General features: G+C 55.5%; 46 protein-coding genes, 6 tRNA genes and 1 pseudogene (1 of these 53 only partly in view). 41 read left to right on the top strand and 12 right to left on the bottom strand.

The features are described 5' to 3' along the window. Positions 1–115: 115 nt before the first annotated feature. Positions 116–191: transfer RNA gene (locus V6944_RS20145), tRNA-Trp, on the top strand. 100 nt (positions 192–291) lie between these two features. Here V6944_RS20145 and hdfR read toward each other — a convergent pair. Continuing rightward, positions 292–1,110, bottom strand: coding sequence for an HTH-type transcriptional regulator HdfR (gene hdfR, locus V6944_RS20140; RefSeq protein ID WP_333500234.1), 819 nt, complete (start codon positions 1,108–1,110; stop codon positions 292–294). Positions 1,111–1,228: 118 nt separating this feature from the next. Between hdfR and V6944_RS20135 the strand changes: the two genes are divergently transcribed. Next, positions 1,229–1,567: a DUF413 domain-containing protein gene (locus V6944_RS20135; RefSeq protein ID WP_035896409.1), complete on the top strand. Its 339-nt coding sequence runs from the start codon at positions 1,229–1,231 to the stop codon at positions 1,565–1,567. 24 nt (positions 1,568–1,591) lie between these two features. Here V6944_RS20135 and V6944_RS20130 read toward each other — a convergent pair whose 3' ends face one another. Continuing rightward, positions 1,592–3,112, bottom strand: a complete 1,521-nt coding sequence (locus V6944_RS20130) for a YifB family Mg chelatase-like AAA ATPase (protein WP_333500233.1) — start codon at positions 3,110–3,112, stop codon at positions 1,592–1,594. A 353-nt stretch (positions 3,113–3,465) separates the two neighbouring features. Between V6944_RS20130 and ilvL the strand changes: the two genes are divergently transcribed. The 14 genes from ilvL to V6944_RS20060 all read left to right on the top strand — a co-directional run bounded on the left by ilvL (position 3,466) and on the right by V6944_RS20060 (position 17,403). Beyond that, the gene (ilvL, locus tag V6944_RS20125; RefSeq protein WP_001311244.1) at positions 3,466–3,564 is read left to right on the top strand and encodes an ilv operon leader peptide; all 99 of its coding nucleotides are present in this window, start codon (positions 3,466–3,468) and stop codon (positions 3,562–3,564) included. Positions 3,565–3,703: 139 nt separating this feature from the next. Next, positions 3,704–5,350: an acetolactate synthase 2 catalytic subunit gene (gene ilvG, locus V6944_RS20120; RefSeq protein WP_333500232.1), complete on the top strand. Its 1,647-nt coding sequence runs from the start codon at positions 3,704–3,706 to the stop codon at positions 5,348–5,350. Beyond that, on the top strand, positions 5,347–5,613 hold the full coding sequence (gene ilvM / locus V6944_RS20115; protein WP_040118523.1) for an acetolactate synthase 2 small subunit: 267 nt from the start codon (positions 5,347–5,349) through the stop codon (positions 5,611–5,613). The genes ilvG and ilvM overlap by 4 nt, the downstream gene beginning before the upstream one ends. 17 nt (positions 5,614–5,630) lie before the next feature. Further along, positions 5,631–6,560: a branched-chain-amino-acid transaminase gene (gene ilvE / locus V6944_RS20110; RefSeq protein ID WP_035896405.1), complete on the top strand. Its 930-nt coding sequence runs from the start codon at positions 5,631–5,633 to the stop codon at positions 6,558–6,560. 65 nt (positions 6,561–6,625) lie between these two features. Then, on the top strand, positions 6,626–8,476 hold the full coding sequence (gene ilvD / locus V6944_RS20105) for a dihydroxy-acid dehydratase (protein WP_333500231.1): 1,851 nt from the start codon (positions 6,626–6,628) through the stop codon (positions 8,474–8,476). A gap of 2 nt (positions 8,477–8,478) precedes the next feature. After that, positions 8,479–10,023 carry a threonine ammonia-lyase, biosynthetic gene (ilvA, locus tag V6944_RS20100; RefSeq protein WP_333500230.1) on the top strand — a complete coding sequence of 515 codons (1,545 nt, stop codon included), beginning with the start codon at positions 8,479–8,481 and terminating at the stop codon, positions 10,021–10,023. A gap of 247 nt (positions 10,024–10,270) precedes the next feature. Further along, the gene (locus V6944_RS20095) at positions 10,271–10,786 is read left to right on the top strand and encodes a PTS sugar transporter subunit IIA (RefSeq protein ID WP_333500229.1); all 516 of its coding nucleotides are present in this window, start codon (positions 10,271–10,273) and stop codon (positions 10,784–10,786) included. 1 nt (position 10,787) lies between these two features. Further along, positions 10,788–11,066 (top strand): PTS sugar transporter subunit IIB, encoded by a 279-nt coding sequence (locus tag V6944_RS20090; RefSeq protein ID WP_035896401.1) that lies wholly within the window; start codon positions 10,788–10,790, stop codon positions 11,064–11,066. 45 nt (positions 11,067–11,111) lie between these two features. Continuing rightward, a complete protein-coding gene (locus tag V6944_RS20085; RefSeq protein WP_333500228.1) occupies positions 11,112–12,515 on the top strand; it encodes a PTS galactitol transporter subunit IIC in 1,404 nt (467 codons plus the stop codon). 68 nt (positions 12,516–12,583) lie between these two features. Next, on the top strand, positions 12,584–14,647 hold the full coding sequence (locus tag V6944_RS20080) for a BglG family transcription antiterminator (RefSeq protein ID WP_333500227.1): 2,064 nt from the start codon (positions 12,584–12,586) through the stop codon (positions 14,645–14,647). Between the two features lie 103 nt (positions 14,648–14,750). After that, positions 14,751–15,413, top strand: a complete 663-nt coding sequence (locus tag V6944_RS20075) for a class II aldolase/adducin family protein (RefSeq protein ID WP_185669629.1) — start codon at positions 14,751–14,753, stop codon at positions 15,411–15,413. 45 nt (positions 15,414–15,458) lie between these two features. Next, positions 15,459–16,469 (top strand): dihydroxyacetone kinase subunit DhaK, encoded by a 1,011-nt coding sequence (locus V6944_RS20070; protein WP_333500226.1) that lies wholly within the window; start codon positions 15,459–15,461, stop codon positions 16,467–16,469. A 9-nt stretch (positions 16,470–16,478) separates the two neighbouring features. Further along, positions 16,479–17,120 (top strand): DAK2 domain-containing protein, encoded by a 642-nt coding sequence (locus tag V6944_RS20065; RefSeq protein ID WP_333500225.1) that lies wholly within the window; start codon positions 16,479–16,481, stop codon positions 17,118–17,120. Between the two features lie 16 nt (positions 17,121–17,136). Continuing rightward, entirely contained in the window at positions 17,137–17,403 is a 267-nt protein-coding gene (locus V6944_RS20060) for an HPr family phosphocarrier protein (RefSeq protein ID WP_035896560.1), read from the top strand. A gap of 74 nt (positions 17,404–17,477) precedes the next feature. On the opposite strand, the gene fabV is transcribed toward V6944_RS20060, so the two are convergent. The 4 genes from fabV to ilvY all read right to left on the bottom strand — a co-directional run bounded on the left by fabV (position 17,478) and on the right by ilvY (position 21,577). Further along, positions 17,478–18,671: an enoyl-ACP reductase FabV gene (gene fabV, locus V6944_RS20055; RefSeq protein ID WP_333500224.1), complete on the bottom strand. Its 1,194-nt coding sequence runs from the start codon at positions 18,669–18,671 to the stop codon at positions 17,478–17,480. A 236-nt stretch (positions 18,672–18,907) separates the two neighbouring features. Further along, on the bottom strand, positions 18,908–19,537 hold the full coding sequence (gene dhaL / locus V6944_RS20050) for a dihydroxyacetone kinase subunit DhaL (protein ID WP_333500223.1): 630 nt from the start codon (positions 19,535–19,537) through the stop codon (positions 18,908–18,910). 1 nt (position 19,538) lies between these two features. After that, positions 19,539–20,543, bottom strand: a complete 1,005-nt coding sequence (locus V6944_RS20045) for a dihydroxyacetone kinase subunit DhaK (protein ID WP_333500222.1) — start codon at positions 20,541–20,543, stop codon at positions 19,539–19,541. Between the two features lie 131 nt (positions 20,544–20,674). Further along, complete coding sequence (ilvY, locus tag V6944_RS20040; protein WP_333500221.1) at positions 20,675–21,577, bottom strand: HTH-type transcriptional activator IlvY; 903 nt, start codon at positions 21,575–21,577, stop codon at positions 20,675–20,677. 277 nt (positions 21,578–21,854) lie between these two features. Between ilvY and ilvC the strand changes: the two genes are divergently transcribed. The 3 genes from ilvC (at position 21,855) to V6944_RS20025 (ending at position 24,324) form a co-directional block, all read left to right on the top strand. Next, positions 21,855–23,330, top strand: coding sequence for a ketol-acid reductoisomerase (gene ilvC, locus V6944_RS20035; RefSeq protein WP_333500220.1), 1,476 nt, complete (start codon positions 21,855–21,857; stop codon positions 23,328–23,330). Positions 23,331–23,522: 192 nt separating this feature from the next. Next, positions 23,523–23,966 carry an Rrf2 family transcriptional regulator gene (locus V6944_RS20030; RefSeq protein ID WP_185669616.1) on the top strand — a complete coding sequence of 148 codons (444 nt, stop codon included), beginning with the start codon at positions 23,523–23,525 and terminating at the stop codon, positions 23,964–23,966. Further along, on the top strand, positions 23,959–24,324 hold the full coding sequence (locus V6944_RS20025; RefSeq protein ID WP_333500219.1) for a DUF1360 domain-containing protein: 366 nt from the start codon (positions 23,959–23,961) through the stop codon (positions 24,322–24,324). Before V6944_RS20030 ends, V6944_RS20025 begins: the two co-directional genes overlap by 8 nt. A gap of 80 nt (positions 24,325–24,404) precedes the next feature. Here the strand turns inward: V6944_RS20025 and ppiC (V6944_RS20020) are convergent, their stop codons facing one another. Next, a complete protein-coding gene (ppiC, locus tag V6944_RS20020) occupies positions 24,405–24,686 on the bottom strand; it encodes a peptidylprolyl isomerase PpiC (protein ID WP_003017999.1) in 282 nt (93 codons plus the stop codon). A 51-nt stretch (positions 24,687–24,737) separates the two neighbouring features. Beyond that, positions 24,738–25,019 carry a peptidylprolyl isomerase PpiC gene (ppiC, locus tag V6944_RS20015; protein WP_185669614.1) on the bottom strand — a complete coding sequence of 94 codons (282 nt, stop codon included), beginning with the start codon at positions 25,017–25,019 and terminating at the stop codon, positions 24,738–24,740. Positions 25,020–25,135: 116 nt separating this feature from the next. Between ppiC (V6944_RS20015) and rep the strand changes: the two genes are divergently transcribed. Next, entirely contained in the window at positions 25,136–27,157 is a 2,022-nt protein-coding gene (gene rep, locus V6944_RS20010) for a DNA helicase Rep (RefSeq protein ID WP_185669613.1), read from the top strand. 83 nt (positions 27,158–27,240) lie between these two features. Here rep and V6944_RS20005 read toward each other — a convergent pair whose 3' ends face one another. The 4 genes from V6944_RS20005 to rhlB all read right to left on the bottom strand — a co-directional run bounded on the left by V6944_RS20005 (position 27,241) and on the right by rhlB (position 32,061). After that, the gene (locus V6944_RS20005; protein WP_333500218.1) at positions 27,241–28,239 is read right to left on the bottom strand and encodes an amidohydrolase family protein; all 999 of its coding nucleotides are present in this window, start codon (positions 28,237–28,239) and stop codon (positions 27,241–27,243) included. A gap of 118 nt (positions 28,240–28,357) precedes the next feature. Next, complete coding sequence (locus V6944_RS20000) at positions 28,358–29,266, bottom strand: LysR family transcriptional regulator (RefSeq protein WP_333500217.1); 909 nt, start codon at positions 29,264–29,266, stop codon at positions 28,358–28,360. A 22-nt stretch (positions 29,267–29,288) separates the two neighbouring features. Beyond that, positions 29,289–30,788, bottom strand: coding sequence for a guanosine-5'-triphosphate,3'-diphosphate diphosphatase (gene gppA, locus V6944_RS19995; protein WP_333500216.1), 1,500 nt, complete (start codon positions 30,786–30,788; stop codon positions 29,289–29,291). A gap of 7 nt (positions 30,789–30,795) precedes the next feature. Beyond that, positions 30,796–32,061 carry an ATP-dependent RNA helicase RhlB gene (rhlB, locus tag V6944_RS19990; RefSeq protein ID WP_185669611.1) on the bottom strand — a complete coding sequence of 422 codons (1,266 nt, stop codon included), beginning with the start codon at positions 32,059–32,061 and terminating at the stop codon, positions 30,796–30,798. A 143-nt stretch (positions 32,062–32,204) separates the two neighbouring features. Here rhlB and trxA point away from each other — a divergent pair, with 143 nt between their 5' ends. From trxA to V6944_RS19885, 21 genes and pseudogenes are all read left to right on the top strand, one after another. Continuing rightward, positions 32,205–32,534, top strand: coding sequence for a thioredoxin TrxA (gene trxA / locus V6944_RS19985; protein ID WP_002883224.1), 330 nt, complete (start codon positions 32,205–32,207; stop codon positions 32,532–32,534). Positions 32,535–32,724: 190 nt separating this feature from the next. Continuing rightward, positions 32,725–32,787, top strand: a pseudogene (locus tag V6944_RS19980) (rho operon leader peptide); the annotation flags it as partial. Positions 32,788–32,873: 86 nt separating this feature from the next. Beyond that, positions 32,874–34,133 carry a transcription termination factor Rho gene (gene rho, locus V6944_RS19975; RefSeq protein ID WP_333500215.1) on the top strand — a complete coding sequence of 420 codons (1,260 nt, stop codon included), beginning with the start codon at positions 32,874–32,876 and terminating at the stop codon, positions 34,131–34,133. Positions 34,134–34,373: 240 nt separating this feature from the next. Then, entirely contained in the window at positions 34,374–35,477 is a 1,104-nt protein-coding gene (wecA, locus tag V6944_RS19970; protein WP_333500214.1) for a UDP-N-acetylglucosamine--undecaprenyl-phosphate N-acetylglucosaminephosphotransferase, read from the top strand. Positions 35,478–35,490: 13 nt separating this feature from the next. Further along, positions 35,491–36,537, top strand: coding sequence for an ECA polysaccharide chain length modulation protein (gene wzzE, locus V6944_RS19965; RefSeq protein ID WP_333500213.1), 1,047 nt, complete (start codon positions 35,491–35,493; stop codon positions 36,535–36,537). Between the two features lie 57 nt (positions 36,538–36,594). After that, a complete protein-coding gene (gene wecB / locus V6944_RS19960) occupies positions 36,595–37,725 on the top strand; it encodes a non-hydrolyzing UDP-N-acetylglucosamine 2-epimerase (RefSeq protein WP_333500212.1) in 1,131 nt (376 codons plus the stop codon). Then, positions 37,722–38,984 carry a UDP-N-acetyl-D-mannosamine dehydrogenase gene (gene wecC, locus V6944_RS19955; protein WP_333500211.1) on the top strand — a complete coding sequence of 421 codons (1,263 nt, stop codon included), beginning with the start codon at positions 37,722–37,724 and terminating at the stop codon, positions 38,982–38,984. Before wecB ends, wecC begins: the two co-directional genes overlap by 4 nt. Beyond that, positions 38,981–40,048: a dTDP-glucose 4,6-dehydratase gene (rffG, locus tag V6944_RS19950; RefSeq protein WP_333500210.1), complete on the top strand. Its 1,068-nt coding sequence runs from the start codon at positions 38,981–38,983 to the stop codon at positions 40,046–40,048. Before wecC ends, rffG begins: the two co-directional genes overlap by 4 nt. Positions 40,049–40,069: 21 nt before the next feature. Continuing rightward, the gene (gene rfbA / locus V6944_RS19945; RefSeq protein ID WP_333500209.1) at positions 40,070–40,951 is read left to right on the top strand and encodes a glucose-1-phosphate thymidylyltransferase RfbA; all 882 of its coding nucleotides are present in this window, start codon (positions 40,070–40,072) and stop codon (positions 40,949–40,951) included. Continuing rightward, a complete protein-coding gene (gene rffC / locus V6944_RS19940; RefSeq protein WP_333500208.1) occupies positions 40,929–41,603 on the top strand; it encodes a dTDP-4-amino-4,6-dideoxy-D-galactose acyltransferase in 675 nt (224 codons plus the stop codon). The genes rfbA and rffC overlap by 23 nt, the downstream gene beginning before the upstream one ends. A gap of 4 nt (positions 41,604–41,607) precedes the next feature. Then, positions 41,608–42,738: a dTDP-4-amino-4,6-dideoxygalactose transaminase gene (gene rffA, locus V6944_RS19935; protein ID WP_333500207.1), complete on the top strand. Its 1,131-nt coding sequence runs from the start codon at positions 41,608–41,610 to the stop codon at positions 42,736–42,738. A gap of 1 nt (position 42,739) precedes the next feature. Beyond that, entirely contained in the window at positions 42,740–43,990 is a 1,251-nt protein-coding gene (gene wzxE, locus V6944_RS19930) for a lipid III flippase WzxE (protein ID WP_333500206.1), read from the top strand. After that, positions 43,987–45,066, top strand: coding sequence for a TDP-N-acetylfucosamine:lipid II N-acetylfucosaminyltransferase (locus tag V6944_RS19925; protein ID WP_333500205.1), 1,080 nt, complete (start codon positions 43,987–43,989; stop codon positions 45,064–45,066). Before wzxE ends, V6944_RS19925 begins: the two co-directional genes overlap by 4 nt. Next, positions 45,063–46,421: an ECA oligosaccharide polymerase gene (wzyE, locus tag V6944_RS19920; protein WP_333500204.1), complete on the top strand. Its 1,359-nt coding sequence runs from the start codon at positions 45,063–45,065 to the stop codon at positions 46,419–46,421. The genes V6944_RS19925 and wzyE overlap by 4 nt, the downstream gene beginning before the upstream one ends. Beyond that, positions 46,414–47,154 (top strand): lipopolysaccharide N-acetylmannosaminouronosyltransferase, encoded by a 741-nt coding sequence (wecG, locus tag V6944_RS19915; protein WP_333500203.1) that lies wholly within the window; start codon positions 46,414–46,416, stop codon positions 47,152–47,154. Before wzyE ends, wecG begins: the two co-directional genes overlap by 8 nt. Positions 47,155–47,386: 232 nt before the next feature. Further along, entirely contained in the window at positions 47,387–48,772 is a 1,386-nt protein-coding gene (gene thrP, locus V6944_RS19910) for a bifunctional threonine/serine APC transporter ThrP (protein ID WP_333500202.1), read from the top strand. A 102-nt stretch (positions 48,773–48,874) separates the two neighbouring features. Further along, positions 48,875–48,951: transfer RNA gene (locus V6944_RS19905), tRNA-Arg, on the top strand. Between the two features lie 55 nt (positions 48,952–49,006). After that, positions 49,007–49,082 (top strand) — tRNA-His (locus tag V6944_RS19900). 23 nt (positions 49,083–49,105) lie between these two features. After that, positions 49,106–49,191 (top strand) — tRNA-Leu (locus V6944_RS19895). 44 nt (positions 49,192–49,235) lie between these two features. Further along, a tRNA-Pro gene (locus V6944_RS19890) sits at positions 49,236–49,312 on the top strand. 90 nt (positions 49,313–49,402) lie between these two features. Further along, positions 49,403–49,457 (top strand) — tRNA-Pro (locus V6944_RS19885); it runs 122 nt beyond the window's last position.

The following is a 49,457-nucleotide window of genomic DNA, read 5'->3' as shown; positions in this document are numbered from 1 at the left end:
TACCTGCCTGTCACGCAGGGGGTCGCGGGTTCGAGTCCCGTCCGTTCCGCCACTTATTTAAAATTAAGCCTGCTACATTAGCAGGCTTAATGATAAGAAAAATTAAGAAGTCTTTAGGGGCGTAGCTCAGTTGGTAGAGCACCGGTCTCCAAAACCGGGTGTCGCGAGTTCGAGTCTCTCCGCCCCTGCCATATATAATCCTTTGCTTAGGCAAAGGATTTTTTTTGCCCAAAATTTACCTTTCTGAAGGCCCATCGCTGTTCACTCCGGGCCGCTTATATTCCTTTACTATCAAAAAACGTTGTTTTTCAGTATGTCGCGAATTTGCGTTTGTTTGTCGCTATTTTGCAGCCAGATCGCGTATAAAGGCCGCGAAATTGATGAGCCATCAGCAACTGGGTATATGCCGTTTTGCACCTGCGCCCACGACGTTGGTAACCAGGTACAGCCTTTTAACGGCAGCAGTTGGCGATAGGCTAGACTTGCCGAACTGGTGGTCAACAACGGAATATCATCGCTGGCGATAAGCCCGGTTTCATGTTGTTGAAAATCTGCTCCCCACTCGAGGCGAAGGTAATTCAGATCGGCTTTGATGGTGGCCGGTGTCGCACAAAATAGTTCAAGGGTGAAATGTCCCAGCAGTTGGCTGCTGAATTCATCCATCTTTGGCGTTTCAGTGGTTATCAGCAGATCGAGCTGGCGCTCATGTAGCTGTTTCACCAGCGACTGTCGCTGTGCAATTCTCGCTTCAAACTGCAGGGCATCATCTGCCTGGTAGAGCCTTCCTAGCCACTCATTGAGCATGCACTCCCACAGCGAAGCGCTGGCGCCAATCGAAAACTCGTTATGTCGCGAGGTACTGGCGACCTCTTTACGTGCGGCCTGCCATGTACTCATCAGCGTCTCTGCGTAAGGGAGCAGCTTTTCTCCCGCTGCCGTCAGCCGTATGTTATTGCGGTGACGGGTAAATAAATTAACGCCAAGCTGATTTTCTAACTGACGAATACGAAAGCTCACCGCAGATTGTGTCAGATAGAGCGCTTCTGCGGCTCGCCCGAAGTGGCGAGTTCTGCTCACTTCGAGGAAAGTTTTCAGCAATTCGGTATCCACAGCTTTCTCCGCAAAATTTTTTGTCGTAATGATTTAAATCTTTTGTTTTACACTCTGTCAAGCGTATCTAATACTCCGCGCCATAAATAGCTCGGCCAAAGAATTAGGAGCGTGTAGGATGGCGGAAAGCTTTACGACGACTAATCGTTTTTTCGATAATAAAAATTATCCGCGCGGGTTCTCTCGTCATGGTGACTTCACCATCAAAGAGGCGCAGCTGCTGGAGCGTTATGGCTTTGCCTTTAACGAACTCGATCTTGGCAAGCGTGAGCCTGCAACCGATGAGGAACACCAGTTCGTCGCGGTATGCCGCGGTGAGCGTGAACCGGCTTCAGAAGCTGAACGCGTATGGCACAAGTATGTGACTCGCATTAAGCGTCCTAAGCGTTTCCATACGCTGTCCGGTGGTAAACCGCAGATGGAAGGCGCTGACGACTACACTGAAAGCGACGACTAAGAGAAAGGGGCTTCGGCCCCTTTTTTATTGCAGCAAGGTTTGCAGATGGCTGAGCATGCGGTCAATGCCGCGGTAGCTCAACGCTTCCTGCAAATGTCGACGCTCAATGGCGTCAACTCCCTCCATATCGGCCAACGTACGCGCAACCTTAAGCAGCCGCTGCCACGCGCGAATGGAAAGCCCCAGTTGCGTGAGCGTCTGCTCCAGCCACCGTGAATCCTCATCGCTGAGAACACAATGTACTCTTGCTTCACCGCTACCGAGATGAGCATTAAGCTTTCCCTGCCGGGAAAACTGTCGCTGATGGGCGGCAATCACGCGACATTGTACCTCATGGCTACTCTCTTCATGGCGAACGGGCTGGCTCAGCAATCCTGGCGGAGGCATGGGGATCTCAAGCGATAAATCGAAACGGTCGAGGAAAGGCCCCGACAGGCGATTGAGGTAGCGCAGCGTCTGTTCTGGCGTGCAGCGATTGTGTTTTCCCTCATAGTGCCCGGTCGGGCTGGGATTCATCGCAGCAATAAGCTGGAAGCGAGCAGGGTAGGTGATTTTGGCGCGCGTCCGTGAAATATGGATCTTGCCCGACTCGATAGGCTCCCGTAATGCATCCAGCACCCTGCGTTCAAACTCCGGTAATTCATCCAGAAACAGAATCCCGTTATGGGCCAGCGAGACCTCGCCAGGGGCAGGGATTGATCCTCCGCCCACCATCGCGGTTAACGAAGCGCTATGATGCGGCGCGCGAAAAGGTCGGCAACGCCACTCAGCCTGTACGCGACGACTATTTTCCAGACTGATGATAGCAGCACTTTCCAGCGCCTCGCGATCGTTGAGCGGCGGCAGTAGCCCTCTGAGTCTGGAGGCAAGCATGGTTTTCCCAGTGCCCGGTGGGCCAATCAGCAATAAATTATGCCCGCCCGCAGCGGTCACCTCTAACGCGCGCTTCCCCTGCTGCTGGCCGATGACTTCGCTCAGATCGTCAGCGGCCTCGGCAATGATGGGCATCTCCGCCGGTGGAAGCCGCAGTTCCTGCTTCCCTTCCAGAAACGCACAAACCTCCAGAAGATGGCTGGCGATGAGGCAATCATTGCCGCCGAGCAGCCCAACCAGCGGGGCATCGTCTTCGGAGAGCACTATCTGACGCCCGGCGCTGATGGCCTCCATTGCCGCAGAGATAGCCCCAGGAATGCCGCGTAACGCGCCTGTAAGCGCCAATTCACCCACGAACTCATATTGACCCAGTTTCTGGGTGCTAAGCTGCTCAGAAGCTGCCAGGAGCGCAATAGCGATAGGTAAATCATATCGACCACCTTCTTTCGGCAGGTCGGCGGGCGCCAGGTTGATGGTGATTTTTTTCGCCGGAAAGGTATAACCGCTATTGATGATTGCACTGCGAACCCGATCCCGGGACTCTTTGACGGTGGTTTCCGGCAGACCTACCATCACTAGCCCCGGCAGCCCTTGGCTGATATGGACTTCAATGGTAATAAGCGGCGCATTCACGCCGAGAGCTGCGCGCGTATAGACGACGGATAGTGACATAATTCCTCCCTGATGAAGGGCATTATGCATCGACCTGCTGTCGTATTAATCCGTTAATTCGCGTAGTTATGCGCCTTATTCCATCATTTTCTCTACTTTTCATGCATTTTCATTTATCACGGAAGCATGCACACATTTTTTTTACGTTATGGCCTTGCTCCCCCGCTTTTGCGCGTGGAGAACGTCAGATGGTGAAATATTTTCATTTCATATTTTTTCTATATAAAACAAATCTTTTTCTAATAATCCTTAGCATGGTAATCAATGGTGTCATAAAAAAAACTTGTGTATTTTGTGATGTCTGTGGTAACTCTGTAGGCATTCCTTCGAACAAGATGCAAGAATAGACAAAAATGACAGCCCTTCTACGAGTGATTAGCCTGGTCGTGATTAGCGTGGTGGTGATTATTATCCCACCGTGCGGGGCTGCACTTGGACGAGGAAAGGCTTAGAAATCAAGCCTTAACGAACTAAGACCCCCGCACCGAAAGGTCCGGGGGTTTTTTTATGACTAAAAAACAATAACGAGGAGCAGAGAATGACGAGTAGCACAAAATTCTGTTTCTTACGATCTAAGGCGGGGAACTAACTATGAATGGCGCACAGTGGGTAGTACATGCGTTGCGAGCGCAGGGAGTCGAAACGGTATTTGGGTATCCAGGTGGTGCCATTATGCCCGTTTACGACGCTCTGTATGACGGTGGCGTAGAACACCTGCTGTGTCGACACGAGCAGGGCGCGGCGATGGCGGCCATCGGCTATGCCCGTTCCACCGGTAAGACCGGCGTCTGTATCGCCACTTCAGGCCCAGGGGCAACTAACCTGATCACCGGCCTGGCGGACGCGCTGCTCGATTCCGTTCCCGTTGTTGCCATCACCGGCCAGGTTGCCGCACCGTTTATCGGGACGGACGCCTTTCAGGAAGTGGACGTCCTCGGTTTGTCGCTGGCCTGCACCAAACACAGTTTCCTGGTGCAATCCCTGGAAGAGCTGCCGCGCGTAATGGCTGAAGCTTTCCAGGTGGCAAACTCAGGCCGTCCAGGCCCGGTTCTGGTTGATATCCCTAAAGACATTCAGATTGCGCAGGGCGACCTTGACCCATTCTTCTCCACCGTAGAAAGCGACGACACTTTCCCGCATGACGAGATGGCGCAGGCGCAGCAGATGCTGGCCGAATCGCAGAAGCCAATGCTGTACGTCGGTGGTGGCGTGGGGATGGCACAGGCGGTTCCCGCGCTGCGTGAGTTTATGGCGGTCACGAACATGCCAGCGACCTGCACGCTGAAAGGCCTGGGCGCCGTGCCTGCGGATTATCCGTACTATCTCGGCATGCTGGGTATGCACGGTACCAAAGCGGCCAACCTGGCGGTGCAGGAGTGTGACTTGCTGATCGCCGTTGGCGCACGCTTTGATGACCGCGTAACCGGCAAGCTGAATACCTTCGCGCCGCATGCCAAAGTTATCCATATGGATATCGACCCGGCAGAAATGAACAAACTGCGGCAGGTGCACGTTGCGCTGCAGGGCGACCTGAATGCGCTGCTGCCCGCGCTGCAGCAACCGCTGGCGATCGACGCCTGGTGTGAACATAATGCGGCGATGCGCGCTGAGCACGACTGGCGTTACGACCATCCGGGCGAGGCTATCTACGCGCCGTTGCTGCTGAAGCAGCTCTCCAATCGTAAACCGGCGGAAAGCGTGGTGACCACCGATGTCGGCCAGCACCAGATGTGGTCCGCTCAGCACATGACCTACACCCGCCCGGAGAACTTCATCACCTCAAGCGGCTTAGGCACCATGGGCTTCGGGCTGCCGGCAGCCGTTGGCGCACAAGTAGCGCGCCCGAACGATACGGTAATCTGTATCTCCGGTGACGGCTCTTTCATGATGAACGTACAAGAGTTGGGCACCGTAAAACGCAAGCAGTTGCCGCTGAAGATCGTATTGCTCGACAACCAGCGGTTAGGGATGGTTCGACAATGGCAGCAACTGTTCTTCCAGGAACGTTATAGCGAAACCACCCTGACCGATAACCCCGATTTCCTCACGCTGGCCAGCGCCTTCGGCATCCCTGGCCAACACATCACCCGTAAAGACCAGGTAGAAGCGGCACTCGACACCATGCTCGCAAGCGAAGGCCCGTACCTGCTTCATGTCTCAATTGACGAACTTGAGAATGTCTGGCCACTGGTGCCGCCTGGCGCCAGCAACTCACAAATGCTGGAGAAATTATCATGATGCAACATCAGGTCAACGTGCAGGCCCGCTTCAATCCGGAAACCTTAGAACGCGTCTTACGTGTGGTTCGCCATCGCGGCTTTCAGATTTGCTCGATGAATATGGAAACGGCCAGCGATGCGCAGAATATAAATATTGAACTGACCGTTGCCAGCCCACGGTCGGTCGACTTACTGTTTAGTCAATTAAATAAACTGGTGGACGTGGCCTCGGTTGCCGTTCAGCAGTGTACAAGCACATCACAACAACAGATTCGCGCCTGAGCGCAATAGGAAGAGAAATGACGACGAAAAAAGCGGATTACATTTGGTTCAACGGTGAGATGGTGCGTTGGGAAGACGCGAAAGTACACGTCATGTCCCACGCGCTGCACTACGGTACCTCCGTATTTGAAGGCATCCGCTGCTACGACTCCCACAAAGGCCCAGTTGTTTTCCGCCACCGCGAACATATGCAGCGCCTGCGTGACTCCGCCAAAATCTACCGCTTCCCGGTTTCTCAGAGCGTTGACGAGCTGATGGAAGCCTGCCGCGAAGTGCTGCGTAAAAATAACCTGACCAGCGCCTATATCCGTCCGCTGGTCTTCGTCGGCGACGTGGGCATGGGCGTTAACCCGCCGGACGGCTACACCACTGACGTGATCATCGCGGCGTTCCCGTGGGGAGCATACCTGGGCGCAGAAGCGCTGGATCAGGGGATCGATGCCATGGTCTCTTCCTGGAACCGTGCCGCACCGAACACCATCCCAACGGCGGCAAAAGCGGGCGGTAACTACCTCTCCTCGCTGCTAGTGGGCAGCGAAGCACGCCGCCACGGCTATCAGGAAGGTATCGCGCTGGATGTGAACGGCTATCTGTCTGAAGGGGCGGGCGAAAACCTGTTTGAAGTGAAAGATGGTGTGATCTTTACCCCTCCGTTCACCTCGTCCGCGCTGCCGGGCATCACCCGTGACGCCATCATCAAGCTGGCGAAAGACCTCGGCATTGAAGTGCGCGAGCAGGTGCTGTCTCGTGAATCCCTGTACCTTGCAGATGAAGTATTCATGTCCGGTACCGCTGCTGAAATCACGCCGGTACGTAGCGTTGACGGTATCCAGGTAGGTGAAGGTCGCTGTGGCCCGGTCACCAAACGTGTTCAGCAAGCATTCTTTGGCCTCTTTACCGGTGAAACCGAAGATAAATGGGGTTGGTTGGATCAGGTTAATCCATAAGCATAAAAAGATGGGGTGTCACGCAACACCCCATTTAACAAGATAAAGACTGGGAGTACTAAAGCATGCCTAAATACCGTTCCGCCACCACCACTCACGGCCGCAATATGGCGGGCGCCCGCGCACTGTGGCGCGCCACCGGGATGACCGATGATGACTTCGGTAAACCGATTATTGCTGTCGTAAACTCGTTTACCCAGTTCGTGCCGGGCCACGTTCACCTGCGCGACCTCGGTAAACTGGTTGCTGAGCAGATCGAAGCCTCCGGCGGCGTTGCTAAAGAGTTCAATACCATTGCGGTGGATGATGGTATCGCTATGGGCCATGGCGGCATGCTTTACTCTCTGCCGTCGCGCGAACTGATTGCCGACTCCGTCGAGTATATGGTGAACGCCCACTGCGCCGATGCGATGGTCTGTATCTCCAACTGCGACAAAATCACCCCGGGGATGTTGATGGCCTCTTTGCGCCTGAACATTCCGGTTATCTTCGTTTCCGGCGGCCCGATGGAAGCCGGGAAAACCAAGCTCTCTGACAAAATCATTAAGCTCGACCTGGTCGATGCGATGATTCAGGGCGCGGACCCGAAAGTCTCTGACTCGCAGAGCGAGCAGGTTGAACGTTCCGCTTGCCCAACCTGCGGCTCCTGTTCCGGTATGTTCACCGCCAACTCGATGAACTGCCTGACTGAAGCGCTGGGCCTGTCTCAGCCGGGTAACGGCTCGCTGCTGGCCACCCACGCTGACCGTAAAGCACTGTTCCTCACCGCGGGCCAGCGCATCGTTGAGCTGACCAAACGCTACTACGAGCAGGATGATGCATCCGCACTGCCGCGCAACATCGCGTGCAAAGAAGCGTTTGAGAATGCCATGACGCTGGATATCGCCATGGGCGGCTCCACCAACACCGTTCTGCACCTGCTGGCAGCGGCGCAGGAAGCCGAAATTGACTTCACCATGAGCGATATCGATAAGCTGTCCCGCAAGGTTCCGCAGCTGTGTAAAGTGGCGCCAAGTACCCAGAAATACCATATGGAAGATGTGCACCGCGCCGGCGGCGTGCTGGGGATCCTCGGCGAGCTGGACCGCGCAGGCCTGCTGAACCGCGACGTGAAAAACGTGCTCGGCCTCTCCCTGCCGCAGACGCTGGAGCAGTACGACATCACCCTCACTCAGGACGACGCGGTCAAGAAAATGTTCCGCGCAGGCCCGGCCGGTATCCGTACGACTCAGGCGTTCTCGCAGGATTGCCGCTGGGATACGCTGGACGATGACCGTGCCGAAGGTTGTATCCGTTCTCTGGAGCATGCCTACAGCAAAGATGGCGGCCTGGCCGTGCTGTACGGTAACTTTGCGGAAAACGGCTGTATCGTAAAAACCGCAGGCGTGGATGACAGCATCCTTAAATTCACCGGCCCGGCGAAAGTGTACGAAAGCCAGGATGACGCGGTGGAAGCCATCCTCGGCGGCAAAGTTGTCGCAGGCGACGTGGTGGTCATTCGCTACGAAGGGCCGAAGGGCGGGCCGGGCATGCAGGAAATGCTCTACCCAACCACCTTCCTGAAATCGATGGGTCTCGGCAAAGCCTGCGCCCTGATCACCGATGGTCGTTTCTCCGGTGGTACCTCTGGCCTCTCTATCGGCCACGTTTCTCCGGAAGCGGCAAGCGGCGGCAATATCGCGATCATCGAAGATGGCGACATGATTGCTATCGATATCCCGAACCGTGGTATTCAGCTGCAGCTGAGCGACGCGGAAATTGCCGCACGTCGTGAAGCGCAGGAAGCCCGCGGCGAACAGGCGTGGACGCCGAAAAATCGTGAACGTCAGGTCTCCTTTGCCCTTCGCGCCTATGCTAGCCTGGCAACCAGCGCCGACAAAGGCGCCGTACGTGATAAATCGAAACTGGGTGGCTAATCATGGCAGATTCACAACCCCTATCCGGCTCCCCTGAGGGGGCCGAGTATCTCAGAGCGGTGCTACGCGCACCGGTCTATGAAGCGGTGCAGGTAACGCCGCTGCAGAAAATGGAAAAGATCTCTTCGCGCCTTGATAACGTGATTCTGGTGAAGCGCGAAGACCGCCAGCCGGTACACAGCTTCAAACTGCGCGGGGCCTACGCGATGATGGCGGGCCTGACGGCCGAGCAGAAATCGCATGGCGTGATCACCGCATCCGCGGGCAACCACGCGCAGGGCGTGGCGTTCTCATCCGCCCGGCTTGGCCTGAAATCGCTTATTGTCATGCCGGTTGCGACCGCCGACATCAAAGTCGATGCCGTACGCGGTTTTGGCGGCGAAGTGCTGCTACACGGCGCAAACTTTGACGAAGCGAAAGCCAAAGCCATTGAGCTGGCGCAGCAGCAGGGTTTCACCTGGGTTCCGCCTTTCGATCACCCGATGGTGATTGCCGGGCAGGGCACGCTAGCGCTGGAATTGTTGCAACAAGACGCTCACCTCGACCGCGTGTTTGTGCCGGTTGGCGGCGGCGGTCTGGCGGCGGGCGTGGCGGTGCTGATTAAACAGCTGATGCCGCAAATCAAAGTCATTGCCGTAGAAGCCGAAGATTCTGCCTGCCTGAAAGCGGCGCTGGATGCCGGTCATCCGGTTGACCTGCCGCGTGTGGGTCTCTTCGCTGAAGGCGTAGCGGTGAAGCGCATCGGTGATGAAACGTTCCGCCTGTGTCAGGAGTATCTCGACGATATCGTCACCGTCGATAGCGATGCTATCTGCGCGGCGATGAAAGACCTGTTCGAAGATGTGCGTGCGGTGGCGGAGCCTTCCGGGGCGCTGGCGCTGGCAGGCATGAAAAAATACATCGCCCAGCACAACATTCGCGGCGAACGCCTGGCGCACGTGCTCTCCGGCGCGAACGTTAACTTCCACGGCCTGCGCTACGTCTCTGAACGCTGCGAGCTGGGGGAGCAGCGTGAAGCGCTGCTGGCGGTGACGATTCCAGAAGAGAAGGGCAGCTTCCTGAAGTTCTGTCAGCTGCTGGGCGGGCGTTCGGTTACCGAGTTCAACTACCGTTTTGCCGATGCGAAAAATGCCTGCATTTTTGTTGGTGTTCGTCTGAGCCGAGGTCTGGAAGAGCGTAAAGAGATCCTGCAGTTGCTCAACGAGGGCGGCTACAGCGTGGTGGATCTCTCCGACGACGAAATGGCGAAGCTGCACGTACGCTATATGGTCGGTGGTCGTCCGTCTAAGCAGCTACAGGAACGCCTTTACAGCTTTGAGTTCCCGGAATCTCCGGGCGCGCTGCTGAAGTTCCTGCACACCTTAGGCACGCACTGGAATATCTCTCTGTTCCACTACCGCAGCCACGGCACTGACTATGGTCGCGTACTGGCAGCGTTTGAGCTTGGCGAGAACGAGCCGGACTTTGAAACCCGACTCAACGAACTGGGTTACGATTGTCATAACGAGACCAATAACCCTGCGTTCCGCTTCTTCCTCGCGGGCTAAGCGCCGCTTAACGGGAGATAATCTGTCTGGATTATCTCCCGATCTCCTTTTTATTTGTCGTAACCCGCCAAATTATTTCGCTGCCAACGAATCTCAACGATAAAAATGTGACGTAATTCATAATAAAGCGCTCACCGCGTTGCGCCAGCCTGCGCACATCTTTTGGGGGCAATATTTGTCGCTCGCTCGCTGTTCCTGAATTAACATTGTCTCTAGTTAATTCTTAGCGGTTAGAGAGGATATTCGGATGAGAACGGATATAATTGATGCCCCGAATGAAAGTGCGCAAGGATGTGAATATTTTACGCCTCAGCTCACATTTCTGGATAAACATTATAATAATTCCACGGACTTTTTTTCTTCGATATTTTTGCTGCTGAAAGAGCAAGGCTACGTCCGGGACTCTTTTCTTGACGCCATCATCGCCCGTGAAAAGGCGTACCCTACTGCGCTGCCAACGCTGCCGGTGGCTATCGCGCTTCCTCATACCGACCCTCAGCATGTTATTCGCCCCTTTATCTCCGTAACGCGGTTGTCGACGCCTATTGCCTGGCAGGAAATGGGCAATGATGACAACACGCTTTACGTTCATTTTATTGTTTTACTTGGTTTTGTTGACCACAGCAGCCACCTGACCGCGCTGCAAAAGCTCATGGACTGCCTTGCGGATGAGGAGGTTGTCCAGACCCTACGTGAAATAGACGATGTAGAAACCTTTCTCTGTACCCTCACATCAAGACTGCAATTAGATAAGGATTTATAAGATGAAAAAAGTCATTGTTGCATGTGGAAGCGGCGTTGCTACCTCACAAACGGTTGCCAGTAAAGTGACCCGCTTATTGAATGAACGTCAGCAGTCGCATATCAAAGTTGAAGTCATCGACCTGAAATCGCTTGATAGTCATATAAAAGACAGCGCGGCTTATATCGCCATCACCAAAGTTGATAAGCAATATCCTATCCCGGTAATTAACGGGATTGCTTTTTTGACCGGCATGGGGATGGAGCAGGAATTACAAAAGGTCATTGATGCCTGTAAATAAGGTGTAGCTCTTTAATCCGTATAATTATTTTAGTGGAGAAGTGCTATGGACTTTCTTGGTGTAGTCATAAATTATATTCTGAATTTAGGCGCGCCGGTTTTTGTGCCTTTTATTATGTTATTAGCCGGGCTGGTGGTGCGGATGAAATTCCGCGATGCGGCCTCGGCGGCCATCACGCTGGGCGTTGCCTTCGTCGGGATGAGCATGCTGATTGGCTTTATGGTTGATGCCATCGGCGTTGCCGCGCAGACCATGATGAACCGTACCGGCCTTGAGTTAAGTATCGTCGACGGCGGCTGGACGACGATGGCGAATATCTCCTGGGCCTGGCCTTATGCGTTCGCCATGTTCCCGCTTCAGGTTGGCGTAAACATTGTGATGTTGATGCTGAACAAGACCAATACCTTCAACGCCGACCTTTGGAACGTGTGGGGGAAAATCTTTACCGCGTTTATCGTGGTGAGCGTCACCACCCCATTGTTTGGCCCGGTCTGGAGTCTGGTACTGGCGTTCCTTGTTGCCGCTTTCCAGATCATTATGGAACTGAACGCGGGGGATATTCACCAGCATCGTATTGAGAAGCTCACGGGGATCCCAGGGGTAACCTGTACGCACCGTATGGTCTTCTTTGGTGCCATCTATTACCCGTTCGATCTGCTGCTGCGCAAAATTCCGGTCTGCAATAAGCCGATGGATGCCAGCGCGCTGCGCGCCAAGGTCGGGGTCTTTGCCGAAAACCACATCATCGGTTTTATTCTGGGGATCCTGTTTGGGGTGATTGCGGGCTACAGCGTCGCGAAAACGCTGATGCTGGGGGTGCAGGCCTCAACGGCGCTGGTGCTGTTCCCGATGATTTCCAAGCTCTTTATGCAGGCGCTGTCGCCGATCTCGGAGGCCATCAGCGACTATATGAACAAGAAATTCTCCGGGCGTAAGCTGTTCGTGGGTATCGACTGGCCATTTATGGGCGGCGCGAGCGAGATCTGGTTTGCCATTATCGTTGCCATCCCGTTCACCCTGCTGTGGGCGCTGATTCTGCCGGGAAATAAGATCCTGCCATTTGCCGGCATCATCAATATTGCGCTGATTGTTCCGGCCTACCTGGTGACGCGTGGCAACACGCTGCGCATGGTTATCCTGAGCATTATTGGCGTGCCGTTCTTCCTGTTCGTGGGGACGCAGTTTGCGCCAATGATTACCGACCTCGGTCTGGCGACTAAAGCGATCACCATCCCGGCAGGGCAGCTGATTTCGAACAGTTCGATTGATGCCCCGGTCTTCACCTATGCCTTCTCCTTCCTGTTCAAATTCCTGGAAGGCAACTTTATCCCGCTGATCTTCGCGTTGTGGTGGGGATGTGGCTACTTCTTCTACTCCCGCGAACTGCGTCGTGAAAGCAATCTGGCGCAGCAGGAAGCCGAGCAGCAGGAGAACGTTCAGCAGGCGTAATTCTGGGTTTCATGTTCATGTCTGGCGGCAGGCGTCGCCGCCAGGCTTTTCATTGCAGGAGAGTCAGCATGGCTATGGATAAACGCGTGGTTGCAGTGCTGGATGCCATTGTGAACGATCCCGGCATCACGGGGACGAAGCTTGAAGAGCAGTTTTGCCTGACGCGCAAACAGCTGAGCTATACGCTGAAAAAGGTGAATGACTACCTGGAGTCGAACCACTTTGACCGGATTAACCGCCTGAAAACCGGGAAGCTGTATATCCCGCGCCATGTGATTGAGCATTTTCGTCAGAATCAGACCTCTGAAACCGAGCACCGCTATCTCTACTCGGAAGACGAACGGGGACAGATGATTATCTTTATGCTGCTGACCCGCAGCGAACGGCTGTCATTGCTGCATCTCTCCTCTTCGCTGGGCGTGAGTCAGAATACGATTATCAACGACCTGAAAAAGGTGCGTACAGAGGTTATCGAGCACGGGCTGGAGATAAGCTACGACCGGGGCAACGGCTACCATATTCTGGGTGAGGAGCTGGAAAAACGTTATCTGCTGCTGAACTGTTTACGTCGAGTGCTGGAAATTCCGGTCGCCAAAAATATCCTCGCCCACTACAACAACGTGATGAGCGACTATCTGGAAAAGGTCGGCAACGTTTTTAGCGAAATTGAAAAACGTTTTAAAATTCAGTTCACCGACCGCCAGCTTCAGGAGCTTATCTATTTTATCTGCTTTGTCCTGCACCGTATTGATTCCGGAAAAGGTCTGGTCAATATTCCGAGCAGCTACGCCGATATTATTGGCAGCAGAGAATTTACTCTGATGCAGAGCGTTATCAGTAAAATCAATATCAATAGCGAAAATGAACTGGTTTTCCTGACGGCACTGATCCAAAGTTCCAATATTCAAAGTATTGCCGATAAATATTTCCACCTGGATACGCTGCTGCTTGAAAGCGTGGTGGCGGTAGTCGACAACTTTGAAAAAATAAGCTGCGTCACCATCAAAGAGAAAAATGAGCTAATTGAAAAAATCTATCAGCACTGGAAACCAGCCTATTACCGTATTCGCTATCATCTGACCAATACCAGCAGCGTTTACGATCTGGTGGTGAAAGAGTTCAGCCATCTGCACGAGATGGTTCGCCGTGCTGCGGTGCCGTTCGAGACGGTACTGCACTGCGAAATTCCCGATGAAGAGATGGCGTTTTTGACGGTGCTTTTTGGCGGTTGGCTGACCCGCGAAGGGGTAATCCATCAGATTAAGCTACAGAAAACGGCGGTGGTGGTGTGCGAAAACAGCGCCACGATCTCTACCTATCTGTTCCTGACGCTGCAGGTGCTTTTCCCGGAGCTACACTTTACCGAAGTGATGTCACGGCGAGAGTTTGAGCGCTATACCGGGCACTACGACGTGGTCTTCTCGACCACGCATCTGAACACCAGCAAGATGGTGTTTGTGGTGAATCCGTCCATCAGCAGCATTCACAAAAGTGCGTTCCGCAATCATGTGATCGGAGCGTTGCAGGGCGTAGATCCGAATATCATCCAGATAGAGCAACTGCTGCTTATCTTCGAGCGCTTCGGCAATATCATCGACCACAAAGGGCTACAGCGTGCGCTCGCCAGCTACATCTATGATGAGAACAGCGCCGCGAGCGCAGCGGGCAACATTGAGCCACCGACGCCATCGCTGACGGACTTGCTGCAGCGCGAACACGTTCAGTTTGCCACTTCGCTACCCGCTGACTGGCAGCAGGCGATTACCGAGGCCTCGGCATCGCTACTGGAAAACGGGGTGATTGAACCGCGTTACCTGCAAATTATGCTGAATAAAATCGCCGATGAGCAGCCCTATATCATGCTGGCCGACGGCGTGATTATCGCCCATGCGGGAGTCGATGATGGCGCGCTGGAAACGGGGATGACGCTATTACGCCTGCCTTCTAAGATTGATTTCGCCGGTTATATGCAGGCCGATATTATTATCGTCCTCGCGACGAATAATCCGCAAAAACATCTTAAGGCGCTCGCGCAATTAAATGAGTTTCTCGAATTCTATGATGGTGGCAATGTTATTCGCCGCGCGCAGGATGAATATGCACTGATAAATGAATTTGCCCGTCATTCGTAATCATTAATTAAACGCCGTTGCAGCGTAAAAACTGCAACGTTATTTCCCGGCAATCATTGTCGCGACATCGCTCGCCCCTATAACCGTATACAGGATAAATATTATGTTAGACATTCAGAAAAAACACGTCGTTGAAATGGCCAGAACCGCTCAGCAATGGGGACTCTGTAAACATAAAGCGGGTAATTCCAGCGTACGGGATAAAGAGACCGGGCTTATTCTGGTGACCCCAACCACTATCGACAAAATGCATTTAACGCCGCGCGATATCGTGGTGATGGACGTTGAAGCCAATGTGATTGAAAGCGAAGCGGGATTGCGCCCAACCAGCGAATGCCTGATGCATATCGAGATTTATAAAGCGCGCCCGGACGTGTTCGCCATCTCCCACACGCACTCCCTCTACGCGACCTCTTTTGCCGTGCTGAATAAGCCTATTCCGGCGGTGGTGTACGAGTGCGCCATTCTCAACCTGAAAGACGGGGTGATCCCGGTTGCGCCATACGGCCGTCCAGGCACGCCAGCGCTTTCCGAGAGCGTGATCGAACCTATCAAGCGTGCCGATGCCATCCTGATGGAAAAACATGGCGCAATCGGTGTGGATAAAGACCCGTATGAAGCAGTGCTGAAATCCGCGTACCTGGAGGAGATGGCGCAGATTTACTACCACGCGCTGGTGATTAACGGCGGCAAGGAACCTGAATCCTTCGCTCCGGAAGAGCTGCAGCGCTGGGCTTACCCATCACAGATCAAATTTGCCCGTTAATTGACGCGCCCGCCCGTTCGGGCGGGATATTCATGGAGAGAACGCATGAAAAAATTTCTGAATCAGGCGGAGGACTTTATCCCGGAGATGCTGGAAGGCATCTACCTGGCGCACCCCGATAAATTCCGCTTTGTGAATGAGGATCTGCACTGCCTTGCCACTGCGCGTCCGGTGCCCGGCAAAGTAGGGATTGTCACCGGCGGCGGCTCCGGGCATCTGCCGCTGTTCCTCGGCTACGTGGGGCAGGGCATGCTGGACGGCTGCGCCATTGGCGATGTGTTCCAGTCACCGTCGCCGGAGCAAATTCTGGCCGTCACGCAGGCGGTAGACAGCGGCGCGGGCGTGCTTTACCTGTACGGCAACTACAACGGCGATATCTTCAATTTTGACATGGCGGCGGAAATGGCCGACATGGAGAGCGACATCCGGACCTGCACGGTCGTTGCCGCCGATGATGCCGCCGGAGCCGTGCCGGGCGGTGGTGCCACCACGCGACGCGGCGTGGCGGGGATTTTCTTCGTCTACAAATGTGCTGGCGCATCGGCCGCCAGAATGGATGACCTCGACACCGTCCAGCGTATCGCGCAGAAGGCCGGGGATCGCGTGCGGACGCTGGGGGTAGCGCTGTCACCGTGCATCGTGCCTCGTATCGGTAAGCCGGGCTTCCATATTGGCGACAACGAGATGGAAATCGGCATGGGTATCCATGGCGAAAGCGGCATCCGCCGCGGGCCGCAGCTGAGTGCTGAAAATATTGCTGAAGAGATGATGTCCTGGCTGATTGCCGACTCTCCCTGCCAGCAGGGCGATGAAGTGGCGGTGCTGATTAACGGCCTCGGTGCGACGCCGCTGGAAGAGCTGTACCTGATGTATCGCCACGTGCACCAGATTCTGGCGCAGAGCAACATCCGTGTCTTCCGCGTATGGGTGGGGGAATTCGCCACGGCGATGGAGATGACCGGCATGTCCATCAGCCTGATGCCGGTAGACGATGAGCTTAAGGCACTGTTGAACGCGCAGGCCGACACGCCGATGTTCCGGCAGTTTCCTGCCTAAGGAGGCGCTATGACGTTAAACCGCGAGAGCTTACGCCCGCTCTTTGCCGAGTGGGCGCGGGTGATGCAGGGCAACAAGACGGTGCTAACCGAAATGGACAGCGTGGTGGGCGATGGCGATCTGGGCCTCACCATGAGCGACGGTTTTGCCGCGGCGTCGGACTATGCACAGCACAGTAACGAACCCGATCTGGGACGGTTTTTCTATCTGGCGGGTAAAGCGATGGCCTCGGCGGTGCCCTCCACGATGGGGACGCTGATGGCTTCCGGCCTGATGCAGGCGGGAAAAGTTTTTAAGGGGCGAGAGACGATGACGCTGCAGGATGCGGGCGACTTTTTCCAGGCCTGGTTTGATGGCGTGCAGCAGCGCGGCAAAGCGCAGCCGGGCGAAAAAACGTTTCTTGATGGGATGGCACCGGCGCTGGTGGCGCTGCGTGGTCAGGGCGAGCCGCTGAACGTGGCGCGGGAAGCGTTGTTAGCGGCACAGCAGGGCGTGCAGCAGACCACCACCATGGTGGCGAAGCACGGGCGTGCGGCTATCCACGGCGAACGGTCCCGTGCGTTCGTCGACCCGGGCGCGATGGTCGCCCAGCTTCTGATTCAGGGCTATTTTAACGTCGTTCAGGCGATGTACCCGGCTAACGGACAGTAAGTAAGGAACCGCAATTATGTTGAAAGAAGTGGTGAAAATCAGCAACCTGCACGGTATTCATGCCCGCCCGGCGGGCGTACTGGCAAAGGCGTGCGCGCAGTATCAGTCGCGGATCGAGATGATCTACGATGGCAAAACCATCAAGGGGAAAAGCATCATGAGTATTCTGGGGGCCGGGATCAAAGGCCGAGGATCGCTTGAGATCATCTGCAGCGGCAGCGACGAGCAGGAGGCGATGGCGAAGCTGAAGGTGCTGTTCGCGGAAGGATTTGGTTTCGATTAGGCACGTATCGCTTAGGCGGAATAAAAAAGGGTTCATGCTTACGCATGAACCCTTTTTACGACAACTGCAACAAATTACAGCGTGATCACGTCGAATTCGACTTCGGTGTTCACGTCAGCGTCGTAGTCCACACCGTCGAGGCCGAAACCGAACAGGTTCAGGAATTCCTGCTTGTAGCCTGCATAGTCGGTTTCTTGCGCCAGGTTTTCAGTGGTGATCAGCGGCCACAGGTCGCGACATGCCTGCTGAATGTCTTCACGCAGTTCCCAGTCGTCCATACGGATACGCTGGTTGTCATCAAGCGCTACTTTGTCGCCGTACAGGCTGGTGGTCATCAGACGGTTGATCTGCTCGATACAACCTTCGTGAATCCCCTGCGCTTTCATCAGCTTGAAGACCATGGAGATGTACAGTGGCATCACTGGAATGGCGGAAGACGCTTGGGTGATAACGGACTTCAGTACCGCAACGTTGGCAGTACCGTTCAGCGGAGCCAGTTGGTTACGCAGTTCACCCGCCGCACGGTCGAGGTCTTCTTTCGCTTTGCCCAGCGCGCCGTGCCAGTAGATTGGCCAGGTCAGGTCGGTACCGATGTAGGAGTAGGCCACGGTTTTCACGCCTTCAGCCAGCACGCCAGCTTCGCTCAGCGCACCCATCCACAGTTCCCAGTCTTCGCCGCCCATGACGGTAACGGTGTTCTGAACTTCTTCTTCGGTTGCCGGCTCAATGCTGGCGGTCATGATCTGATCTTTGTTGGTATCAATCGCTTTAGAGGTGTAAACCTCACCGATTGGCTTCAGCGCAGAACGGACGACTTCACCGGTTTTTGGCATTTTACGCACTGGAGAAGCCAGTGAGTAAACCACCAGATCAATCTGACCCAGGTCTTCTTTGATGAGTTTGATCACTTCATCACGGCATTCGTCAGAGAATGCGTCGCCGTTGATACTTTTGGAATACAGACCTTCACGCTTGGCCGCTTCGTCGAAGGCGGCAGAGTTATACCAGCCCGCGGAACCTGGTTTGGACTCCGTGCCTGGTTTTTCGAAAAATACGCCGATAGTGGCGGCACCGCTGCCAAAGGCGGCGGAAATTCTGGATGCAAGGCCGTAACCGGTGGAAGCACCGATCACCAGCACGCGGGAAGGGCCGTTCTCGATTTTCCCGTTTTGCTTAACGTACTCGATCTGTTTTTCCACATTGACTTTACAGCCAGTCGGATGGGTCGTTGTACAGATGAATCCACGAATTTTTGGTTTGATTATCATAATGATGGCTAATTAAGTTTGTATTTTCGCTGTCAAGTGCGCAATGACACCGTCTGTTCTGGCTTGCTTAACGACATGGTTAACAAGCCCCCCACTACAATGGATCGCAACATTATACAGAAAAGGAGCGCCAATACTGAATCTACCACTGATTTTCGCCGTCAGACGCCGGGCCGCAGGACAGAAAAGGGCCATGCATAAACATGGCCCCAGTGAAGGTTGAGCGCTATTGCAGGTTAGTTCTGATGGGCAAATTCCGCCATAAACTGCAGGATCAGCGCCATCGACACTGCGCCAGGGTCGCAGTGACCGATGGCCCGCTCACCCAGATTTTTCGCGCGCCCAAAGCGGGCAACCATGGCGCTGGTTCCCTCTGCGCCTGCCATGGCTGCCTGCGCGCAATGAGCGAGCGCTTCCGGCAGCGGTAGTGCGACATCTGCTTTGGCCTGCTCGGCGGCTGCGGCCAGCGCATCAACCATCGTTTTATCCCCTGGTTCGGCGCCGCCGCGCTGGTGGATAGCCTGCATGCCAATCTCAAGCCATTCGGCCAGCGTTGCGGCGTCCAGCGCTGCGCGCCCTGCCAGCCCTTTCCCTCCAGCGCGGAAAAGGGTGCCGAAAATCGCGCCGGACGCGCCGCCCATACTGGTCATCAGGCGGGTACCGCTTTGCAGCAGGGCATCGCCAATATCGGCGGCGGTAAATTCCGGTGCGCTGAGCAGCGCGTTGAGCGCGGTAAAGCCGCGTTTAATGCCAATACCGTGGTCGCCATCGCCAATCACCTGATCGAGCGCGGTCAGCCGCGGTTCACTGGCGATCATCCCCTCAGAGACGTACCGCAGGCAGGCGATAAATTGTGTGGTGTTCATCTTAGTTTCTCCAGCCGAGGGTGCGGATTGGGTGGTCGTACAGGCGCTGCATCTCGTCGTCCAGCCGCAGCATACTCAGGGAAAAACCGGACATTTCCAGCGAAGTACAGAAATGGCCAACCTGCACGTCGTAGGTTTTGATGCCGCGCGCCGTCAGCGCCATGCCGACTTTGCGGGTGACCACCATCAGCTCGGTATTGCTCAGCGCACCGAGGTTGTTGACGCTCACGCACACGCTGTCGCCCTTCGCGAAAGGCAGGTCGTTGCACAGGCGTTCAATCATCATCTCGACCAGCTCATCGCTCTGCGGCATCGGAATACGGCACAGCCCCGGTTCGCCGTGGATGCCAATACCCAGCTCGATTTCGTTATCGGCCAGCGTGAAGTTAAAGGCGTCGGCCTGCGGCAGCGCGCAACCGCTGAGCGCGACGCCAATGGTGCGGGTGTTATGGTTGGCTTTGTTCGCCAGCGCTTCCAGCTCAGGCAGGGCGTAGTGCTCAAACTGGGCTGCGGCACCGGTCAGCTTGTACAAAAACGCCAGCCCGCCCACGCCGCGGCGGTCGGACATTCTTTCCGGCGGCGCCGAGGCAATATCATCCGTGGCGCGCACGGTGCGGCATTCAATCCCTTCTTCCGCAAGGATTTCAGCCGCGATATCAAAGTTCATGCCGTCGCCGGAGTAGTTGCCGTAGAGGAACAGCACGCCGTTGCCCTGATGAACGGCCCGGCTGGCTTCAATGATTTGGTCGGGAGAGGGGGAGGTGAAGACTTCGCCCAGCGCGCAGGCATCGATGCCGCCTTCGCCGACGAACCCGGCAAACGTCGGCTCATGGCCGCTGCCGCCGCCGCTGACGATAACGGTCTGGCCGTTTTGCGCCAGCGTGCGATAAACCGCGCAATACTCCGGCAGGGCGTGGATCTTACCGCGCCCGGCGTACACCAGCCCTTCCATGATTTCACTACGAATATTATCGGTGTTGTTGAAGATCTTTTTGGGTTTTTGCATCGTCACTCCCTCTCGTAAGGTCCTGTTTCTTTAGTGACGATTTTACCTGCGGCGCCCGTTTACACCTGGCACCTTTGATACCAATTAATCTCCCGAACCTGGGGCATGACTGGGGGCGCCATGCGTTAACGCTATTCGGCGATTTTGCGCTCCAGCACAATCTTCCAGAAGGCATCCACCAACGGCTCATGCAGTCGCTTTTTCTGCACGCAGACGCCCAGCTCGAACGGGGTCTTCTCATCGCTGCGTTCTAAAATCATCACGCGATTGCGCACCGGTTCCGGGCTGTTTTCCAGTACGATTTCGGGGATCAGCGCCACGCCGCAGCCCAGCGCAACCATGGACACCATCGCTTCATGTCCGCCGACGGTCGCGTAAATCGATGGGTTACTGATTTTATGACGGCGGAACCACAGCTCGATGCGGCGGCGCACAGGCCCCTGGTCGGCCATGATAAACGGCACCGTTGACCAGTCTGGCTCATCCACCGAGACCTGGTTACGCACCGGGCAGGGCAGCGCTGGGGCAATCAATACCACCGCCAGATTCTCCAGCATTGAGAAGGCGACGGCGCCGGGCAGCGTTTCAGGCTTACCGGCGATAGCCAGATCGGCCTCGTTGGTGGCGACCTTCTCCATCGCATCGGCGGCATCACCGGTAGTGAGCTTGATTTCAACCGAGGGATGTTCGGCGCGGAAGCGGTCAAGAATCGGTGGCAGATGGCTATAGGCGGCGGTGACCGAGCAGAAGATATGCAGCTCGCCGGATAACGATGGCCCCTGCTGGTCCAGGGTATGGCGTAGCTGTTGATACTGCAACAACGTCTGCTGAGCAAAGACGCGCAGCTCCTCGCCCGCTTCGGTCAGCGTCACCGTGCGGTTATCGCGAACAAACAGCGGCTGGCCGAGGTCCTCTTCGAGGCGCTGAATCTGCCGGGAAAGCGTGGACGGGCTGACGTGCATCGCCCGCGCGCTGCGGCCAAAATGGCGGCTTTCCGCCAGATGCAGGAAGGTTTTCAGATCGCGTAAATCCACAGACGAGTCTCCGGTTTTCTACGTTGCATAAATTGCAATGTAACGTTGTGAATATATCAATTTCCGCAATAAATTTCCTGTTGTAATGTGGGTTCATTCTCGCTGAAACGCGAACCGAACAATATACTCGTCGTCTTTCAAGTTGCAGGCGCGTTGGCTGCGTCAGCTCACCCCAGTCACTTACTTGAGTAAGCTCCTGGGGAATCGCTGACTTGCCGCCTTCCTGCAACTCGAAATCCATAGAGTAACGACACACAACATCACGGAGTACACCATCATGGCTAACTACTTTAATACACTGAATCTGCGTCAGCAGCTGGCTCAGCTGGGCAAATGTCGCTTCATGGGCCGCGAAGAATTCGCCGACGGCGCAAGCTACCTTCAGGGTAAAAAAGTGGTCATCGTCGGCTGTGGCGCTCAGGGTCTGAACCAGGGCCTGAACATGCGTGATTCCGGTCTGGATATCTCCTACGCCCTGCGTAAAGAAGCGATTGCTGAGAAGCGTGCTTCCTGGCGCAAAGCGACCGAAAACGGCTTTAAAGTGGGTACCTACGAAGAGCTGATCCCGCAGGCTGACCTGGTGGTTAACCTGACGCCAGACAAACAGCACTCCGACGTTGTGCGTTCCGTACAGCCGCTGATGAAAGACGGCGCGGCGCTGGGTTACTCCCACGGCTTCAACATCGTCGAAGTGGGCGAGCAGATCCGTAAAGACATCACCGTCGTGATGGTGGCACCGAAGTGCCCAGGTACTGAAGTACGTGAAGAGTACAAACGTGGTTTCGGTGTACCAACGCTGATTGCGGTTCACCCGGAAAACGATCCGAAAGGCGAAGGCATGGCCATCGCTAAAGCCTGGGCTGCGGCGACCGGCGGTCACCGTGCTGGCGTACTGGAATCCTCCTTCGTAGCAGAAGTGAAATCTGACCTGATGGGCGAGCAGACTATTCTGTGCGGTATGCTGCAGGCTGGTTCTCTGCTGTGCTTCGACAAGCTGGTGGCTGAAGGCACCGACGCAGCTTACGCAGAAAAACTGATTCAGTTCGGCTGGGAAACCATCACTGAAGCACTGAAGCAGGGCGGCATTACCCTGATGATGGACCGTCTGTCTAACCCAGCGAAACTGCGCGCTTATGCGCTGTCAGAACAGCTGAAAGAGATCATGGCGCCGCTGTTCCAGAAACACATGGACGACATCATCTCCGGCGAGTTCTCTTCCGGTATGATGGCTGACTGGGCTAACGACGATAAGAAACTGCTGACCTGGCGTGAAGAGACCGGTAAAACCGCGTTCGAAACCGCACCGCAGTTTGAAGGCAAAATCGGTGAGCAGGAGTACTTCGATAAAGGCGTTCTGATGATTGCGATGGTGAAAGCGGGCGTTGAGCTGGCGTTTGAAACCATGGTGGATTCCGGCATCATCGAAGAGTCGGCTTACTACGAATCACTGCACGAGCTGCCGCTGATTGCGAACACCATCGCCCGTAAGCGTCTGTACGAAATGAACGTGGTTATCTCCGATACCGCAGAATACGGTAACTACCTGTTCTCTTACGCTTGCGTACCGCTGCTGAAAGAGTTCATGACCACCCTGCAGACCGGTGACCTGGGCAAAGCGATTGCTGAAGGCTCGGTAGACAACGCTCAGCTGCGCGACGTGAACGAAGCGGTTCGCGGCCACGCTATCGAGCAGGTTGGTAAGAAACTGCGTGGCTACATGACCGACATGAAGCGTATCGCCGTCGCTGGCTAATAAAACCTCGTTATCATCCGGCCCGGTTAGCGCCTCGCTACCGGGCCGTTTTTTTATCTGCGTTTGACGGGATCGCTGGATCCACTCTCTTATCATATAAATTCATCTACTTATCATACTGATAGCTTTTATTTGTACAGATTCTCGCTTCTGGGATTGCTCATACTTATCTTATGTAATATTGTAAGTTACATGAAAACAAACAACTCATTCTCAGCCACGCTACACATCCTGCTTCACCTGGAGCAGATGGATAAACCTCTGACGTCCGAACAGATGGCCGCCTTTATCGACGGTAATCCGGCATTCATCCGCAAGCTGCTTGCCGGGCTCAGGGAAAACAATATTGTCTGTGCCACGAAGGGGCACCACGGCGGCTGGCGGCTATGTCGACCGGTCGGTGATATCACGCTTTACGATATCTACATGGCGCTCGGCGAGCCGGCGCTGTTTGCGCTGGGTAACCGCAGTGAAAACCCGCAGTGTCTGGTGGAGCAGGGAGTAAACCGGGTGATGTCAGAGACGCTCGCCGATGCGCAGACGCTGATCCTCGATCGCTTTAAACGTCTGACGCTACAGGACATCGGCAGCGAATTTATCAGCTACTTCAACGACAAAGGCCACGACCATGATTGACACCTTAACCACCTGCCTGATGATTGCGATGGCGGCGAGCAGTATTTCGATGACGGTGACGCAGACGGAGCTGTTTGCCGCGTTTCGTGAATGGACGGCGAAAAAGAATGCGCTGATGGGGCACTTGTTCCACTGCTTCTACTGCTTAAGCCACTGGGTGGTATTTGGCGGGATGGCGGTCTATCGCCCGGCGCTGTTGAACAGCGGCTTTGCGTTAATTGATTGGGTGATGACGGCGTTTATCGTGATTACCATTACGACGCTGATTAACGGCCTGATGTTTAAGGTGTTCCAGGCGGCGATTAGCACCCATGTGATGAAACATAACGCCCAGCAGACGCTGCAATCGCAGAAATAAAAAAAACCGGCGTCGCTTCGCTCGGCCGGGCTACGAACGACCGGTAGCCCGGCCGAGCGAAGCGACGCCGGGGATGCACCTTAGTTACGGTACAGCACCTTAATGATGTGGTAACCGAACTGGGTGTGCAGCGGGCCGGTTGGCTCCAGCACCGGACAGGAGAAGACCACTTTATCGAATGCCGGAACCATCTGGCCCTGACGGAATTCACCTAAGTCACCGCCGCGTTTGCCCGATGGGCAGATGGAGTGCTTCTTCGCCAGCTTGCCGAAGTCGGCGCCGTTTTTAATCTGTTCCAGAAGATCCAGTGCCAGTTTCTCTTCTTTCACCAGGATATGCACTGCTGCTGCTGTTTTTGCCATGATCGTGCCTTTCTATAAGCGAGTCTGTAAGGCTGGCGATTTTAGCATGGCTTATCGCCGATACAGCACCTTGATGATGTGATAGCCAAATTTGGTTTTTACCGGCCCGAAAGGTTTGAGCAGCGGGCAGCTAAAAACGGCGGCGTCGAACGGCCCCACCATCGCACCCTGCTTAAATTCCCCCAGATCGCCGCCGTTGCGCCCGGAAGGGCAGCGGGAATAGCGTTTTGCCAGATGATCGAAGCTGATCCCTCGCTCCAGTTTGCTGAGGATCTCCAGCGCCAGTTTTTCTTCTTTTACCAGGATGTGCAGGGCTGCCGCGCTCTTTGCCATAAGGTCACTCTTATCGTTGGGTTGCTGCCCAACACTTTACCATTCGGCGGGTAAATCTCAGCCTGAGTTTCTGCTACAATCCACACCCCCGTGTTTACAGATTGAGCAATGCCCCTATGCGTTTAAACCCCGGACAACAACAAGCCGTCGAATTTGTCACTGGCCCTTGCCTGGTGCTGGCGGGTGCTGGCTCCGGCAAAACCCGCGTGATCACTAATAAAATTGCGCACCTGATCCGCGTTTGCGGCTATCAGGCTCGTCATATCGCCGCCGTCACCTTTACCAACAAGGCCGCGCGCGAGATGAAAGAGCGCGTGGCGCAGACGCTGGGGCGCAAAGAGGCGCGCGGGCTGATGATCTCAACCTTCCATACCCTGGGGCTGGATATCATCAAGCGCGAATACGCGGCGCTGGGCATGAAGTCGAACTTCTCGCTGTTTGACGATACCGATCAAACCGCGCTGCTCAAGGATCTGACCGAAGGGCTGATCGAAGACGATAAAGTGGTGTTCCAGCAGCTGATCTCGACGATCTCCAACTGGAAAAACGATCTGATGACGCCACCGCAGGCGGCGGCCAGCGCGAAGGGCGAGCGCGATCGTATTTTCGCCCACTGCTACAGCCTGTACGATGCCCACATGAAGGCCTGCAACGTGCTGGACTTCGATGACCTGATCCTGCTGCCGACGCTGCTGTTGCAGCGTAATGAAGAGGTGCGTGAGCGCTGGCAGAACAAGATTCGCTACCTGCTGGTGGATGAATATCAGGATACCAACACCAGCCAGTACGAACTGGTGAAGCTGCTGGTGGGGCAGCGCGCGCGGTTTACCGTGGTCGGTGACGATGACCAGTCGATTTACTCCTGGCGCGGCGCGCGTCCGCAGAACCTGGTGCTGCTGAGTAAAGACTTCCCGGCGCTGCAGGTCATTAAGCTGGAGCAGAACTACCGTTCTTCCGGGCGTATTCTGAAGGCTGCGAACATCCTGATTGCCAATAACCCGCACGTGTTTGAAAAGCGCCTGTTCTCTGAACTGGGCTACGGCCCGGAGCTGAAAGTGCTGAGCGCCAACCACGAAGAGCATGAAGCAGAGCGCGTCACCGGCGAGCTTATCGCCCATCACTTCGTCAACAAGACGCAGTACAAGGATTACGCCATTCTCTATCGCGGCAACCACCAGTCACGGGTGTTTGAAAAATTCCTGATGCAAAACCGCATCCCGTACAAAATTTCCGGCGGTACGTCGTTCTTCTCCCGCCCGGAGATTAAAGACCTGCTGGCCTATCTGCGCGTGCTGAGTAACCCGGACGACGACAGCGCGTTCCTGCGCATCGTCAACACGCCGAAGCGTGAGATTGGTTCGGCGACGCTGCAAAAGCTTGGTGAATGGGCGATGACCCGCAACAAAAGTCTGTTCACTGCCAGCTTCGATATGGGGCTGAGTCAGACGCTGACCGGGCGCGGCTATGAATCCCTCACTCGCTTTACCCAGTGGCTGGGAGAAATCCAGCGCCTGGCGGAGCGTGAGCCAATTGCCGCCGTACGCGATTTGATTCACGGTATCGACTACGAGTCCTGGCTATTTGAAACCTCACCGAGCCCGAAAGCCGCCGAAATGCGCATGAAAAACGTCAACACGCTGTTTAGCTGGATGACGGAGATGCTGGAAGGCAGCGAACTGGAAGAGCCGATGACCCTGACTCAGGTGGTCACCCGCTTTACCCTGCGCGATATGATGGAACGCGGCGAAAGTGAAGAAGAGCTGGATCAGGTTCAGCTCATGACGCTGCACGCCTCGAAAGGGCTGGAGTTCCCGTACGTCTTCCTCGTGGGGATGGAAGAGGGGCTGCTGCCGCACCAGAGCAGCATTGATGAGGACAACGTCGATGAAGAGCGTCGCCTGGCCTACGTGGGCATCACCCGCGCGCAGAAAGAGCTGATTTTCACCCTCTGCAAAGAGCGCCGTCAGTACGGTGAGCTGGTGCGCCCGGAGCCGAGCCGTTTCCTGCTGGAGCTGCCGCAGGATGATGTGGTGTGGGAGCAGGAGCGGAAGGTAATTACGCCTGAAGAGCGGATGCACAAGGGACAGGCAAACGTCGCCAATATTCGTGAAATGCTGGCAAAGGCGAAAAAAAGCTAACCCGTAGCCCGGCCGAGCAAAGCGACGCCGGGAAAGCACCGAGCAAAACCCCGGCGTCGCTTTGCTCGGCCGGGCTACAAGTCTTACCCAATATCAAACACCCGGCTGGCGTTGCCCCAGGCAATCTTATTTTTCAGCTCCGCATCCATCTCCAGCGGATCGAACCAGTCGCAGGCCTGATGAATATCTTCATACGGGTAGTCGACGGAGAACATCACCCGATCTTCCCCCATAATCTCCAGCGCATTTTGCAGTGAATAGGTATTAAAGTGCCCGCTGGTGGTAACGATGAAGTTATTCTGCAGATAATGCATCAGCGGTTTCTCCGCCTTGCCTAAACCGACACCAAAGCGCTGGCGGTACAGGCGATGCTGGGTACGTGGCAGCATATGTACCAGCCCTTCCCCCAGGTGCCCCAGCACAATGTTCAGATTTGGGTAACGGTCAAACAGGCCGCTCATCATCAGGCGGATGGCGTGGACGGCGGTCTCCTGCGCAAAGCCCCAGGCGGAGCCGATCAGGCTTTCATAGCCGGTATAAATGCCGCGGGCCGGGCCTTCCAGCGGTTCGCGCGGGTGCAGGTATACCGGCACGTTTAAGGCACTCACTTTATCCCAGAACACCAGCATGGACTCATCATCCAGATACAACCCGTGCTCGCTATCCTTGACGTTGGTATAGCCGTTAATCAGCGCTCCTTTCATGCCCAGCGTTTTCACGGCGCGCTCCAGTTCATCGGCGGCGGCCTCTGGGTTTTGCAGCGCCAGAGTAGCGAAAGCGCTGAACTTATCCGGGTGCGGCTTCACGCAGTGCTCAACGAGATAGTCGTTAGTGTTGCGAGCAAAGGCCACGGCGCTGGCTTTATCCAGAATCGACTGCGCGCCCGGGGAGGTGAGGGACAAAATCACATGGTCGATATTGCGTTGCGCCATCTCATCAAGGTGGATGCTGCGATCCATTAAGCGGCGTTCAACGTCTTTCATGTATTCGCTGCCGTTACGCGCCGCTTCGCCGGTGGCATCCCAAAGGCGGTTATTTTCCGGGGTAGAGACATGTTCTTCGAGGGCGATTTTTCCACGCATGATGTATTCCTTATTCGGCTAGAGGGCTAACGTTTGTCTGCCCGCAGAATAGGTTTTTGCACGCCGTGGCGGCAATGCGTGAAACGCAATAGAGGTTATTATGAAATCGAATAGGGCGTCAGGCGAGATGCTGCTCGGCAATGGTGGCAATCAGCCCGCGCAGCCAGACGTGACCCGGGTCGCGGTGGTGGCGTTGGTGCCAGAGCTGCCTGATGGCGATGCCGGGCAGGGAGAACGGCAGCGGCCAGATGCGGCACGGATAGTGTTTCACCAGATGCCGCGCGGGCTGTTCCGGCACCACGGCGATAAGATCGCTAGCTGCCACCAGTTCACCCGCGCCTAAAAAGCTGGGCAGCGTAAGCGCCACGTGGCGCGACTGCCCGATTTCTTCAAGCAGGTTATCGATATCGCCGTGCCCGGTGCCGTCGATGCGAATGGCCAGATGCCGTTCCTGCTGCCAGTCGGCCAGCGTAAAATTCTCGCGGATTCGGGGATGGCTGGCGGCGCACAGGCAGACGTAGGACTGATTAAACAGACGCTGCTGATAGATGCTGTCGGGCAGCTGGCGCAGATAGCCAATCGCTAAATCGCATTTGCCGGATTCGAGATCTCCCGGCGTGCTCTCATCAATATTCAGCACTGAGAAGGTAATGCCCTCCGCTCCGTGCTCGCGGAGCAGGGTTTGCAGATGCGGCAGCAGGGTCATCTGGCTGATGTCGGTCATGCTGAGGGTAAAGTTTCGCGTGCTGGTCTGCGGCGAAAATTCCGGGGTTTTCATCAGCGCGTTATCGGCGAGGTCGAGGATGGTAAAGACCGTCTGGGCGATAAAGTCAGCGCGTGGTGTGGGCTCCATACGCTGGCCGACGCGAATAAATAGCGGATCGTCAAAGTGGTCGCGTAGCCGTTTGAGCAGAATGCTGCCGGTGGGCTGGCTGATGTTAAGCGAATCGGCGGCAGGGGAAACGTTGCCTAAGCGGTAGAGGGCAGAGAAAAAACGCAGTGACTTGATATCCAGTTCATCGCGCATCGTCTGCCCCTTGATGGTTGGCTTACTGCGCGGTGCTGCCAGCAACCTGCAGCGGCCAGTGAATATAGCTTTGCCACTGACACTCTTGATCAATCATCTCACGCCCTAGCGGATGCAGTTCAAGCCAGCTCTTCGGCAGCGTGAGGGTCAGATTTTCCCCGTCGGCGGTCATCGTAATCGCTGGCAGAAGGTCATCGCGACGACGGCTGGCAAACAGAATCGCCAGGCGCAGCAGACGGCAGAGGTGCTCCGCCACGCGCGGCGGTACGGCGTTCTGCTGGTGGAGCGTGGGCAGATTCACGGTGTTGGTCTGATTCAGCAGCAGGGTAGCGAGCAGCTTTTTCTGCGCAGGGGTAAAGCCCGGCAGGTCAAGATTGCGTACCAGATAGGCCGCGTGCTGTGGAGCCTGCTTAAAATCGACGCTAAGGCCAATTTCATGCAATGCGCAGGCACTTAACAGCAGTTCACTGCTTAACGGTTCCAGATCCCAGCTATCTTTCACCTGTTCGACAAAATTCGCTGCCAGTTGGGATACACGATTTGCCTGCTCGATATCGACCATAAAGCGACGCTGAATATTACGCAGCGTGCGGCTGCGAATATCTTCATCGACAGCCAGATGCAGCATGCCGTAGACCAGCCCTTCGCGCAGCGCGCCGCCGGCCAGAGTCATGCACTGAATATCCAGCTCGGTGAAAATGGCGATCAGAATGGCGAGTCCGCTTGGGAATACCAGTGCGCGCTCCAGCGTCAGCCCTTCAATTTCCAACTCTTCCAGACGGCCGCACTGAATGGCGCGCTGTTTAAGCTGCTGGAGCTTGGCGAGGGTGATGCGTTCATCCATTCCCTGCGCCATCATGATTTCCTGCAGCGCCTGTACCGTACCGGACGCGCCGACGCAGACTTTCCAGCCGTGGTGACGCAGTTCATCGGCAACCGGCTTAAGCACTTCACGGGCGGCACGTTCCGCTGCATCGAAATGTTCCTGCGCCAGATTGCGGTCGGTAAAGTAGCGTTCAAGCCAGGTGACGCAGCCCATCGAGAGGCTAAACAGCGAGGTGGTTTGCGCACCGGTGCCGGTGACCAGTTCGGTACTGGCGCCACCGATATCGACCACTAAACGACGATCGTCGCCGCCGGTGGTGTGCGCGACGCCCTGATAAATCAGGCGCGCTTCTTCTTCGCCGCGGATAACCTGTACCGGGCAGCCAAGGATTTCCTGGGCTTTGGCGATGAAGACGTCGGCATTAACGGCAAGACGCAGCGTTGCGGTAGCCACGATACGAATTTGCGTTGGGGGAATATCCTGAAGACGTTCAGCGAACAGGCGCAGGCATTGCCAGCCTCGCTCCATTGCTTCTGTCGAAAGGGTGTTGTCGCGGTTAAGTCCGGCGGCCAGACGCACTTTGCGCTTAATGCGCGTCAGCGTCTGGATGCTGCCCGCCACCTCGCGAACTATCAGCATATGAAAACTATTGGAACCGAGATCGATAGCTGCATAGAGCGAGGTGGTAGTGAGCATAACGTAGTTAACCTGAACGACGACGATTACGCGGTGCGCCCGAACGACGCGGACCGTTACCCTGGCGAACGCGCGTCAAACGCAGCGGCTTCGGCAGCTCGGTTAAGAGCGCATCCGGGTTGTACTTGCTCACCGGAATAGAGTGACCGGTGTAGGTCTCAATGGCCGGCAGGTTGAGCGCATACTCTTCACAGGCGAGGCTGATTGAGTGACCGCTTGCGCCTGCACGACCGGTACGACCGATACGGTGTACGTAGTCTTCACAGTCGTCCGGCAGGTCGTAGTTAAAGACGTGCGTAACGGCAGGAATATGCAGGCCGCGTGCCGCAACGTCAGTCGCGACCAGGATATCGATATCACCGCGGGTGAAATCTTCCAGAATCCGCAGACGTTTTTTCTGCGCCACGTCACCAGTCAGCAGGCCGACGCGATGACCATCGGCAGCCAGGTGGCCCCAGATGTCTTCACAGCGGTGCTTGGTGTTGGCGAAGATAATCGCGCGATCTGGCCACTCTTCTTCCAGCAGCGTTTGCAGTAAACGCATCTTCTCTTCGTTGGAAGGGTAGAACAGCTCTTCTTTAATACGGTGACCCGTTTTCTGCTCTGGCTCAACTTCCACGTATTCGGCGTTGTTCATTTGCTCGAACGCCAGTTCGCGTACGCGGTAAGACAAGGTCGCGGAGAACAGCATGTTCAGACGCTGGTTGGCCGCAGGCATGCGGCGGAACAGCCAACGGATATCTTTAATAAAGCCCAGATCGTACATACGATCGGCTTCGTCCAGCACCACGACCTGGATCGCGCCCAGATTGATATGGTTCTGTTTTGCATAGTCAATGAGACGGCCGGTGGTGCCGATCAGAATATCGACGCCGCTTTCCAGCACTTTCAGCTGTTTATCATAGCCGTCACCGCCGTAGGCCAGGCCCAGTTTCAGGCCGGTCGCCTGAGCCAGTGGCTCTGCGTCAGCGTGAATCTGTACTGCCAGCTCACGGGTTGGCGCCATAATCAGGGCGCGCGGTTGATTCACCTGGCGGTCAGCAACTGCCGGATGAGAAAGAAGATAATGAAACGTCGACGTCAGAAACGCCATCGTTTTCCCGGTACCGGTTTGCGCCTGTCCAGCCACATCACGTCCAGCAAGCGTCAGCGGCAAAGCCAGCGCCTGAATGGGCGTGCAATTATAAAACCCTTTGGTTTCAAGGGCTTCAACCACTTTAGGGTGCAGGGCGAAGTCGGAAAACTTCTGTTCTGTTAAATGTGTTTTGCTCATAGTGTGGTAGAATATCAGCTTACTATTGCATTAAGAAAGCGTATCCGGTGAAATAACGTCAACCTTTGTTGGCGAAGTCAACATCAACACCTCGTTGGTTAATGCTACACCAACACACCAGGCTTATTCCTGTGGAGTTAAATATGAGCGATAAAATTATTCACCTGACTGACGACAGTTTTGACACGGACGTACTTAAAGCTGACGGGCTGACACTCGTCGATTTCTGGGCAGAGTGGTGCGGTCCGTGCAAAATGATCGCCCCGATTCTGGATGAAATCGCCGAGGAGTATCAGGGCAAACTGACCGTGGCTAAACTGAACATCGATCAGAACCCAGGTACTGCACCGAAGTATGGTATCCGCGGTATCCCTACGCTGCTGCTGTTCAAAAACGGCGAAGTGGCGGCGACCAAAGTTGGCGCACTGTCTAAAGGCCAACTGAAAGAGTTCCTCGACGCTAACCTGGCGTAAGAGATTCAACGTGGGCGTTCAGGGTTCCTGTGTTCTTAATTTGAGCGGAACTCTGGACGCTTGCCATCAGTCGTGCTAAGTTAACTTTGACTTCGTTTTAAACATACCTTGTTTGAATCTGTTTGACCCAAACCTCCCGTTGTCGTTAACAGCGTCAGAGGTTGAAAAATTCCAGGCTTGTCACTCTTTTCCGTCTTGTCGTTTCAGTTCTGCGTACTCTCCTGTGACCAGGCAGCGAACAGACATGAGTTGATGACCTTAAACAGGCACGGATTACGCTGCCATACCATTCACAAATTAAGTTCGAGATTTACCCCGAGTTTAAGAACCCACACCATTATGAATCTTACCGAATTAAAGAACACGCCGGTTTCTGAGCTGATCACTCTCGGCGAAAATATGGGTCTGGAAAACCAGGCACGTATGCGCAAGCAGGACATCATTTTCGCCATCCTGAAGCAGCACGCGAAGAGTGGCGAGGATATCTTTGGCGACGGTGTGCTGGAGATACTGCAGGACGGATTTGGTTTCCTCCGTTCTGGAGACAGCTCCTACCTCGCCGGCCCTGATGATATCTACGTTTCCCCTAGCCAAATCCGTCGTTTCAACCTCCGCACTGGTGATACCATTTCAGGTAAGATTCGTCCTCCAAAAGAGGGTGAGCGTTACTTTGCGTTGTTGAAAGTTAACGAAGTTAACTACGATAAGCCGGAAAACTCGCGCAACAAGATCCTGTTCGAGAACTTAACCCCGCTGCACGCAAACTCACGTCTGCGTATGGAACGTGGTAACGGTTCTACCGAAGACTTAACCGCTCGTGTACTGGATCTGGCCTCGCCAATCGGTCGCGGTCAGCGTGGTCTGATTGTGGCACCGCCGAAAGCCGGTAAAACCATGCTGCTGCAGAACATCGCGCAGAGCATCGCTTACAACCACCCAGACTGCGTACTGATGGTTCTGCTGATTGACGAACGCCCGGAAGAAGTGACCGAGATGCAGCGTCTGGTGAAAGGTGAAGTTATTGCTTCTACCTTTGATGAACCAGCATCCCGTCACGTTCAGGTTGCGGAAATGGTTATTGAGAAAGCGAAACGTCTGGTTGAACACAAGAAAGACGTTATCATTCTGCTCGACTCCATCACTCGTCTGGCCCGTGCCTACAACACCGTGGTCCCTGCGTCAGGTAAAGTCCTGACCGGTGGTGTAGACGCCAACGCCCTGCACCGTCCGAAGCGTTTCTTCGGTGCTGCGCGTAACGTGGAAGAAGGCGGTAGCCTGACTATCATCGCAACGGCTCTGGTCGATACCGGCTCTAAAATGGATGAAGTTATCTACGAAGAGTTCAAAGGTACCGGCAACATGGAACTGCACCTCTCTCGTAAGATTGCTGAAAAACGCGTCTTCCCGGCTATCGACTACAACCGTTCCGGTACCCGTAAAGAAGAGCTGCTCACCACGCCTGAAGAGCTGCAGAAAATGTGGATCCTGCGCAAAATCATCCATCCAATGGGTGAAATCGACGCGATGGAATTCCTCATTAATAAGCTGGCCATGACCAAAACCAACGACGATTTCTTCGATATGATGAAACGCTCGTAAAATAAGGTTTTTGCCGACAAACGCCACACAATCGTGTGGCGTTTTTGTTTTTAGGAGTTTAGCCAATGGGGAATTGTATTTTTTTTACGGATACTTGGGGTTTATGGCTACAATGATAGTTAGTTTGTAAAATCGGTTATAAATCAGGCAAGTTTCCCCAATAATCATCAGGCTTCCTCTTCTGATGCATTGCTATCGTGGGTATACTTTCGCTATTAATATTCGCAGCGAGTATAAATTGTGAGTTTACTGACCGTCGGTACTGACCTACTCAGTATTTTCTTGTTCACCACCGTATTTCTCTTTTTTGCCCGTAGAGCGGCAAAATGGATTGGTTTGGTGGATAAACCAAACTTTCGTAAACGTCACCAGGGGCTTATCCCGCTAGTGGGGGGCATCTCTGTCTATGCTGGGATCTGCCTCACCTTCGCGATTGCTAACTACTATATTCCGCACGGTTCCCTGTACCTTGCCTGTGCCGGTGTACTGGTGCTGGTGGGGGCACTGGACGATCGTTACGACATCAGCGTTAAAATCCGTGCTACCGTTCAGGCGGCCATAGGCATCGTCATGATGGCGGCGGGTCATTTGTATCTGCAAAGCCTGGGCTATATTTTTGGCTCATGGGAACTGGTACTCGGGCCTTTTGGTTTCTTCCTGACCCTGTTTGCCGTATGGGCGATGATTAACGCCTTCAATATGGTGGATGGTATTGATGGGTTGCTCGGGGGGCTGTCGAGCGTCAGCTTTGGCGCAATTGGCCTGATCCTATGGTTTGACGGTCAGACGAGCCTCGCCATGTGGTGCTTCGCAATGATTGCCGCCATCCTCCCTTATATCATGCTGAACCTGGGCGTGCTGGGTCGTCGTTATAAAGTCTTTATGGGCGATGCCGGTAGTACGCTGATTGGTTTTACGGTCATCTGGATCCTGCTGGAAACCACTCAGGGAAAACATCATCCGATAAGTCCGGTTACGGCGCTGTGGATCGTGGCGATTCCGTTGATGGATATGGTTGCCATCATGTATCGTCGTTTACGAAAAGGGATGAGCCCGTTTTCTCCTGACCGCCAGCATATTCACCATCTCATTATGCGCGCGGGTTTCACCTCGCGTCAGGCGCTGGTGCTGATTACCGCTGCCGCCGCGTTGCTGGCGGCCATTGGCGTCGCCGCTGAATATACCCGCGTGGTACCTGAATGGGTCATGCTGATACTGTTCTTGCTCGCTTTTGGTCTCTACGGCTACTGTATCAAGCGGGCCTGGAAAGTAGCGCGTTTCATTAAGCGCATGAAGCGCAGAATGCGTCGGAACAGCGACAACAATCCAAAATTAACCAAGTAAAACTGGGGTAGTAATGACACAACCATTACCGGAAGCACAGTTGACTCGTGCTGAGAATGAACTGGATATTCGTGGCCTGTTTCGCGCGTTGTGGTCAGGAAAACACTGGATTATTGGCGTTGCGGTGCTATTTGCTGCCGTGGTGCTAATTTATACTTTTTTTGCCCGGCAGGAGTGGAGTGCTACGGCGATCACCGACCGGCCGACGGTTAACATGCTGGGTGGCTACTATTCGCAGCAGCAGTTCCTGCGCAATCTGGATGTGAAGGTCAACCCGACTACCGCGATGCCACCTTCGGTGATGGATGAAGTCTACAAAGAGTTCGTCATGCAGCTGTCCTCCTGGGACACCCGCCGTGATTTCTGGCTGCAGACGGATTACTACAAGCAGCGGATGGTGGGCAATTCCCGCGCCGATGCCGCACAGCTCGATGATCTGATTGACGATATTCAATTTATTCCCGGCGATGTGCTGAAAAGCGTGAGTGACAGCGTGAAGCTGACGGCGGAAACAGCGCCGGACGCCAATAACCTGTTACGTCAGTACGTGGCCTTTGCCAGCCAGCGTGCCGCAGGACATCTGAATGATGAACTGAAAGGCGCATGGGCTGCCCGCACTATTCAGGTGAAGGCGCAGGTGAAACGCCAGGAAGAGGTTGCTCAGGCGATTTTCAACCGCCGTTTGCATAGCATTGAAGCCGCGCTGAAGATCGCGCTGCAGCACAATATCACCCGCAGTGAGACCGATGTTCCGGCTGATGAATTACCGGACTCAGAGCTCTCTTTGCTCGGTCGTCCAATGCTGCAGGCACGCCTGGAAAATCTTCAGGCCGTGGGACCGACGTTTGACCTTGATTACGATCAGGGGAGGGCTATGCTAACGACCCTCAACGTAGGCCCGACGCTGGCACCAAGTTTCCAGACATATCGGTATTTGCGCACACCAGAGGAACCGGTAAAACGCACTAGCCCACGTCGTGTATTCCTGATGGTCATGTGGGGCATTGTCGGCGCATTGGTTGGTGCTGGGGTAGCACTGGCGCGTCGTCGCACGCAGTAAATGCCCATCAATTGATGAAGGGCGATGGGCCTGTTTCATCTATAGAAGAGAATCGATGTGAAAGTACTGACTGTATTTGGCACACGTCCGGAGGCGATCAAAATGGCGCCTCTGGTTCACGCGTTAGCAAGGGACCCTCATTTTGAGGCAAAGGTCTGCGTTACCGCGCAGCATAGGGAAATGCTTGATCAGGTGCTAAGCCTCTTCTCCATCGTTCCGGATTATGATCTCAACATCATGAGCCCAGGACAGGGTTTAACCGAAATCACCTGCCGGATTTTGCAGGGGTTAAAGCCCGTTCTGGAGTCGTTTAAACCCGATGTCGTGCTGGTTCATGGCGATACCACCACCACCGCAGCCGCGAGCCTCGCGGCTTTCTATCAGCGCATTCCCGTGGGGCATGTTGAAGCGGGTCTGCGTACCGGCGACCTCTACTCGCCGTGGCCGGAAGAGGCCAACCGTACGCTGACCGGGCACCTGGCGATGTATCACTTTGCGCCAACCGAAAACTCCCGGCAGAACCTGCTGCGGGAAAATCTGTCGGCTAAGCGAATTTTTGTTACCGGCAATACGGTCATCGATGCGTTGTTCTGGGTTCGCGATCGGGTGATGCACGATCGCGCGCTGAATGCAGACCTCTCCCAACGTTACCCTTTCCTGTGCGAGGGAAAGAAGATGATCCTGGTCACCGGGCATCGTCGGGAGAGCTTTGGTCAGGGCTTTGAAAAGATTTGCCACGCGCTGGCGGAAATTGCCGCGAACAACCCGGATGTACAGATTGTCTACCCGGTGCATCTGAACCCAAACGTCAGTGAACCGGTCAATCGTATTCTGGGGCATATTGATAACGTCATCCTGATTGAGCCGCAGGAGTACCTGCCGTTCGTCTGGCTGATGAATCATGCCTGGCTTATCCTGACCGACTCTGGCGGCATTCAGGAAGAAGCGCCATCGCTGGGCAAACCGGTACTGGTGATGCGCGAAACCACCGAACGCCCAGAGGCCATTGATGCCGGGACGGTTCGCCTGGTGGGCACCGATAGCCAACGCATCGTCGATGAAGTCACGCGCCTGCTGCGCGACGAAGAAGAATATCAAAGGATGAGCCGGGCCCATAACCCGTATGGGGATGGCCGGGCATGTGAACGTATATTGTCAGCATTAAAAAATAATCAGGTAACGCTATGAGTTTCTCAACCCTCTCGGTGATCGGTCTGGGCTATATCGGCCTTCCAACTGCAGCTGCGTTTGCTTCGCGGCAAAAACAGGTGGTGGGCGTTGACATTAATCAGCATGCGGTCGATACCATCAACCGTGGCGAGATTCATATTGTTGAGCCCGATCTCGACAGGGTGGTGAAAACGGCGGTGTCCGCCGGTTATTTACGCGCGACTACCACGCCGGAAGCGGCAGATGCCTACCTGATTGCCGTGCCAACGCCGTTCAAGGGCGACCATGAGCCGGATATGGTTTACGTCGAAGCGGCGGCGCGATCTATTGCGCCGGTGCTGAAGAAAGGGGTGCTGGTGATCCTCGAATCCACCTCCCCGGTGGGCGCGACCGAGCTGATGGCCGGTTGGCTGGCTGAGATGCGCCCGGACCTGACCTTCCCGCAGCAGGTGGGGGAGCAGGCGGACATCAATATCGCCTATTGCCCGGAGCGTGTGCTGCCAGGGCAGGTGATGGTGGAACTGATTAAGAACGACCGCGTGATTGGCGGGATGACGCCGGTATGCTCCGCGCGCGCCAGTGAACTCTATAACATCTTCCTCGAAGGCGAATGCGTGGTCACCAATGCCCGTACCGCCGAGATGTGCAAACTGACGGAAAACAGCTTCCGCGATGTGAACATCGCCTTTGCCAACGAGCTGTCGCTTATCTGCGCCGATCAGGGGATTAACGTCTGGGAGCTGATTCGCCTCGCGAACCGCCACCCGCGCGTCAATATCCTCCAGCCAGGCCCTGGCGTTGGTGGACACTGTATTGCCGTCGACCCGTGGTTTATCGTGGCGCAAAACCCGGAGCAGGCGCGTCTGATTCGCACCGCGCGCGAGGTGAACGACCATAAACCGTTCTGGGTTATCGACAAGGTGAAGGCTAACGTCGCCGACTGTCTGGCGGCCAGCGACAAGCGCGCCAGCGAGCTGAAAATTGCCTGCTTCGGCCTGGCATTTAAGCCAAACATCGACGACCTGCGCGAAAGCCCGGCGATGGAAATTGCCCAGCTGATTGCCCAATGGCACAGCGGCGAAACCCTGGTGGTGGAACCGAATATTCATCAGCTGCCGAAAAAGCTCGACGGCTTGTGCACGCTGGTGTCGCTTGAGACCGCGCTTGCCAGCGCTGACGTGATGGTGATGCTGGTCGATCACACCCAGTTTAAAGCTATCAGCGGCGATGCGATTACCCAGCAGTACGTGGTGGATACCAAAGGGGTCTGGCGTTGAAACGAATTCTGGTCACCGGCGGCGCAGGTTTTATTGGCTCGGCGGTCGTGCGCCATATTATCAATCATACGTCTGACAGCGTTGTCGTCGTGGATAAACTTACCTACGCCGGTAATCTGGCCTCACTGGCACCAGTGGCGCAGGACCCGCGCTTTGCTTTTGAGCGAGTGGATATCTGCGATCGCGCCGCACTGACTCGCGTGTTCGAACAGTATCGCCCGGATGTGGTGATGCACCTGGCGGCGGAAAGTCACGTTGACCGTTCTATCGACGGCCCGGCGGCGTTTATCGAAACCAATATCGTCGGCACCTACACGCTGTTGGAGGCCGCTCGCGCCTGGTGGTCTGCGCTCGATGACGGTGGTAAAGCGGCGTTCCGCTTCCATCATATTTCAACCGATGAAGTGTATGGCGATCTGCATTCGGTGGATGATTTCTTCACCGAAACCACCCCGTATGCGCCAAGCAGCCCTTACTCCGCCTCGAAGGCCAGCAGCGACCATCTGGTTCGCGCCTGGCTGCGTACCTACGGTCTACCGACGCTTATTACCAACTGTTCAAATAACTACGGCCCGTACCATTTCCCGGAAAAGCTGATTCCGCTGACCATCCTTAATGCGCTGACCGGGAAACCGCTGCCGGTGTACGGCAACGGTCAGCAGATCCGCGACTGGCTCTACGTTGACGACCACGCCCGTGCGCTCTACCTCGTCGCCACCGAAGGCGGCATCGGGGAGACCTACAATATCGGTGGCCATAATGAACGTAAGAACCTCGACGTGGTCGAGACTATCTGCGCCCTGTTAGAAGAACTGGTGCCGGAAAAACCGCAGGGCATCGCCCATTACCATGATCTGATTACGTTTGTCGCCGACCGTCCTGGCCATGATTTACGTTACGCCATCGATGCGGCAAAAATTGCCCGCGAGCTGGGGTGGACCCCAGAAGAGACCTTCGAAAGCGGTATGCGTAAAACGGTCCAGTGGTACCTCGCCAACGAAAGCTGGTGGAAGCCGGTACAGGACGGCAGCTATCAGGGTGAACGTCTGGGCCTGAAGGGTTAATCCCCCCGGAGGAGGAAAGCAATGAAAGGCATTATTCTTGCTGGCGGGTCGGGCACGCGCCTGCACCCGATCACCCGCGGCGTGTCAAAACAGCTGCTGCCGATTTACGACAAGCCGATGATCTACTACCCGCTGTCGGTGCTGATGCTGGCGGGTATCCGTGAGATTTTAATCATCACCACGCCGGAAGATAAAAACTACTTCCAGCGCCTACTGGGCGACGGTAGCGAATTTGGTATCTCGCTGCAGTATGCCGAGCAGCCAAGCCCGGACGGGCTGGCGCAGGCGTTTATCATTGGTGAGGCTTTCCTCAACGGTGAGCCGTCATGCCTGGTGCTGGGTGACAACATCTTCTTTGGTCAGGGCTTTAGCCCGAAACTGCGCCATGTGGCAGCGCGTACCGAAGGGGCGACGGTATTTGGTTATCAGGTGATGGACCCGGAACGCTTCGGCGTGGTGGAGTTTGACGATAACTTCCACGCGCTGTCGCTGGAAGAAAAACCGAAACAGCCAAAATCCAACTGGGCGGTGACCGGCCTCTATTTCTACGACAGCAAGGTGGTGGAGTACGCTAAGCGCGTGAAGCCTTCCGAGCGCGGCGAACTGGAGATCACCTCCATCAACCAGATGTACCTGGACGACGGCAAGCTGACCGTTGAACTGCTCGGCCGCGGCTTTGCCTGGCTTGATACCGGTACGCACGATAGCCTGATTGAAGCGAGCATGTTTGTGCAGACGGTGGAAAAACGTCAGGGCTTTAAAATTGCCTGCCTGGAAGAGATTGCCTGGCGCAACGGCTGGCTTGACGACGACGGTGTTAAGCGTGCCGCGGCGCAGCTGTCGAAAACCGGGTACGGCCAGTATCTGCTGGAGCTGCTTCGTGCTCGTCCGCGCCAATATTGATCCCCTGAAGTGGGAAAACCAATTCTTCGGCGTGAACAGTGCCATTGTTCGCGTGGCCGACGACGCGCCGCCGCTGACCGCTGAACGATTAGCGGGATGGTCGCGGGTGCAGGCAAAAATCGCCGCGCATCAGGTGGAAAATCTTGATGCGCTCCAGCATCTGGGTTTTCGGCTAGTTGAGGGCGAAGTTGATCTGGCGCTGCCGGTAGCCACCGGTGGAACCACGCTGGCGCAGGTTGCCACTGACGATGATATCCCCGCGCTGCGCAGCCTTGCCGCTCAAGCGTTTGCCCAAAGCCGTTTCCGTGCGCCGTGGTATGCGCCGGAGGCGAGCGGTCGTTTCTACGCACAGTGGATTGAAAACGCGGTAAAAGGCACCTTTGATAACCAGTGCCTGGTGTTTCGCGATGAACGCGGGGCGATTCGCGCCTTTGTCTCCTTAAGAGAATTAAACGCCTGTGACGCGAGAATCGGCCTGCTGGCCGGGCGCGGTGCGGGTGCAGAACTGATGCAGGCGGCGGTGTGCTGGGCGCATACCCGCGGTCTTTCGACGCTACGGGTGGCGACGCAAGCCGGCAATACCGCAGCACTTCAACGCTATATTCATAGCGGCGCTAACGTGGTTAGCACCGCGTACTGGCTATACAGGTGACTCCATGATTCCATTTAACGCCCCACCGGTAGTGGGTACTGAACTTGATTACATGCAGTCTGCGATGGGCAGCGGGAAACTGTGCGGTGACGGCGGCTTTACCCGTCGCTGCCAGCAGTGGATGGAACAGCGCTTCAGCAGCGCCAAAGTGCTGCTGACCCCGTCCTGTACCGCCTCGCTGGAAATGGCGGCGATCCTGCTGGATATCCAGCCGGGCGACGAAGTCATTATGCCGAGCTACACCTTTGTCTCCACCGCCAACGCCTTCGTGCTGCGCGGTGCGAAGATTGTGTTTGTCGACGTGCATAAAGAGACCATGAATATCGATGAGACGCTGATTGAAGCGGCCATCACCGGCAAAACCCGCGCTATCGTGCCGGTGCACTACGCGGGCGTGGCCTGCGAGATGGACACCATCATGGCGCTGGCGAAAAAATACAATCTGTTCGTGGTGGAAGATGCCGCGCAGGGTGTGATGTCGACCTACAAGGGCCGCGCGCTGGGCTCCATCGGCCACATCGGCTGCTTTAGCTTCCACGAGACCAAGAACTACACCGCCGGCGGTGAAGGCGGCGCGACGCTGATTAACGATCGCGCGCTGGTGGAACGCGCGGAGATTATCCGTGAGAAAGGCACCAACCGCAGCCAGTTCTTCCGCGGCCTGGTGGATAAATACACCTGGCGCGATATCGGCTCCAGCTACCTGATGTCTGACCTGCAGGCTGCCTATCTTTGGGCGCAGTTGGAAGCCGCCGATCGTATTAATAAACAGCGTCTCTCCTTGTGGCAAACCTACTATGACGCGCTGCTGCCGCTGGCGAACGCCGGGCGTATCGACCTGCCGGTGATCCCGGAAAACTGCGGCCATAACGCGCATATGTTCTATATCAAACTGCGCGACGTAGAAGATCGCAGCGCGCTGATTAGCTGGCTGAAAGAGGCGGAAATCCTCGCGGTATTCCACTACATTCCGCTGCACTCCTGCCCGGCGGGCGAGAAGTTTGGTGAGTTCCACGGCGAAGACCGTTTCACTACACAAGAAAGTGAGCGTTTACTTCGTTTGCCGCTGTTCTACAACCTGTCGCCGGTTGACCAGCGCACGGTCATTAATACCCTGCTGAGCTACTTCGCCTGATATGTCACTGGCAAAAGCTTCGGTGTGGACCGCCGCGTCCACGCTGGTAAAAATTGGCGTTGGGCTGCTGGTGGTTAAGCTGCTGGCGGTATCATTTGGTCCTTCAGGGGTGGGTCAGGCGGGTAACTTCCGCCAGTTAGTCACCGTGCTCGGCGTGCTGGCCGGGGCGGGAATCTTTAACGGGGTGACGAAGCTTGTCGCCCAGCATCACGATGACCCGGCGCGACTACGTCAGGTGGTGGGCACGTCATCTGCAATGGTGCTCGGCTTCTCCACGCTGCTGGCGGTGGTCTTTTTGCTCGCGGCAGCACCGATAAGCCAGGGGCTGTTTGGCCATACCCATTATCAGGGGCTAGTGCGGCTGGTAGCGCTGGTACAGCTGGGCATCGCCTGGGCGAACCTGCTGTTGGCGCTAATGAAAGGCTTCCGTGACGCGGCGGGCAACGCGCTGTCGTTGATTGCCGGTAGCCTGATTGGCGTAGTGGCTTACTATGTGTGCTACCACTTTGGCGGCTATCAGGGCGCGCTGCTGGGGTTGGCGCTGGTACCGGCGCTGATCGTGATTCCTGCGGCGGTGATGCTCAGCAAGCGCGGCGTCATTCCCTGGGGCTATCTCAAGCCGCAGTGGGACCGTTTACTGGCGGGTCAACTGGGTAAATTTACCCTGATGGCGGTGATTACCTCCGTCACTATGCCCGTGGCCTACGTGATGATGCGAAACCTGATGGCGGAGCACTACAGCTGGGATGAAGTGGGGATCTGGCAAGGCGTGAGCAGTATCTCCGATGCTTACCTACAATTTATTACCGCCTCGTTTAGCGTCTATCTGTTACCTACACTTTCGCGGTTAACCGCCAAGCAGGATATTGGCCGCGAAATTGGCCGCTCCCTGAAGTTTGTGGTGCCGGCGGTGGCGGCGGCAAGCCTGACCGTCTGGCTGCTGCGCGATTTTGCTATCTGGCTGCTGTTTTCATCGAAATTTGTCGCCATGCGCGATCTGTTCGCCTGGCAGTTGGTGGGTGATGTACTGAAAGTAGGCGCTTACGTTTATGGCTATTTAGTGATCGCCAAAGCCTCGCTGCGTTTCTATATTCTGGCCGAACTGAGCCAGTTTACGCTGCTGACGGCGTTCTCCCACTGGCTCATCCCGGCGCATGGCGCACTGGGGGCGGCGCAGGCCTATATGGCGACCTATATTGTCTATTTCACGCTGTGTAGCGGCGTATTTTTAATTTGGCGTAAACGGCAATGACCGAACTGATACATATTCTGGGATCGGATATCCCTCATCATAACCAGACGGTGCTACGGTTTTTTGCCGATGAGCTGGCCGCAGAGCCCGCACACGCCCGTCAGTTTATGGTGGTGAGCGGTGATGAGAGCCTGGTGAAGGCATTTCCTTCGCTGGAGATAGACCGCTATAACGATAAATCCGCGCTGGCAAAGGCGGTGGTGGCAAAAGCGAAGGCCAATCGGCAGCAGCGCTTTTTCTTCCACGGTCAGTTTAATACCGGTATCTGGCTGGCGCTGCTCAGCGGCGGTCTGAAGCCATCGCAGGCGAGCTGGCATATCTGGGGGGCGGATCTGTATGAAGTCTCCCGCGGCCTGAAGTTCCGCCTGTTCTATCCGCTGCGTCGCATGGCGCAGGGGCGTGTGGGCCGCGTGTTTGCCACTCGTGGCGATCTCAGCTATTTTGCCGCCCGTCACCCGCAGGTGACCGGCGAGCTGCTTTATTTCCCAACGCGGATGGACCCATCGCTGAACGCGCTGGCGGACACCGCGCCGCGCGACGGCAAGCTGACGATTCTGGTAGGTAACTCTGGCGATCGCAGCAATGAGCATATTGCGGCATTGAAGGCAGTGCATCAGCAGTTTGGCGATACGGTAAACGTCATTGTGCCGATGGGCTACCCGGCGAACAACACGGCCTATATTGCAGAAGTGAACGAAGCCGCGCTGGCGCTATTCAGCAGCGAAAATGTGCAGATTCTGCGTGAAAAGCTGGAGTTTGATGCCTACCTTGCGCTATTACGCCGCTGTGATTTGGGCTATTTTATTTTTGCGCGCCAGCAGGGTATCGGCACGCTCTGTTTGCTGATTCAGGCGGGGATCCCCTGCGTACTCCACCGGCAGAACCCGTTCTGGCAGGATATGGCCGAGCAGCATATTCCGGTGTTATTCACTGACGATGCGCTGACCGTCCCGGTGGTGCGTGAAGCGCAGCGTCAGCTGGCGCTGGTGGATAAAAACGCCATCGCCTTTTTCAAACCTAACTATCTGGCGCCGTGGCATCGGGCGCTGCAACTGGCGGCGGGGGAAGCGGTATGAGCGAAATGCAGTTTACCGGGCTGCTTGCCGTCTGGCTGTTGTCGACATTGTTTATCGGCACCCTGACCTGGTTTGAGTTCCGCCGCGTCCGCTTCAACTTCAACGTCTTCTTCTCGTTGTTGTTCCTGTTGACCTTCTTCTTCGGCTTCCCGCTGACCTGCACGCTGGTGTTCCGCTTTGGTGTCGGCGTGTCGCCGCCGGACGTACTGCTGCAAACGTTGCTGATCTCGGTCTGTTTCTATGCGGTCTATTACGTGACCTACAAAACGCGTCTACGGTCTGCGCAGACCCACGTTGCGCGGCGGCCGTTGTTTACCATGAATCGGGTTGAAACGAACATCACCTGGATTTTGCTGATGGTGATCGCGCTGTTTACGGTCGGCACCTTCTTTATGCATAACGGCTTCCTGCTGTTTAAGCTGCACTCCTACAGCCAGATTTTCTCCAGTGAAGTCTCAGGCGTGGCGCTTAAGCGCTTCTTCTACTTCTTTATTCCGGCAATGCTGGTGGTCTATTTCCTCAATCCGACCTGGAAGCGGTGGATTGGCTTTTTGATCGCGACCACGGCCTTTGGCCTGCTGACCTACGCGATTGTCGGCGGTACTCGCGCCAACATTATTATCGCCTTCGCCATCTTCCTGTTTATCGGCATCATTCGCGGCTGGATTTCGCTGTGGATGCTGGTGGCGGCCGGGGTCATGGGGATTGTCGGCATGTTCTGGCTGGCGCTGAAGCGCTACGGCATGAACGTTAGCGGTGACGAAGCGTTTTACACCTTCCTCTACCTGACGCGTGATACCTTCTCACCGTGGGAAAACCTGGCGTTGTTGCTACAGAACTACGACAAGATTGATTTCCAGGGGTTGGCGCCGATGGTGCGCGACTTCTACGTCTTTATCCCAAGCTGGATGTGGCCATCGCGGCCGAGCATTGTGCTGAACACCGCCAACTACTTTACCTGGGAAGTGCTGAACAACCACTCCGGGCTGGCTATCTCGCCGACGCTTATTGGCTCGCTGGTGGTGATGGGGGGCATGTGGTTCGTCCCGCTGGGTGCGGTGGTGGTGGGGCTGATTATCAAGTGGTTTGACTGGCTGTATATGCTGGGCAATCGGGAAACTAACCGCTATAAATCGGCGATTCTGCATAGTTTCTGCTTTGGCGCGATCTTCAATATGATCGTGCTGGCGCGTGAAGGGCTGGACTCCTTCGGCTCTCGTGTCGTCTTTTTTATGGTTATCTTTGGGGTCTGTTTGCTGGTGGCAAAACTGCTGTACTGGTTGTTTGAAAGCGCGGGGCTGATTCATCAGCGGCTAAAACGTCCCTCGCACGTTGGAGAAGGACAAAATGGCTGACTCATTAACCGCGCCGACTTACAGCCTGCGCGGGCTGAAGCTTATCGGCTGGCGCAACATGCAGCATGCGCTGGACTATTTGTACGCGGACGGCAATCTGAAGCAGGGCACGCTGGTGGCGATTAACGCTGAAAAGATGCTGACGCTGGAAGATAACGCTGAGGTTCGAGAACTGATTAACGCGGCGGAGTTTAAGTACGCCGACGGTATTTCCGTGGTGCGTTCGGTTCGCAAGAAATATCCCGAGGCTAACGTCTCTCGTGTGGCGGGAGCGGATCTTTGGGAGGCGCTGATGGCGCGCGCCGGGGCAGAGGGCACGCCGGTGTTCCTCGTTGGCGGCAAACCAGAGGTGATGGCGGAAACCGTGGAGAAGCTGCGTAAACAGTGGAACGTGAATCTGGTCGGCACTCAGGATGGCTACTTTACGCCGGAAGCGCGACAGGCGCTGTTTGAACGTATCCGTGAAAGCGGGGCAAAAATCGTTACCGTGGCGATGGGCTCACCGAAGCAGGAGATCCTGATGCGCGATTGTCGGCAGGTTTACCCCGACGCGCTCTATATGGGCGTGGGGGGCACCTATGATGTCTTTACCGGCCACGTGAAGCGCGCGCCGAAGGTGTGGCAGAACCTGGGGCTGGAGTGGCTTTACCGCCTGCTATCCCAACCAAGCCGAATTAAACGCCAGCTTCGTCTGCTGCGCTATTTACGCTGGCACTACACCAATAATCTCTGAATTTCCTGCGCGTTACCCGTGATGCATCACGCAGAATATGCGTGATGCATTCACAACTCCGATACTTTATTCCTCATTTCTATTTGCCATTTCAGCCAAATTGTTAAACCATTCGCCTGCCCTGACGATATCTACGTATTTTCTACGGCGGTATCCGTATCCGACAGACATCTATTTTTCTATAAAAAATAAAACCGGCATCGACCGGACAAATGCAAACACAAGAGGATCTATGGCAGAGAATAAACCGGAGCTCCAGCGCGGTCTGGAAGCCCGTCATATCGAATTAATTGCCCTTGGGGGCACCATCGGCGTGGGCCTATTTATGGGCGCGGCAAGCACCCTGAAGTGGGCCGGGCCGTCGGTGCTGCTGGCCTATATTCTGGCCGGGGTATTTGTCTTCTTCATTATGCGCTCCATGGGCGAAATGCTGTTTCTCGAGCCGGTAACCGGTTCGTTCGCCGTCTATGCGCACCGTTATATGAGTCCGTTCTTCGGCTATCTCACCGCCTGGTCATACTGGTTTATGTGGATGGCGGTGGGGATCTCGGAGATTACCGCGATAGGGGTTTACGTCCAGTTCTGGTTCCCGGATATGGTGCAATGGATACCGGCGCTGATTGCCGTGGGGCTGGTCGCGCTGGCAAACCTGGCGGCGGTGCGCCTGTACGGTGAAATCGAGTTCTGGTTCGCGATGATTAAAGTCACGACCATTATCGTAATGATTGTCATCGGCCTCGGCGTCATTTTCTTTGGCTTCGGCAACGGTGGTACTTCCATTGGCTTTAGCAACCTGACCGAACACGGCGGTTTCTTTGCCGGCGGCTGGAAGGGCTTCCTGACGGCGCTCTGCATCGTCGTGGCATCCTATCAGGGCGTTGAGCTTATCGGCATGACCGCCGGTGAAGCGAAAAACCCGCAGGTGACCCTGCGCAGCGCGGTAGGCAAAGTGTTGTGGCGCATCCTGATTTTCTATGTGGGGGCGATTTTCGTTATCGTCACCATCTTCCCGTGGAATGAAATTGGTACCAACGGCAGCCCGTTTGTGCTGACCTTCGCTAAAATCGGGATCACCGCGGCGGCGGGTATTATCAACTTTGTGGTGCTGACGGCGGCGCTCTCCGGCTGTAACAGCGGCATGTACAGCTGTGGCCGTATGCTCTACGCGCTGGCGAAAAACCGTCAACTGCCCTCGGCGATGGCGAAAGTGACCAAAAGCGGCGTTCCGGCGGCTGGCGTTAGCGTATCGATTGTTATCCTGTTGATTGGCTCCTGCCTGAACTACGTTATTCCTAACCCACAGCGCGTGTTCGTCTATGTCTATAGTGCGAGCGTATTGCCGGGCATGGTGCCGTGGTTTGTGATTCTGATTAGCCAGCTGCGCTTCCGTCGTGCACATAAAGAAGCGATTGCTAGCCACCCGTTCCGTTCGATTATGTTCCCGTGGGCCAACTATCTGACCATGGCGTTCCTGATTTGCGTGCTGATCGGTATGGGATTCAACGATGACACCCGGATGTCGCTGTTTGTTGGCGTGATCTTCCTGGCCCTTGTGACGCTGGTTTATAAGGTTTTTGGCATGAGCCAAGGCGCGGAAGTGCAAGATTTGCAGAAATAAGCGACAAAACGCGCAAAGCATGAGCAAACGATAATTTTCTTTTAAAAGGCACTAGACAGCGGGGGAGGAAGTCCGTATTATCCGACCCCGCAACGGCGCTAAGCGCCCGTAGCTCAGCTGGATAGAGCGCTGCCCTCCGGAGGCAGAGGTCTCAGGTTCGAATCCTGTCGGGCGCACCATTTACCCGGTGCTGGAGCTGCGGTGGTTCTAAAAGACCGCGTAAGATTTGCAGTGGTGGCTATAGCTCAGTTGGTAGAGCCCTGGATTGTGATTCCAGTTGTCGTGGGTTCGAATCCCATTAGCCACCCCATTATTTGATAGAGTTGTGAAATTGCGAAGGTGGCGGAATTGGTAGACGCGCTAGCTTCAGGTGTTAGTGTCCTTAGGATGTGGGGGTTCGAGTCCCCCCCCTCGCACCACGACTTTATAATGAATTGAATTTATAATTCAAAAAGCAGTACATCGGCGAGTAGCGCAGCTTGGTAGCGCAACTGGTTTGGGACCAGTGGGTCGGAGGTTCGAATCCTCTCTCGCCGACCAATTTTAGACCCTGCAGCGCAGGGTTTTTTATTCAAGACTTAACGTCAAGAATAAAAACCGAATTGAACGATAATTCAAAAAGCAGTATTTCGGCGAGTAGCGCAGCTTGGTAGCGCAACTGGTTTGGGACCAGTGGGTCGGAGGC

It is taken from the genome of Kluyvera sp. CHPC 1.2972 (assembly GCF_036759925.1).
Classification (GTDB): domain Bacteria; phylum Pseudomonadota; class Gammaproteobacteria; order Enterobacterales; family Enterobacteriaceae; genus Kluyvera.
The sequence above is the reverse complement of the archived record's forward strand: the minus strand, read 5'-3'. Positions and strand labels throughout refer to the sequence as shown.

Bases quoted from the DNA above. Each gene is read 5' to 3' on its own strand.
- V6944_RS20135 (WP_035896409.1), top strand. From the start codon at position 1,229: ATGGCGGAAAGCTTTACGACGACTAATCGTTTTTTCGATAATAAAAAT.
- ilvG (WP_333500232.1), top strand. From the start codon at position 3,704: ATGAATGGCGCACAGTGGGTAGTACATGCGTTGCGAGCGCAGGGAGTC.
- V6944_RS20030 (WP_185669616.1), top strand. From the start codon at position 23,523: ATGAAAACAAACAACTCATTCTCAGCCACGCTACACATCCTGCTTCAC.
- wecC (WP_333500211.1), top strand. From the start codon at position 37,722: ATGAGTTTCTCAACCCTCTCGGTGATCGGTCTGGGCTATATCGGCCTT.
- V6944_RS20080 (WP_333500227.1), top strand. From the start codon at position 12,584: ATGGCTATGGATAAACGCGTGGTTGCAGTGCTGGATGCCATTGTGAAC.
- thrP (WP_333500202.1), top strand. From the start codon at position 47,387: ATGGCAGAGAATAAACCGGAGCTCCAGCGCGGTCTGGAAGCCCGTCAT.
- V6944_RS20085 (WP_333500228.1), top strand. From the start codon at position 11,112: ATGGACTTTCTTGGTGTAGTCATAAATTATATTCTGAATTTAGGCGCG.
- ppiC (WP_003017999.1), bottom strand. From the start codon at position 24,686: ATGGCAAAAACAGCAGCAGCAGTGCATATCCTGGTGAAAGAAGAGAAA.
- ppiC (WP_185669614.1), bottom strand. From the start codon at position 25,019: ATGGCAAAGAGCGCGGCAGCCCTGCACATCCTGGTAAAAGAAGAAAAA.
- V6944_RS20095 (WP_333500229.1), top strand. From the start codon at position 10,271: ATGAGAACGGATATAATTGATGCCCCGAATGAAAGTGCGCAAGGATGT.
- V6944_RS20005 (WP_333500218.1), bottom strand. From the start codon at position 28,239: ATGCGTGGAAAAATCGCCCTCGAAGAACATGTCTCTACCCCGGAAAAT.
- ilvA (WP_333500230.1), top strand. From the start codon at position 8,479: ATGGCAGATTCACAACCCCTATCCGGCTCCCCTGAGGGGGCCGAGTAT.
- wecG (WP_333500203.1), top strand. From the start codon at position 46,414: ATGGCTGACTCATTAACCGCGCCGACTTACAGCCTGCGCGGGCTGAAG.
- rhlB (WP_185669611.1), bottom strand. From the start codon at position 32,061: ATGAGCAAAACACATTTAACAGAACAGAAGTTTTCCGACTTCGCCCTG.
- ilvM (WP_040118523.1), top strand. From the start codon at position 5,347: ATGATGCAACATCAGGTCAACGTGCAGGCCCGCTTCAATCCGGAAACC.
- gppA (WP_333500216.1), bottom strand. From the start codon at position 30,788: ATGCTCACTACCACCTCGCTCTATGCAGCTATCGATCTCGGTTCCAAT.
- V6944_RS20075 (WP_185669629.1), top strand. From the start codon at position 14,751: ATGTTAGACATTCAGAAAAAACACGTCGTTGAAATGGCCAGAACCGCT.
- wzzE (WP_333500213.1), top strand. From the start codon at position 35,491: ATGACACAACCATTACCGGAAGCACAGTTGACTCGTGCTGAGAATGAA.
- V6944_RS20060 (WP_035896560.1), top strand. From the start codon at position 17,137: ATGTTGAAAGAAGTGGTGAAAATCAGCAACCTGCACGGTATTCATGCC.
- rep (WP_185669613.1), top strand. From the start codon at position 25,136: ATGCGTTTAAACCCCGGACAACAACAAGCCGTCGAATTTGTCACTGGC.
- V6944_RS20025 (WP_333500219.1), top strand. From the start codon at position 23,959: ATGATTGACACCTTAACCACCTGCCTGATGATTGCGATGGCGGCGAGC.
- wzxE (WP_333500206.1), top strand. From the start codon at position 42,740: ATGTCACTGGCAAAAGCTTCGGTGTGGACCGCCGCGTCCACGCTGGTA.
- rho (WP_333500215.1), top strand. From the start codon at position 32,874: ATGAATCTTACCGAATTAAAGAACACGCCGGTTTCTGAGCTGATCACT.
- ilvC (WP_333500220.1), top strand. From the start codon at position 21,855: ATGGCTAACTACTTTAATACACTGAATCTGCGTCAGCAGCTGGCTCAG.
- V6944_RS20065 (WP_333500225.1), top strand. From the start codon at position 16,479: ATGACGTTAAACCGCGAGAGCTTACGCCCGCTCTTTGCCGAGTGGGCG.
- V6944_RS20045 (WP_333500222.1), bottom strand. From the start codon at position 20,543: ATGCAAAAACCCAAAAAGATCTTCAACAACACCGATAATATTCGTAGT.
- V6944_RS19925 (WP_333500205.1), top strand. From the start codon at position 43,987: ATGACCGAACTGATACATATTCTGGGATCGGATATCCCTCATCATAAC.
- V6944_RS20090 (WP_035896401.1), top strand. From the start codon at position 10,788: ATGAAAAAAGTCATTGTTGCATGTGGAAGCGGCGTTGCTACCTCACAA.
- V6944_RS20070 (WP_333500226.1), top strand. From the start codon at position 15,459: ATGAAAAAATTTCTGAATCAGGCGGAGGACTTTATCCCGGAGATGCTG.
- dhaL (WP_333500223.1), bottom strand. From the start codon at position 19,537: ATGAACACCACACAATTTATCGCCTGCCTGCGGTACGTCTCTGAGGGG.
- ilvE (WP_035896405.1), top strand. From the start codon at position 5,631: ATGACGACGAAAAAAGCGGATTACATTTGGTTCAACGGTGAGATGGTG.
- fabV (WP_333500224.1), bottom strand. From the start codon at position 18,671: ATGATAATCAAACCAAAAATTCGTGGATTCATCTGTACAACGACCCAT.
- wzyE (WP_333500204.1), top strand. From the start codon at position 45,063: ATGAGCGAAATGCAGTTTACCGGGCTGCTTGCCGTCTGGCTGTTGTCG.
- V6944_RS20130 (WP_333500233.1), bottom strand. From the start codon at position 3,112: ATGTCACTATCCGTCGTCTATACGCGCGCAGCTCTCGGCGTGAATGCG.
- trxA (WP_002883224.1), top strand. From the start codon at position 32,205: ATGAGCGATAAAATTATTCACCTGACTGACGACAGTTTTGACACGGAC.
- rffA (WP_333500207.1), top strand. From the start codon at position 41,608: ATGATTCCATTTAACGCCCCACCGGTAGTGGGTACTGAACTTGATTAC.
- ilvL (WP_001311244.1), top strand. From the start codon at position 3,466: ATGACAGCCCTTCTACGAGTGATTAGCCTGGTCGTGATTAGCGTGGTG.
- V6944_RS20000 (WP_333500217.1), bottom strand. From the start codon at position 29,266: ATGCGCGATGAACTGGATATCAAGTCACTGCGTTTTTTCTCTGCCCTC.
- rfbA (WP_333500209.1), top strand. From the start codon at position 40,070: ATGAAAGGCATTATTCTTGCTGGCGGGTCGGGCACGCGCCTGCACCCG.
- ilvD (WP_333500231.1), top strand. From the start codon at position 6,626: ATGCCTAAATACCGTTCCGCCACCACCACTCACGGCCGCAATATGGCG.